Annotated in this window: 47 protein-coding genes, 4 tRNA genes, 1 rRNA gene and 4 pseudogenes (1 of these 56 only partly in view); 18 read left to right on the forward strand and 38 right to left on the reverse strand. The window is 62.7% G+C overall.

Annotation, left to right across the window (positions count from 1 at the left end; all coding sequences use genetic code 11):
* Window positions 1-2,169: the 3' portion of an ABC transporter permease gene (locus D906_RS22525; RefSeq protein WP_027615736.1), read on the forward strand. Its footprint begins 339 nt before the window's first position; 2,169 of the gene's 2,508 nt are visible here — the last part of the coding sequence; its start codon lies off the left edge, out of view; the stop codon is at window positions 2,167-2,169.
* A gap of 64 nt (window positions 2,170-2,233) precedes the next feature.
* Here the strand turns inward: D906_RS22525 and greB are convergent, their stop codons facing one another.
* From greB to D906_RS22545, 4 genes are all read right to left on the reverse strand, one after another.
* On the reverse strand, window positions 2,234-2,707 hold the full coding sequence (gene greB, locus D906_RS22530) for a transcription elongation factor GreB (RefSeq protein WP_019097174.1): 474 nt from the start codon (window positions 2,705-2,707) through the stop codon (window positions 2,234-2,236).
* Window positions 2,708-2,718: 11 nt separating this feature from the next.
* Entirely contained in the window at window positions 2,719-3,027 is a 309-nt protein-coding gene (locus D906_RS22535; protein ID WP_019097175.1) for a hypothetical protein, read from the reverse strand.
* Window positions 3,028-3,250: 223 nt separating this feature from the next.
* Window positions 3,251-3,688: a DoxX family protein gene (locus tag D906_RS22540; RefSeq protein ID WP_019097176.1), complete on the reverse strand. Its 438-nt coding sequence runs from the start codon at window positions 3,686-3,688 to the stop codon at window positions 3,251-3,253.
* A 113-nt stretch (window positions 3,689-3,801) separates the two neighbouring features.
* Window positions 3,802-5,220: a transglycosylase SLT domain-containing protein gene (locus tag D906_RS22545; protein ID WP_019097177.1), complete on the reverse strand. Its 1,419-nt coding sequence runs from the start codon at window positions 5,218-5,220 to the stop codon at window positions 3,802-3,804.
* Window positions 5,221-5,376: 156 nt separating this feature from the next.
* Between D906_RS22545 and D906_RS22550 the strand changes: the two genes are divergently transcribed.
* The 3 genes from D906_RS22550 (at window position 5,377) to D906_RS22560 (ending at window position 8,206) form a co-directional block, all read left to right on the forward strand.
* On the forward strand, window positions 5,377-6,174 hold the full coding sequence (locus D906_RS22550) for a TatD family hydrolase (RefSeq protein ID WP_019097178.1): 798 nt from the start codon (window positions 5,377-5,379) through the stop codon (window positions 6,172-6,174).
* Between the two features lie 109 nt (window positions 6,175-6,283).
* Window positions 6,284-7,762: a methyl-accepting chemotaxis protein gene (locus tag D906_RS22555; RefSeq protein ID WP_019097179.1), complete on the forward strand. Its 1,479-nt coding sequence runs from the start codon at window positions 6,284-6,286 to the stop codon at window positions 7,760-7,762.
* Between the two features lie 75 nt (window positions 7,763-7,837).
* Window positions 7,838-8,206, forward strand: coding sequence for an Mpo1-like protein (locus tag D906_RS22560; protein WP_016714764.1), 369 nt, complete (start codon window positions 7,838-7,840; stop codon window positions 8,204-8,206).
* Window positions 8,207-8,238: 32 nt separating this feature from the next.
* On the opposite strand, the gene D906_RS22565 is transcribed toward D906_RS22560, so the two are convergent.
* The 3 genes from D906_RS22565 to D906_RS22575 all read right to left on the reverse strand — a co-directional run bounded on the left by D906_RS22565 (window position 8,239) and on the right by D906_RS22575 (window position 10,183).
* Complete coding sequence (locus D906_RS22565; protein ID WP_025754400.1) at window positions 8,239-9,036, reverse strand: acyl-CoA thioesterase II; 798 nt, start codon at window positions 9,034-9,036, stop codon at window positions 8,239-8,241.
* Window positions 9,037-9,122: 86 nt separating this feature from the next.
* Window positions 9,123-9,890 (reverse strand): CHAD domain-containing protein, encoded by a 768-nt coding sequence (locus D906_RS22570; protein ID WP_025754401.1) that lies wholly within the window; start codon window positions 9,888-9,890, stop codon window positions 9,123-9,125.
* A gap of 14 nt (window positions 9,891-9,904) precedes the next feature.
* Window positions 9,905-10,183: a lipoprotein gene (locus D906_RS22575; RefSeq protein WP_003250254.1), complete on the reverse strand. Its 279-nt coding sequence runs from the start codon at window positions 10,181-10,183 to the stop codon at window positions 9,905-9,907.
* 180 nt (window positions 10,184-10,363) lie between these two features.
* Between D906_RS22575 and D906_RS22580 the strand changes: the two genes are divergently transcribed.
* Window positions 10,364-11,404 carry a patatin-like phospholipase family protein gene (locus D906_RS22580; RefSeq protein ID WP_026020349.1) on the forward strand — a complete coding sequence of 347 codons (1,041 nt, stop codon included), beginning with the start codon at window positions 10,364-10,366 and terminating at the stop codon, window positions 11,402-11,404.
* Window positions 11,405-11,459: 55 nt separating this feature from the next.
* Here D906_RS22580 and D906_RS22585 read toward each other — a convergent pair whose 3' ends face one another.
* From D906_RS22585 to D906_RS22635, 11 genes are all read right to left on the reverse strand, one after another.
* Window positions 11,460-13,331, reverse strand: a complete 1,872-nt coding sequence (locus tag D906_RS22585) for a SurA N-terminal domain-containing protein (protein ID WP_019097183.1) — start codon at window positions 13,329-13,331, stop codon at window positions 11,460-11,462.
* A 181-nt stretch (window positions 13,332-13,512) separates the two neighbouring features.
* Window positions 13,513-13,785, reverse strand: coding sequence for a nucleoid-associated protein HU-beta (gene hupB, locus D906_RS22590; protein ID WP_003250246.1), 273 nt, complete (start codon window positions 13,783-13,785; stop codon window positions 13,513-13,515).
* A gap of 152 nt (window positions 13,786-13,937) precedes the next feature.
* On the reverse strand, window positions 13,938-16,334 hold the full coding sequence (gene lon, locus D906_RS22595) for an endopeptidase La (RefSeq protein ID WP_025754403.1): 2,397 nt from the start codon (window positions 16,332-16,334) through the stop codon (window positions 13,938-13,940).
* A gap of 164 nt (window positions 16,335-16,498) precedes the next feature.
* Window positions 16,499-17,782 (reverse strand): ATP-dependent Clp protease ATP-binding subunit ClpX, encoded by a 1,284-nt coding sequence (clpX, locus tag D906_RS22600; protein WP_003250242.1) that lies wholly within the window; start codon window positions 17,780-17,782, stop codon window positions 16,499-16,501.
* A gap of 108 nt (window positions 17,783-17,890) precedes the next feature.
* Window positions 17,891-18,532 carry an ATP-dependent Clp endopeptidase proteolytic subunit ClpP gene (gene clpP / locus D906_RS22605; protein WP_003259400.1) on the reverse strand — a complete coding sequence of 214 codons (642 nt, stop codon included), beginning with the start codon at window positions 18,530-18,532 and terminating at the stop codon, window positions 17,891-17,893.
* A 91-nt stretch (window positions 18,533-18,623) separates the two neighbouring features.
* Window positions 18,624-19,937: a trigger factor gene (gene tig / locus D906_RS22610; protein WP_019097185.1), complete on the reverse strand. Its 1,314-nt coding sequence runs from the start codon at window positions 19,935-19,937 to the stop codon at window positions 18,624-18,626.
* Between the two features lie 247 nt (window positions 19,938-20,184).
* Window positions 20,185-20,484: a DUF6388 family protein gene (locus tag D906_RS22615; RefSeq protein WP_019097186.1), complete on the reverse strand. Its 300-nt coding sequence runs from the start codon at window positions 20,482-20,484 to the stop codon at window positions 20,185-20,187.
* Window positions 20,485-20,727: 243 nt separating this feature from the next.
* Window positions 20,728-20,803: transfer RNA gene (locus tag D906_RS22620), tRNA-His, on the reverse strand.
* Window positions 20,804-20,847: 44 nt separating this feature from the next.
* A tRNA-Leu gene (locus D906_RS22625) sits at window positions 20,848-20,932 on the reverse strand.
* Between the two features lie 52 nt (window positions 20,933-20,984).
* Window positions 20,985-21,060: transfer RNA gene (locus D906_RS22630), tRNA-His, on the reverse strand.
* 41 nt (window positions 21,061-21,101) lie between these two features.
* Window positions 21,102-21,178: transfer RNA gene (locus tag D906_RS22635), tRNA-Arg, on the reverse strand.
* 270 nt (window positions 21,179-21,448) lie between these two features.
* Between D906_RS22635 and folD the strand changes: the two genes are divergently transcribed.
* Window positions 21,449-22,303: a bifunctional methylenetetrahydrofolate dehydrogenase/methenyltetrahydrofolate cyclohydrolase FolD gene (gene folD, locus D906_RS22640; RefSeq protein ID WP_016714772.1), complete on the forward strand. Its 855-nt coding sequence runs from the start codon at window positions 21,449-21,451 to the stop codon at window positions 22,301-22,303.
* 76 nt (window positions 22,304-22,379) lie between these two features.
* Here the strand turns inward: folD and D906_RS22645 are convergent, their stop codons facing one another.
* Genes D906_RS22645 through D906_RS22670 form a run of 6 tightly spaced genes read right to left on the reverse strand, consistent with a single transcriptional unit; the run spans window position 22,380 to window position 28,299 of the window.
* Entirely contained in the window at window positions 22,380-24,119 is a 1,740-nt protein-coding gene (locus D906_RS22645; protein ID WP_019097187.1) for an ABC transporter substrate-binding protein, read from the reverse strand.
* Window positions 24,120-24,158: 39 nt separating this feature from the next.
* A complete protein-coding gene (locus D906_RS22650; RefSeq protein ID WP_013971877.1) occupies window positions 24,159-24,431 on the reverse strand; it encodes a DUF2160 domain-containing protein in 273 nt (90 codons plus the stop codon).
* 12 nt (window positions 24,432-24,443) lie between these two features.
* Window positions 24,444-25,244, reverse strand: coding sequence for a carbohydrate ABC transporter permease (locus D906_RS22655; RefSeq protein WP_016714775.1), 801 nt, complete (start codon window positions 25,242-25,244; stop codon window positions 24,444-24,446).
* Window positions 25,245-25,247: 3 nt separating this feature from the next.
* On the reverse strand, window positions 25,248-26,111 hold the full coding sequence (locus tag D906_RS22660; protein ID WP_016714776.1) for a carbohydrate ABC transporter permease: 864 nt from the start codon (window positions 26,109-26,111) through the stop codon (window positions 25,248-25,250).
* The gene (locus D906_RS22665) at window positions 26,108-27,205 is read right to left on the reverse strand and encodes an ABC transporter ATP-binding protein (protein WP_025754406.1); all 1,098 of its coding nucleotides are present in this window, start codon (window positions 27,203-27,205) and stop codon (window positions 26,108-26,110) included. The genes D906_RS22660 and D906_RS22665 overlap by 4 nt, the downstream gene beginning before the upstream one ends.
* A complete protein-coding gene (locus tag D906_RS22670) occupies window positions 27,205-28,299 on the reverse strand; it encodes an ABC transporter ATP-binding protein (protein ID WP_027615737.1) in 1,095 nt (364 codons plus the stop codon). Before D906_RS22670 ends, D906_RS22665 begins: the two co-directional genes overlap by 1 nt.
* A 223-nt stretch (window positions 28,300-28,522) precedes the next feature.
* Here D906_RS22670 and D906_RS22675 point away from each other — a divergent pair, with 223 nt between their 5' ends.
* On the forward strand, window positions 28,523-30,271 hold the full coding sequence (locus D906_RS22675; protein ID WP_025754407.1) for a sigma-54-dependent Fis family transcriptional regulator: 1,749 nt from the start codon (window positions 28,523-28,525) through the stop codon (window positions 30,269-30,271).
* A 22-nt stretch (window positions 30,272-30,293) separates the two neighbouring features.
* Here D906_RS22675 and D906_RS22680 read toward each other — a convergent pair whose 3' ends face one another.
* From D906_RS22680 to D906_RS27125, 3 genes and pseudogenes are all read right to left on the reverse strand, one after another.
* Complete coding sequence (locus tag D906_RS22680) at window positions 30,294-31,982, reverse strand: bifunctional diguanylate cyclase/phosphodiesterase (RefSeq protein ID WP_025754408.1); 1,689 nt, start codon at window positions 31,980-31,982, stop codon at window positions 30,294-30,296.
* Between the two features lie 13 nt (window positions 31,983-31,995).
* Window positions 31,996-32,490, reverse strand: a pseudogene (locus tag D906_RS27120) (methyl-accepting chemotaxis protein); the annotation flags it as partial.
* A gap of 741 nt (window positions 32,491-33,231) precedes the next feature.
* Window positions 33,232-33,561: pseudogene (locus D906_RS27125) on the reverse strand (PAS domain-containing protein); the annotation flags it as partial.
* Between the two features lie 265 nt (window positions 33,562-33,826).
* Here D906_RS27125 and D906_RS22690 point away from each other — a divergent pair.
* From D906_RS22690 to D906_RS22710, 5 genes are all read left to right on the forward strand, one after another.
* Complete coding sequence (locus D906_RS22690; RefSeq protein ID WP_025754409.1) at window positions 33,827-34,141, forward strand: helix-turn-helix domain-containing protein; 315 nt, start codon at window positions 33,827-33,829, stop codon at window positions 34,139-34,141.
* 228 nt (window positions 34,142-34,369) lie between these two features.
* A complete protein-coding gene (locus D906_RS22695; protein ID WP_019097194.1) occupies window positions 34,370-35,683 on the forward strand; it encodes a C4-dicarboxylate transporter DctA in 1,314 nt (437 codons plus the stop codon).
* Between the two features lie 44 nt (window positions 35,684-35,727).
* Complete coding sequence (locus tag D906_RS22700; protein WP_016714784.1) at window positions 35,728-36,432, forward strand: FadR/GntR family transcriptional regulator; 705 nt, start codon at window positions 35,728-35,730, stop codon at window positions 36,430-36,432.
* Between the two features lie 16 nt (window positions 36,433-36,448).
* The gene (locus D906_RS22705) at window positions 36,449-37,117 is read left to right on the forward strand and encodes a GntR family transcriptional regulator (protein WP_016714785.1); all 669 of its coding nucleotides are present in this window, start codon (window positions 36,449-36,451) and stop codon (window positions 37,115-37,117) included.
* Window positions 37,118-37,239: 122 nt separating this feature from the next.
* Window positions 37,240-38,301, forward strand: a complete 1,062-nt coding sequence (locus D906_RS22710) for a hypothetical protein (protein WP_027615738.1) — start codon at window positions 37,240-37,242, stop codon at window positions 38,299-38,301.
* A 41-nt stretch (window positions 38,302-38,342) separates the two neighbouring features.
* On the opposite strand, the gene D906_RS22715 is transcribed toward D906_RS22710, so the two are convergent.
* Window positions 38,343-38,771, reverse strand: coding sequence for a PACE efflux transporter (locus D906_RS22715; protein ID WP_016714787.1), 429 nt, complete (start codon window positions 38,769-38,771; stop codon window positions 38,343-38,345).
* 103 nt (window positions 38,772-38,874) lie between these two features.
* Here D906_RS22715 and D906_RS22720 point away from each other — a divergent pair, with 103 nt between their 5' ends.
* The 3 genes and pseudogenes from D906_RS22720 to mcpA (D906_RS27135) form a co-directional block, all read left to right on the forward strand.
* Window positions 38,875-39,753: a LysR family transcriptional regulator gene (locus D906_RS22720; protein WP_027615739.1), complete on the forward strand. Its 879-nt coding sequence runs from the start codon at window positions 38,875-38,877 to the stop codon at window positions 39,751-39,753.
* A 142-nt stretch (window positions 39,754-39,895) separates the two neighbouring features.
* A pseudogene (mcpA, locus tag D906_RS27130) lies at window positions 39,896-40,927 on the forward strand (methyl-accepting chemotaxis protein McpA); the annotation flags it as partial.
* Between the two features lie 258 nt (window positions 40,928-41,185).
* A pseudogene (mcpA, locus tag D906_RS27135) lies at window positions 41,186-41,782 on the forward strand (methyl-accepting chemotaxis protein McpA); the annotation flags it as partial.
* 34 nt (window positions 41,783-41,816) lie between these two features.
* Here mcpA (D906_RS27135) and D906_RS22730 read toward each other — a convergent pair.
* The 3 genes from D906_RS22730 to D906_RS22740 form a co-directional block, all read right to left on the reverse strand.
* Window positions 41,817-42,881 carry a membrane protein gene (locus D906_RS22730; protein ID WP_027615740.1) on the reverse strand — a complete coding sequence of 355 codons (1,065 nt, stop codon included), beginning with the start codon at window positions 42,879-42,881 and terminating at the stop codon, window positions 41,817-41,819.
* Between the two features lie 71 nt (window positions 42,882-42,952).
* Window positions 42,953-43,330, reverse strand: a complete 378-nt coding sequence (locus tag D906_RS22735) for a RidA family protein (RefSeq protein WP_012271538.1) — start codon at window positions 43,328-43,330, stop codon at window positions 42,953-42,955.
* A 12-nt stretch (window positions 43,331-43,342) separates the two neighbouring features.
* Window positions 43,343-44,479: an FAD-binding oxidoreductase gene (locus D906_RS22740; protein ID WP_016714791.1), complete on the reverse strand. Its 1,137-nt coding sequence runs from the start codon at window positions 44,477-44,479 to the stop codon at window positions 43,343-43,345.
* A 115-nt stretch (window positions 44,480-44,594) separates the two neighbouring features.
* Between D906_RS22740 and D906_RS22745 the strand changes: the two genes are divergently transcribed.
* Together D906_RS22745 and D906_RS22750 are read left to right on the forward strand one after the other, a co-directional pair.
* Window positions 44,595-45,188 carry a helix-turn-helix domain-containing protein gene (locus tag D906_RS22745; protein WP_016714792.1) on the forward strand — a complete coding sequence of 198 codons (594 nt, stop codon included), beginning with the start codon at window positions 44,595-44,597 and terminating at the stop codon, window positions 45,186-45,188.
* Between the two features lie 105 nt (window positions 45,189-45,293).
* The gene (locus D906_RS22750) at window positions 45,294-46,079 is read left to right on the forward strand and encodes a sulfite exporter TauE/SafE family protein (protein WP_012271535.1); all 786 of its coding nucleotides are present in this window, start codon (window positions 45,294-45,296) and stop codon (window positions 46,077-46,079) included.
* A gap of 3 nt (window positions 46,080-46,082) precedes the next feature.
* Here the strand turns inward: D906_RS22750 and D906_RS22755 are convergent, their stop codons facing one another.
* From D906_RS22755 to D906_RS22775, 5 genes are all read right to left on the reverse strand, one after another.
* Window positions 46,083-46,622, reverse strand: coding sequence for a histidine phosphatase family protein (locus D906_RS22755; RefSeq protein ID WP_019097197.1), 540 nt, complete (start codon window positions 46,620-46,622; stop codon window positions 46,083-46,085).
* Window positions 46,623-46,720: 98 nt separating this feature from the next.
* Window positions 46,721-47,053, reverse strand: coding sequence for a DUF3325 domain-containing protein (locus tag D906_RS22760; protein WP_016714794.1), 333 nt, complete (start codon window positions 47,051-47,053; stop codon window positions 46,721-46,723).
* Window positions 47,050-48,570 carry a PepSY domain-containing protein gene (locus D906_RS22765; RefSeq protein ID WP_025754412.1) on the reverse strand — a complete coding sequence of 507 codons (1,521 nt, stop codon included), beginning with the start codon at window positions 48,568-48,570 and terminating at the stop codon, window positions 47,050-47,052. The genes D906_RS22760 and D906_RS22765 overlap by 4 nt, the downstream gene beginning before the upstream one ends.
* Entirely contained in the window at window positions 48,567-48,854 is a 288-nt protein-coding gene (locus D906_RS22770) for a hypothetical protein (protein ID WP_019097199.1), read from the reverse strand. The genes D906_RS22765 and D906_RS22770 overlap by 4 nt, the downstream gene beginning before the upstream one ends.
* Before the next feature lie 156 nt (window positions 48,855-49,010).
* A complete protein-coding gene (locus D906_RS22775) occupies window positions 49,011-51,251 on the reverse strand; it encodes a TonB-dependent siderophore receptor (protein ID WP_027615741.1) in 2,241 nt (746 codons plus the stop codon).
* Window positions 51,252-51,522: 271 nt separating this feature from the next.
* Here D906_RS22775 and D906_RS22780 point away from each other — a divergent pair, with 271 nt between their 5' ends.
* On the forward strand, window positions 51,523-52,725 hold the full coding sequence (locus tag D906_RS22780; RefSeq protein ID WP_027615742.1) for an MFS transporter: 1,203 nt from the start codon (window positions 51,523-51,525) through the stop codon (window positions 52,723-52,725).
* A 57-nt stretch (window positions 52,726-52,782) separates the two neighbouring features.
* Here D906_RS22780 and D906_RS22785 read toward each other — a convergent pair whose 3' ends face one another.
* Window positions 52,783-54,591: an ABC transporter ATP-binding protein/permease gene (locus D906_RS22785; RefSeq protein WP_027615743.1), complete on the reverse strand. Its 1,809-nt coding sequence runs from the start codon at window positions 54,589-54,591 to the stop codon at window positions 52,783-52,785.
* A 260-nt stretch (window positions 54,592-54,851) separates the two neighbouring features.
* Window positions 54,852-54,967 (reverse strand): 5S ribosomal RNA (gene rrf / locus D906_RS22790).
* Window positions 54,968-55,147 lie beyond the last annotated feature (180 nt).

Genomic DNA, 55,147 nt, shown 5'->3' on the forward strand with positions numbered 1-55,147 from the left:
GACGGCGCTTATCCGTTGCGCGGGCAGGTACGCAGTGCGCCGGCCCCTTATGCCGAGGAGATGCCTGGCGGTGGCCCGGCACCGGGTGAAGCCTGGGTCGAACCCCGCCTGCTGGCGGCGCTGGGCCTGGCGATTGGCGACAGCATCGACGTGGGCATGAAAACCCTGCGCATGAGCCGCGTGCTGACCTACGAACCCGACCGCGCCAACAACTTCTACAGCCTTACCCCCCGGGTGATGATGAACCTGGCCGACCTCGAGGCCACTGGCGTCATTCAGCCGGGTAGCCGGGTTACCTACCGCGACCTGTGGCGTGGCGATACCGAGGTACTGGCCCAATACCGCCAGGCCGTGGAAAAAGACCTGGCCGCCAACCAGCGCCTGCGCGACACCCGCGATGGCAACCAGCAGATCGGCGGCGCCCTGGGCAAGGCCGAACGCTACCTGAACATGGCCAGCCTGGTGGCGGTGCTGCTGGCAGGCGTGGCCGTGGCCCTGTCGGCCAGCCGCTATGCCGCACGCCGCCTGGACGCCAGCGCCCTGCTGCGCTGCCTGGGCCTGTCGCGCCGCCAGGCACTGGGCCTGTATTGCCTGCAACTGGCCATGCTCGGCCTGGTCGCCGCCCTGGCCGGTGCCCTGCTCGGCTGGCTGGCCCAGCTGGGCCTGTTCCGCCTGCTGCAGGGGCTGTTGCCAAGCGTGGTGCCTGCCGGTGGCATCGTTCCGGCCCTGGCCGGCATCGGGACCGGGCTGGTGGCACTGGCCGGTTTCGCCCTGCCGCCGATCGCTGCACTGGGCCAGGTGCCCCCGCTGCGGGTGCTGCGCCGCGACCTGCTGCCGATACCGCCCAGCAGTTGGCTGGTGTATGGCGCCGCGCTGTTTGCCTTGGGCCTGATCATGTGGCGCCTGAGCCTTGACCTGCTGCTCACCTTCGCCTTGCTCGGTGGCGGCCTGGTCGCCGCATTGTTGCTCGGCGGCCTGCTGTTGCTCGGTTTGCGCAGCCTGCGCCAGTTGCTGGCCGGCGCACCGCTGACCTGGCGCCTGGGGTTGGGCCAGCTGCTACGCCACCCCACGGCCGCCGCCGGCCAGGCCCTGGCCTTCGGCCTGATCCTGCTGGCCATGGCCCTGGTCGCCCTGCTGCGCGCCGAACTGCTCGACACCTGGCAAGCCCAACTGCCCAAGGATGCACCCAACCATTTCGCCCTGAACATCCTGCCGGATGACCGCGAACCGTTCGCGCAACGCCTGCACCAGGTCAATGCAGCCTCGGCGCCGCTTTACCCGGTTACGCCCGGGCGCCTGGTGCAAATCAACGAGCAGCCGGTGCAGCAAGTTGTCAGCAAAGACTCGGCGGGTGAACGCGCCGTGCAGCGAGACCTTAGCCTGACCTGGGCCGCCGAACTGCCCGAAGGCAATCAACTCACTGCCGGCAGTTGGTGGCAAGCCTTGCCGGCCGACAGCGAAATACCCGGCGTTTCGGTGGAAGCGGAGCTGGCCACCAGCCTGAAACTGCACATGGGCGACCTGCTGACCTTCGACATCGGCGGCCAGCAGCGCCAGGCCAGGGTCAGCAGCCTGCGCAGCGTGCACTGGGACAGCTTCCAGCCAAACTTCTACATGATCTTCCAGCCCGGCACGCTGCAGGGGTTGCCGACCACTTACCTGACCAGTTTCTACCTGGCACCCGGCCACGACCTGGATGTGGTGGCGCTGTCGCGGGCATTTCCGGCGGTGACCATCCTGCAGGTGGACGCCTTGCTCGACCAGCTGCGCAGCATCCTCGCCCAGGTGACCCTGGCGGTGGAGTATGTGCTGTTGTTCGTGCTGGCGGCCGGGCTGGCGGTGCTGTTCGCCGGCTTGCAGGCAACGCTGGACGAACGCATTCGCCAAGGTGCCTTGCTACGTGCGCTAGGGGCGGCGCGGCCATTGCTGGTGAAGGCGCGGCGTATCGAGTTCGGTTTGCTGGGTGCGGCCAGTGGGCTGTTGGCGGCAGTGGGTTGTGAACTGATTACCCTGGTGCTGTATCGCTATGCCTTCGATTTGCAGTGGAGCCCACACCCGTGGCTGCTGGTGTTGCCACTGGCGGGGGCGCTGCTGGTGGGCGGTGCAGGTGTGCTAGGGACGCGGCGGGCGTTGAATGCCAGCCCTTTGGCGGTGTTGCGGGAAACTTGAGTGTTACATTTGCCGGCCTCTTCGCGGGCTCGCCCGCGAAGAGGCCGGCACAAACAACATCAATCTATTGCCCGTACGAGATGCTGTTCACATACCAGGTCGCTTCACCGGTAGGCGTATGCACCAACACCTCATCGCCCTCCTCCTTTTTGAGCAAGGCACGGGCCATGGGCGAATCGATCGAGATGTAGTCGTTACGCCCGTAGATTTCGTCATAACCGACAATGCGAAACTTCATGGTCTCGCCATCATCATTCTCGATCTCGACCCAGGCGCCGAAAAACACCTTGCCTTCCTGCTGCGGCGAATAAGCCACCACCTTCACATCTTCAAGACGCTTTCGCAGATAACGCACCCTGCGGTCGATTTCGCGCAGCAGCTTCTTGTTGTACTGGTAGTCGGCGTTTTCGCTGCGATCCCCCAGGGATGCCGCCCAGGCAACCTTCTGAGTGATCTCCGGGCGATACACCCGCCACAGGTGGTCCAGCTCTTTCTTCAGCGCGTCGTGGCCTTCCGTGGTAATGATGTTGGTGCTCAACAGCGCACTCCTTAGCGGCGGGTAATCAGGCCTTGGCGCGCGATACGGGTGAGGTGGCCAATAACGTCTGCGGCCTCATCCTGCGCCGGAGCCTGGATGACGGCCAGGTCAAAACGGTCATTGCCGTACTGCGCCAGGTGGCAGCCGGTATCGGCGAACTGAATCAGAAATGCGCGCGCCTGGCCCTTGCGTCGAGACAGGCCTTCGAGGTGACGCAAAAGGGTGGGCTGATGCTGGCCGCCGAGCAGAATGCGCGGTGTGCGGGACGCCTGGTTGGCAGGCAATGGGCTTAAACAGACACTGGTACGTGGGCAACTCATGGAGCTTCTCTCCGCCTCGCGAATCCCGCTGGGCAGCGGTGGGAGGCGTCACCGAACCAGCGCTTTAGCGGTATTTCGGATAACCCGGATGGGGGCTTTCCTGCGCCCCGCAAGTAGCTGTTTAAATCGGCGCAGGCGGTATGCTAGAGCTACAAGCGGCAAGATACAAGCCTCAAACCGAAAGTGATCGGCCTGAGGCTTGGATCTTGCCGCATGGGTGGTATCAGCGGGCGATCAGGCGGTCCAGCGAGAAGCGGCCAGCGCCTTCGATCATGACGGCGACAGTGCCCGCCAGCAGGGCCAGGGCGAACTCATAGCCGTTATTGGACATGAACAGGCCGTTGCCGATATGCACCGAGAAGATCGCCACCACCAGTGTCACGGTCAGCGCCAGCGCCGCCGGGCGGGCCAGCAGGCCGATCACCAGGGCCAGGCCGCCGAAGAATTCTGCGCTGCCGGACAGCAAGGCCATCAGGTAACCCGGCGCCAGGCCGATGCTTTCCATCCACTGGCCGGTACCTTCCAGGCCATAACCGCCAAACAGGCCGAAGAGTTTTTGCGCGCCATGCGCCATGAAGATGATGCCAACCAGGATGCGGATCACGCTGAGGCCAGCGCCGGCGCGGGTGGAGAACAGGGCGTTGAGGGTCGTGTTGTTCATGTCGAAGCGTCCTTGAAGCGGAGAAGTTGTGTTGGGTTGGGCGCCATCATAATCAATTCAATAGATATGAAAATGGCAAAAAATCCAACATAACAATCGATAAAATCGATTTTTCAACGCCTCGCTACGCGCTCCAGGACCGCACGCTCGCGGTTGAACGCCAGGAAGTACTTGTTGACGCTATTGACGAAGTTGACCGGCCCCATGCCCACCTGCTCCATGGCGATGCGCTCGGTCTGGAAGAACCACTGGTTGCCGTTGAGGCCGCGCCGCCGAGCCTCCGCACGCATGGCCTGGACCCGCTCGGGGCCGAGGTTGTAGGCCGCCAGTACAAAGGCCATGCGTTCACGCTCGTTGATCTTGGGGCTGGCAAAGAACTTGCGACGGATCAGCGCCAGGTAACGGGCACTGGCTTGTACATTGCCATCTACCGTGGCGGTGTTGCTCACCCCTACCCGCTGTGCCGCCGAAGGCGTTATCTGCATCAGGCCGTGGGCACCGCCAGTGCCACGCGCGGCCGGGTTGAGGGTGGACTCCTTGAAGGCCAGCGCGGCCAGGTTGAGCCAATCGATCTGCTGCGCCTGGCCATGCTTCTGCAGTACTGCACGCACCGAGGCCAGGCGCTGACGATCCTTGCCGGCCAACGGGTTGTGCACCCGGTACTGGCGGCGGTAGATGCGCTCGAAGGCGGCATCCTGGTTGTCCGGTGCACGGTAGCCCTGCAGGAAACGATCGACCGTGGCCAGCAATTGCGGTGCATCGCGCCCTACATACCAACGCATGGCCTGAGGAGCCCCCAGGTGCACCCGGGTGTCCAGGCGCAGGCGTGGCATCACCCGTGCCCAGCGCCGGGCAATGGGTTGCTCGACCACCGTCAGGTGATAGATGCCCGCCTGCACCATCTCCAGCACATCCTCTACCGCCAGCGTTGAGTCGACCCACTCCACCTTGATCGGGGGCCGTTTGCGCAACGCCAGTTGCTGGTTGACCTGCTGGATCAGCGGCCCGGCGGCACTGGCACTGGTCAAGGCCACGGTGCGCCCGGAAAGCTGTTCGACCTTGCTGAAGCTTCGCTCGCCTTTGCGCCCAACCAGCGTCAGCGGCACCTGGTCGAGAATCGGCGCACTGCTGCTGACACCGCGCACGGTGCCGGGGTCAAGCAGCTCGCCCGGCGCTGCCAGGTCACCCTCGCCGCGGGCCAGTGCGCCTAGCAGTTGTTCCTTGGCCCGTGGGATGAGCTTGAGTTGAATCTCCTGGCCATCGGCGGCACGAGCATTGAGGTAATGCTCCAGGGCGCGCAGGCGGTAGTATTCGATGCCGACCGGCTCACCCTTGACTTCGCCTGAGCTGTTACGGCTTTGATTGACCAGCACCCGCAACACCTGGCTGGAGCGAATCTGTTGCAGGTCGCGCACCTTGGCAGGTGGGATATTCTGCTGCGGCCCCGGCGCGCGCGCATGGGCGGCACCGGACAGGGTCAGCCCAATCGTCAGCCCGAGCGTGAACAGGAAGGTGAGCCAGCATCGCAGCATGCAAAACGTGTCCGTGGTCGGTGGGCGGCATCCATGGGTTGCACCGCCAAGTGAGAAATGACGGCAAAAGACCACGGCAACAGCATGAAGTTCTTGGTTTTTTCAGAAAAACGCGGTTTTTGCTATGCTGGCCGCCCCGCGGCACGAGATAGCACCATGCAACTGATCGATATCGGCGTCAACCTGACCAACAGCAGTTTCCACGACCAGCAGGCAGCCATTGTCGAGCGCGCACGTGAAGCCGGTGTAACGCAAATGGTGCTGACAGGCACCAGCCTGGCGGTCAGCGAGCAGGCACTGGAGCTGTGCCAGCAGCTGGATAACAGCGGCGCGCACCTGTTCGCCACGGCAGGCGTACACCCTCACGATGCCAAGGGCTGGGATGCCGGTAGCGAGCGCCGTTTGCGCCAACTGCTGAATGAGCCACGCGTGCGTGCAGTGGGCGAATGCGGTCTGGATTTCAACCGCGACTTCTCCCCTCGCCCGCTGCAGGAAAAAGCCCTGGAAGCCCAGCTGGCCCTGGCTGCGGAACTGCGCCTGCCGGTGTTCCTGCATGAGCGCGACGCCAGCGAGCGTTTGCTGGCGATCCTGAAGGATTACCGCGACCACCTGACCGGCGCGGTGGTGCACTGCTTTACCGGCGAACGCGAGGCACTGTTCGCTTACCTGGACATGGACCTGCACATCGGCATTACCGGCTGGATCTGCGACGAACGCCGTGGCACTCATCTGCACCCGCTGGTAGGCAACATTGCCGAAGGCCGGCTGATGCTGGAAAGCGACGCCCCCTACCTGCTGCCACGCAGCCTGCGTCCCAAGCCGAAGAACGGGCGCAACGAGCCGGCGTTTTTGCCAGAGGTGCTGCGTGAAGTCGCCTTGCACCGGGGCGAATCCGCCGAGCATACGGCTGCTCACACCACCGCAACGGCGCGGGCATTTTTCCAGCTTCCGTGAGCCCTGCGTGCGGGCTGTTGATATGTATCAACATCTTGCTGAGTAGATACAGGCACAATGATGGCACCTTGCCAATATTGTTTCCGCTCAACTCAGAGAAGACCTGCCCATGGGTGCCTGGCTTAGCAATGTTTCCCTGAAGTACAAATTCTGGGCCGTCAACGCGGTGGCCTTTGTCACGACCTTGCTGCTGGTGCTCTACGCCGTGCACCTGGAGCAACGCGCCCGCGCCGAGGCAGCGCAGGCCCAGGCGGCTGCACAAGCCCAGCTGATCGCCGCCTGGCCGGCTGGGCAAGCACTGCCCCGCCTTGCCAATGTCATCAGTTGGCCTGCGGGGCAAACGCCGACGTTCGCCGGTGAGGCGCTCGACCCCCTGCGCAACGCCCAAGGCTGGGTCGAACTGCCAGGCGCCTGGGTCCTCGGAGAAAACCCGCTGCGCGGCGCACAGGTGCTGCGCAACGGTGACCAGCAAGTGGCCGTGGTGGCACAGTCGCCAAGCCTGCGCCAGGTGTTCTTCGACCGCTTCAGTAACTACGCGGTGTGCGTGCTGATCCTGATGCTGGCCATGCTCGGCGCTTCGCAGTTGCTGATCCGCTTCCTGCTCAGCCAGCTCAACACCCTGAAAGACGTGATGCTGCATGTGGAGAAAACCGGTGACCTGGCCGCCCGCGTGCCGCTGGCCTGCGGTGACGAGGTCGGCCAGATGGCCGGGGCCTTCAATGCGATGCAGGCCACCTACCACCGGGTCGTCAGCACTGTTGCCCACACGGCGGCACAACTGGACTCGGGCGCCGCACGCCTGGCCGCCAGCATGAGCGACGTGCGCCACGGCATGCTCGGCCAGCAAAGCGAAACCGACCAGGCCGCCACCGCCATCAACGAAATGTCAGCGACGGTACACCACATCGCCGAGCATGCCGGTGCCACCCGCGACCTGTCGCAAACCGCCGACACGTTGGCCGGCAGTGGCAAAGAGGTGGTCAGCCGGGTACAGGACTCGATTTCCGGGCTTTCCAGCGGCGTGCAGCAAACTGCCGAAATGATTCGCCAACTGGCCGACGACAGCCAGAAGATCAACGGCGTGGTCAGCGTGATCCACAGCATCGCCGAGCAAACCAACCTGCTGGCGCTCAACGCTGCCATCGAAGCAGCCCGTGCTGGCGACCTGGGGCGTGGCTTTGCCGTGGTGGCCGATGAGGTGCGCAACCTGGCCAAGCGCGTGCAAACCTCTACCGACGAAATCACCACCATGGTCTCGGCCCTCCAATCGGGCACCCGCGATGCGGTGGAGTTCATGCAGGAAAGCTCTTACAAAGCCGACGACTGCGTGCGACAAGCCCAGGAGGCCGGCGAAGCGCTGGCCGAGATTACCGGCGCAGTGGCGCAGATGCGCGAAAGCAACACCCAGATCGCCGTGGCCGCCGAGCAACAAAGCCAGGTGGCCGAGGAAATGAACCGCGCCGTGGTGAGCATCCGCGATGTCACCGAGCAGACCGTGCAGCAGACGGTGGGCTCGGCCACCACCAGCAGCGAACTGGCGACCCTTGCCGGCGAACTCAGCAAGGCCATTGGCCAGCTCAAGCTATAGTCACCATAGCCAGCCTCGATTGGCCCCCGTCCGGAGGCCGCACTAAGCTTTGGGCATGACCGTGAGGAAATGCCCATGAGCAAGCGTCTGCCCAACCTGCCCGCCTGGCAGTGGCGTGGCTACCACCACAACCACCGCCACCCAACCAACCTCGTGCTGCACCTGATTGCCGTGCCGCTGTTCATTCTGGGTGCGCTATTGGTTCTGTCCGGCCTGTTCGCCCTGGATCTGGGGCAGATTGCTGTTGGCGTGATCGCCCTGATTGCGGGGCTTGGCTTGCAGCGCCAGGGGCACCGGCTGGAAGCCGAGCAGCCTGAGCCGTTCGCCAATCGTCAGGACGCCGTGCAGCGATTGCTGACCGAGCAGTTCATTACCTTTCCACGCTTTGTGCTGAGCGGGGCGTGGTGGAAGGCCTGGCGGGAGCGGCACAAGCACCGGCATTGATGCCAGGCGCTGTTTTGCGCTCTCAGGATTGATCAGGCAAATACGGTCACGGTCTGCCGGCTCAGGGCCAGCAACTCGCCCTCTGCCGTCCAAAGGGCGGCCGCAGCATGCCCATAGCCATCCCGCGCATGTTCGGTTTCCACGCAATAGCGGCACCAGTCCAAGGTCGACAATTTCGCAATAGGCTGGATGAACTCGATGGTCCAGGTCAGCGTACTGCCTGCAGCCGGTTGTTTGAGAAACGGCATCAGGCTCGGCGGCCAGGCATCGACCAGCGCCAGCAGGTGTGCTTCATTGACCTGTTCTTCTGCCACGTCCCGCAACCGCACCCAACCGCCCATCTTGCGCGACTGATTGCCACTGAACGGCAACCCGCCCACCGCCCAGCGCAATGCGACATGGCGCATGAACTCGGGTGTGACGCCTTTGATATAGGGCAGTTCAGGTGCGGCGTCTTCAAGCGCTTTCATTTCAATGGCCGGTAATGCCGGCACATCGACGACAGATGGCCGCCCCGCGCCGAAATTGCCTTGCACCAAGGTCACCACCTGGCCCTCCTGGACCGCGCGGCCCAGCAAGGTGCTGACAGCCTTGCCTTCGCGCAGCACCTCCACCTCGAAGCGAATGGGCACGTCCGCGGCCGCAGGCGCTACGAAGCTGATGGCCAGCGAGCGTACCGGGCGGCTGTCTGTGAGCTTGAGGTGCATGGCCTCATAGACCATGGCCGCCATCAGCCCGCCAAAGGCAGCGCGGCCTTGGGCCCAGCTGGGCGGGATGCTGACGGCTTCCGGGTTGGCTCGCACAGCGTCGAGCAGTTGATTGAAATTCATGGGCCGGCTCCTGCCTGCAGAAAGGGTCTGCCCATCCTAGCCAGCAAACCCTGGGCGATCAGCCCGCATATCGGTCATTGTTCGGGCTAACGCCGCGCCAGTGCCTGCAACAAGGCATCCAGCGTCACGTCCGACTGGCGCTCGGCTTCGTGTAACTCCTGCTCCCAGTCCGCTTGACAGGGGGCAAGGTCTGCATGGTCGCGCGCCTGCAGCAGCCACTGCAGCCGGTCATGCCAGCCCCCCAGGTCGCTCTGCGCCTTTTTCAGCAAGCGCTGCAGCTTTTTCCCGGCGTGGTCGAGCTGCGGGTAGGCTTCATCGCCATAGCGCGCACGCTTGATCAGCAAGCGCAGCCGGTGACGGTCGTGAGCCGGATCCCGCAAGGCTTTGTGCAATGTACGCCACTGCTTGACCAGGCGCTTGTCGATGCGCTTGCCCAGTGACTGGGTCAGCCCCTCACGGCCGGCTGCCCGCAAAAACAACGGAAACGCGTCGACAATCGCCAGCACACGCGCCAGCTGGGGGCTGGCAGCGACGCTGGCGAAGGTTCTGTCCCGCCCTTCCAGACGCCGCTGCCCGACCGCGACGTGGCCGCGCCCGATCAGTTCGGCGGCCAGCACCTCACGATCGCGCAGCGGCGTGGTCAGGGTACCCAAGGCCTTGGCGGCATCCTCCAGCTGTTCCACGCCTGGCAACCCGCGCAGGGGCCTGAGCAGGCTGCGCAGACGGCGCAAGGTGATACGCAGGTCATGCAGCGCCTCGCTGTCGGTATTGGCAGCCAGGCGCTCGCGGCACGCCAGCAGGCGTACCTGCACGGCCAGCATCTGGGCAACTACATGATCGAGCATGGCAGACATAAGACGCTCCTCGGTCAGCGCCCGGCGCGCGACTCACGAATGTAGAACCGCGCCTTCTCAGCCTTGCGGGTACAGCTTTCGTAGCCTTCGAACTGCTGCTGGGTCTTCGCGCCGGTCAGCAGCGACAAGGCTTTGGAGTAGCTCACGGCACCGGCAAAGCCTTCGGCCTTGGCCAGGTCCAGCTCCTTCCAGGCGGCATCCAGCTGGGTGGCGCAGCTGTCACGGTAGGCCGTCTTGCCCGCGCAGCCTGCCAAGGCCAGGGCAATCAGTGGAAGGCAGATCCAGGCTTTCATCGGTAAGACCTCAATGGTAAAAAAACGGTGGCTGTTCGACGCCCGGGCAACTGAAAAGTGCCCTGCCCAGCCAACTTTGCGTGGCCAGCATTATCACAGTAGCTCAGTGCGATCTACATTGAAGCACAGGCCGCCAAAGGTGCATTGTAGGACCATGGTTGCACGGCCCGAGGAATGTTCATGAGTAAACGCGTGGCACTGGTATTGGGATCGGGCGGCGCCCGGGGATATGCGCACATTGGCGTGATTGAGGAAATCGAGCGCCGGGGCTACGACATCGCCTGCATCGCCGGTTGTTCCATGGGGGCGGTGATTGGCGGCATCTACGCCGCCGGCAAGCTGGAAGACTACCGCAACTGGATCGAGAGCCTCGACTACCTGGATGTACTGCGCCTGGTGGACGTGAGCTTTCGCCTCGGCGCCATTCGTGGCGACAAGGTGTTCGGGCAGATCCGCAAGATCGTCGGCGAGATCAACATCGAACAACTGCGCATCCCCTACACGGCGGTTGCCGCCGACCTCACCAACCAGCAGGAAATCTGGTTTCAGGAGGGTTGCCTGCACCAGGCCATGCGCGCCTCGGCGGCCATCCCCAGCCTGTTCACGCCGGTGATGCAGGGCAATCGCATGCTGGTCGACGGCGGCATCCTCAACCCGCTGCCGATCGTGCCGGTGGTGTCCAGCCACTGCGACCTGATCATCGCGGTCAACCTCAACGCCACCAACCAGAAGCAGTATCAATTGCCGGTGATCGAGCGCCCGGCGGCGTTCAAGATGCGTTTTGACTCCCTGTTGAGCTCATTGGGCTCTCGTTTGCCGTTCCGGCGCAAGCCGGCGGAAGAGCTGATACGCATCGAACAGGAGATCGTTGCCGAAGGGCTGGCGCCGCCGAACCCGTGGCTGGCAGATGCCGCCAACCCGGAAGGCCAGCAACCGGCAGCGGCACCCGAGCACGAGGGGGCGCCCAAGTCCGCGACCGGCTCGTTCATCATTGACAACGTGGGGCCGGCTTCGCTGCTGGACTTGATCAACCAGAGCTTCGAAGTGATGCAGACCTCGCTGGCGCAGTACAAGATCGCCGGCTATCCACCGGATGTACTGATCAACGTGCCCAAGCGGGTGTGCCGGTTTTTCGAGTTTTACAAAGCGCCGGAGCTGATTGCCCTGGGGCGGGAGATTGCGCGGGATACGCTGGATAACTATGAGGGTGTAAAGCGCTAGCGCAGAAATGAAACAGGCCGCACGAGGCGGCCTGTTTCTTCATGCAGCGATCACCTTAGTAACGGGTGATGTCTGCATTGGCTTCCAGCTGTTTGCGGTAAGCCGCAAAGTCCTGCTGGCCAGCGCGCGACGCGAGGTAGCGGCGGATCTGCTGCTTCTCTTCGTCGGTGGCGGTGGCGCCTTCGTTAACACCCTTGAGCTGCAGCACCACCAGGCTACCGTCACGCAGCACTACGCTGCCGTAAACCGGCTTGTCCTTGGCCTGCGGCTTGCCGAGGCGGAACAGTGCCTGCAGTTCGGCCGGGTCAATACCGTCCTCGCCACGGGTAACAGCCTCATAGGCCTTCCAGCCCTGCCCTTCATGCACGCTGCCCGCTGCGATGGAGCCGTCACGCAGGCCGGCAATCAGCTTGTCTGCCTTGGCCTTGAGTTCGGCGGTCGCCTTGTCTTTGGCCAGCTGCTCGCTGATGTTCTTGGCCACGGCCTCCAGCGGCAGTTGCTCCGGCTTGCGGTGCTCCTTGACGCGCAGTACCACGGTGGTTTCCGGGTCGAGCTCGATGGCGGTGCTGTTAGCACCTTCGTCCAGCACTTCTTCGGAGAACGCAGCCTGTACCACGGAACGGTTGGCAGTGATGCCTTCGCCACCCTCGCGGCCGAAGGCTGCGGAGGTGTGCACCTTGAGGTTCAGGTCCTGGGCCGGCTGAGCCAGGTCGGAGGCCTCGTAGGCAGCATCCTGCAGCTGCTTGCTGGCGTCGACGTAACGCTGCTCGACCAACGGGATCTTCAGGTCGCGGGTCAGTTTGTCCTTCAGGCTGGCGAAGCTCGGCACTTCTGGCGCTTGCACGCCCAGCAGCTTGATCAGGTGGTAGCCGAACTCGGTGCGTACCGGGGTCGATACCTGGCCATCCTGCAGCTTGTACAGCGCGTCTTCAAAGGCCGGGTCGTACACGCCCGGGCCGGCGAAGCCGAGGTCACCACCGTTGTTGGCCGAGCCTGGGTCCTGAGAGAACTCCTTGGCCAATGCGGCAAAGTCTTCACCCTTGGCCAGACGCTGCTCAATCTCTTCAGCACGGGCCTTGGCCTGGGCGTCGGTGACTTTATCGTTGACCTCAATGAGGATGTGCGCGGCATGGCGCTGTTCCGCGAGGTTGGCGATTTCTTTCTCGTACTGGGCCTTGAGCTCTTCGTCGGTCACGTTGACCTGGTCGAAGAACGCCGACTTCTTCAGCTCGATGTAGTCGATCACCACCTGGTCAGGCGACATGAACTCCTTGGCGTGCTGGTCGTAGTGCGCCTTGACCTCTTCGTCGCTGACCTTGACCGAGGCCGGGTCGGCCTTGAAGGTCAGGGAAGCGAAGTCGCGGGTCTGCTTCTCCAGGCGGGCGAAAGCATCCACCTGCTGGTCGGTGACGAAGCTGCTGCCGGCCAGGCCGGTGCGCAGCTGGCCAATGAGCATTTCCTCGGCAAGCATGTCACGGAACTGCATGCGGCCGTAGCCCATCTGGCGGATGACCTGGTCGAAGCGGTCAGCACTGAACTTGCCGTCCACCTGGAATTCCGGCGTCTGCAGGATCACCTGATCCAGCGCGGCTTCGGAGAAGGCGAACTTGGCATCTTCGGCGCCTTGCAGCAGCAGCTTGCGGCTGATCAGGCCCTTGAGGGCCTCTTCACGCAACAATTTGTCATCCAGCAGCGCCGGGTCGAAATCCTTGCCCAACTGTTGCATCAGCTGACGGCGCTGCATGTCAGCGGCCTGGCTGAGCTCGTTCTGGCTGATGGTCTGGCCGTTCACCTTGGCGGCGTCCTGGCTATGGGTGGCGGCCTGGAAAATGGCTTCAAAGCCGGTCAACGCCATCAACACGACGATAAGGCCGATGATGGTCTTGGCAATCCAACCTTGTGAATTGTCCCTGATATTTTGCAGCATGCGTCCCCCAGAAACGGCTGTACCACTGCGTCGACAACCGCGGAGCGTGGGTAGAATCCTGATAAAAGAAAGGCGCATCCGAGGATGCGCCTTTGCTTAGCAAACGTGTCAGGCGGGAACGTTTGCGCCCCGCCATCACCGTGCTCGGACCAGGCCAGGCCGGGTCCGGCTGAAAGACGACTTAGTTGACGGCGTCTTTCAGGCCTTTGCCTGCCTTGAAACCTGGAACCTTGGCGGCTTCGATCTTGATCGCCTTGCCGGTTTGCGGGTTACGGCCAGTGCGCTCGGCGCGCTCCTTGACCGAGAAGGTACCGAAGCCAACCAGTACCACATCGTCACCTTGCTTCAGGGCGCCGGTGACGGATTCGATGACTGCGTCCAGCGCACGGCCGGCTACAGCTTTCGGGATGTCAGCAGATGCGGCGATAGCGTCAATCAGTTCCGACTTGTTCACTCTAAGTCCCCTTATTTCTCTATTGAGTTTGTTTCTAAGTATGTAATGAAAAGCTTATGAAACGTGCGCTGGGTGGCCTGATGACAATAGCGTGCCGCTTTATAGCAAGGCCCCGAAAAAACTGTCAAGGAAAGCCCCCCAGCCAAAAACTACTAATGCGTGCTGATTCGTTCCTTAGCATCGCCGTCGCGCTTTTCATCTTTGGCGACAATCTCCGGAGCCACATCTGGCAAGGGCTCCGGGGCGTATTGCAGCGCAATTTGCAGGACTTCGTCAATCCATTTGACCGGTTTGATCTGCAGATCCTGTTTGATATTTTCAGGAATCTCCTTCAAATCGCGAACATTCTCCTCGGGAATGATCACCGTCTTGATCCCGCCACGGTGTGCCGCCAGCAGTTTTTCCTTCAACCCGCCAATGGCCAGCACCTGGCCACGCAGGGTGATTTCGCCGGTCATGGCAACATCGGCGCGCACCGGAATCTGCGTCAGCGCCGACACCAGCGCGGTGCACATGCCGATACCGGCACTTGGGCCATCCTTCGGCGTAGCGCCTTCCGGCATGTGGATATGCACGTCATGCTTCTCGTGGAAGTCGGCGGCAATACCCAGGCTGCGGGCGCGGCTACGCACCACGGTCTGTGCGGCAGTGATCGACTCGACCATCACATCGCCCAACGAGCCGGTCTTGATCAGCTGGCCTTTGCCGGGGATGACCACGGCTTCGATGGTGAGCAGTTCGCCGCCCACCTGGGTCCATGCCAGGCCGGTGACCTGGCCGATCTGGTCCTGTTGCTCGGCCAGGCCGTAGCGGAACTTGCGCACGCCCAGCAGGTGTTCCAACTGCTCGCTGGCCACCTTGACCTTGACCTGCTTCTGTCCGGTATGTTCCTTGACCACCTTGCGGCATACCTTGGCAATTTGCCGCTCCAGGCCCCGCACACCGGCTTCGCGGGTGTAATAGCGGATGATGTCGCGGATCGCCGAAACGTCGACTTCCAGCTCTTCTTTCTTCAAGCCGTTGGCCTTGACCTGCTTGGGCACCAGGTACTTGACCGCGATGTTGATCTTCTCGTCCTCGGTGTAGCCCGGCAGGCGGATGACTTCCATGCGGTCGAGCAGCGCCGGCGGGATGTTCATCGAGTTCGAGGTGCACAGGAACATCACGTCCGAGAGGTCGTAATCAACCTCCAGGTAGTGGTCGTTGAAGTTGTGGTTCTGCTCCGGGTCGAGCACTTCCAGCAGCGCCGAGGCCGGGTCGCCACGCATGTCGCTGCCCATTTTGTCGATTTCGTCCAGCAGGAACAGCGGGTTGCGCACGCCCACCTTGGTCATCTTCTGGATGAGACGGCCTGGCATGGAGCCAATGTAAGTGCGGCGGTGACCACGAATTTCGGCTTCGTCACGCACGCCACCCAAGGCCATGCGCACGAACTTGCGGTTGGTAGCGGCCGCGATCGACTCGGCCAGCGAGGTCTTGCCGACACCGGGAGGGCCGACCAGGCACAGCACCGGGCCACGGATTTTCTTGACGCGCTTTTGCACGGCAAGGTATTCGAGGATGCGTTCCTTGACCTCTTCCAGGCCATAGTGGTCGGCATCGAGAATTTCCTCGGCCTTGGCCAGGTCCAGGCGCACTTTGCTCTGGGCCTTCCACGGTACCTGCACGAGCCAGTCGAGGTACGAGCGCACCACGGTGGCTTCGGCCGACATCGGCGACATCTGCTTGAGCTTGTTCAGCTCGGCCTGGGCCTTGGTGAGGGCATCCTTGGGCAGGCCAGCGGCTTCGATGCGCTTTTTCAGCTCTTCGACTTCGTTGTGGCCTTCATCGCCATCGCCGAGTTCTTTCTGAATGGCCTTCATCTGCTCATTCAGGTAGTACTCGCGCTGGCTGCGTTCCATCTGCTTCTTGACCCGGCCGCGAATGCGCTTTTCGACCTGCAGCAGGTCGATTTCGGCATCCAGCAGCGCCAGCACGTGCTCGACACGGGTTGGCAGGTCGACGATTTCGAGAATTTCCTGCTTCTGCTCGATCTTCAGGGCCATGTGGGCGGCCATGGTGTCGACCAGACGCCCTGGCTCTTCGATGCTGTTCAGCGAAGACAGCACTTCGGCAGGGACCTTCTTGCCCAGTTGTACGTATTGCTCGAACTGCGACAGCAACGTGCGCACGAACACTTCCGACTCGCGCTCGGCGGCGTCGGTTTCGTCGATCAGGGAGACTTCGGCACGGATGTGCCCTTCTACTTCGGTGAAACGCTCGACAGCGCCACGCTGCTCGCCTTCGACCAGCACCTTGACGGTGCCATCAGGCAGCTTCAGCAGTTGCAGCACGGTGGCAACGGTACCGACGCGGTACAGGGCGTCCTCGCCCGGGTCGTCGTCGGCCGGGTTCTTCTGGGCCAGCAGAAGGATCTGCTTTTCGCCCGTCATCGCGGCCTCGAGGGCCTCGATGGATTTTTCGCGCCCCACGAACAGCGGGATAACCATGTGCGGGTAAACAACGACATCGCGCAATGGCAAAAGAGGCAAGTCGAGGGTGGTCTTCATGATTTCGCCTCTACAGCGGCCTTATGGCCGGAAACCGGTGGAAATGATGCTTGGACCTAATGTGGGGGTACACTTGGGAAATTACAAGCGCTAGCGCAGGAAAAGCAGAAAGGGGCCCGTAGGCCCCCTCCTTGCTTGCAACCGTGAACCGGCCTTTGCCTGAATCAGGCGTCTGGCGCGGCCTTGGCTTGCGGCTCGCTGTTTTCGTAGATCATCAGCGGCTGCGAGGTACCCTCGATGACGCTCTCATCGATCACCACCTTGCTGACATCCTTCTTGGAAGGGATCTCGTACATGGTGTCGAGCAGCACGCCTTCGAGGATCGAACGCAGGCCACGGGCGCCAGTCTTGCGCTCCAGAGCCTTGCGGGCAACGGCCTTGAGTGCATCACTGCGGAACTCGAGGTCGACGCTTTCCATCTCGAACAGCTTGGCATACTGCTTGGTCAGGGCATTCTTCGGCTCGGTGAGAATCTGCATCAGCGCAGCCTCGTCCAGCTCGTCGAGGGTCGCCAGCACCGGCAGACGGCCAACGAATTCCGGAATCAGGCCAAACTTGACCAGATCGTCCGGCTCGACCTCACGCAGGGACTCACCAACCTTCTTGCCCTCTTCCTTGCTGCGCACTTCGGCGCCAAAACCGATACCACCTTTGGTGGAGCGGTTCTGGATAACCTTTTCCAGGCCCGAGAACGCACCACCACAGATGAACAGGATGTTGCGGGTATCAACCTGCAGGAATTCCTGTTGCGGGTGTTTACGGCCACCTTGCGGCGGAACCGAAGCCACGGTGCCTTCGATCAGTTTCAACAACGCCTGCTGCACGCCCTCGCCCGAAACGTCACGGGTGATGGACGGGTTGTCCGACTTGCGCGAGATCTTGTCGATCTCGTCGATGTAGACAATGCCCATCTGGGCCTTTTCCACGTCGTAGTCGCACTTCTGCAACAGCTTCTGGATGATGTTCTCGACGTCCTCACCCACATAACCGGCTTCGGTCAGGGTGGTGGCGTCGGCAATGGTGAACGGTACGTTCAACAGGCGTGCCAGGGTTTCGGCGAGCAGGGTCTTGCCCGAGCCGGTCGGCCCGATGAGCAGGATGTTGCTCTTGCCCAGTTCGACTTCGTCACCCTTCTTGTCACGCTGGTTCAGGCGCTTGTAGTGGTTGTACACCGCTACGGCCAGCACCTTCTTCGCGCGCTCCTGACCAATGACGTACTGGTCCAGGATGCCGCTGATTTCTTTCGGCGAAGGTAATTTGTGCGCGCTGCTCTCGGCCTGGGCTTCCTGCACCTCCTCACGGATGATGTCATTGCACAGGTCGACGCACTCGTCGCAGATAAATACCGAGGGCCCGGCAATCAGTTTGCGCACTTCGTGCTGGCTTTTGCCGCAGAAGGAGCAATAAAGCAATTTGCCGCTGTCCTCGCCGTTACGGGTGTCAGTCATTCGATCGATCCAATCCGGTAGGCTTGCAACACAAGATGAAGGCAATTGCGGGCTTTTTCAAGTCCGCAGGTAGGCGCTTTGCGCACCTACCTGCTCTGGCACCCCGGTTCAGGAGGCCAGTTGCCGCTTGTCGTAGACCGAGTCGATCAGGCCGTACTCGGCCGCGCGCGAGGCGCTCATGAAGTTGTCACGTTCGGTGTCGCGCTTGATGGTCTCGAGGTCCTGGCCGGTGTGGTAGGCCAGCAGCTCGTTCAGACGGGCCTTGATATTGAGAATTTCCTGGGCATGGATCTCGATATCGGTCGCCTGCCCCTGGAAGCCGCCCAACGGCTGGTGGATCATCACGCGCGAGTTCGGCAGGCAGTGACGCTTACCCTTGGCACCGGCAGCCAGCAGGAAGGCGCCCATGCTGCAGGCCTGGCCGATGCAGATGGTCGAAACGTCCGGCTTGATGAACTGCATGGTGTCGTAAATCGACATGCCGGCGGTGACGGAGCCACCCGGCGAGTTGATGTACAGATGGATATCCTTGTCCGGGTTTTCCGCTTCAAGGAACAGCAGTTGCGCAACGACGAGGTTGGCCATGTAGTCCTCTACCGGGCCGACCAGGAAAATTACACGCTCCTTCAACAGGCGCGAGTAGATGTCGTAAGCGCGTTCGCCACGGGCGGACTGCTCGATAACCATCGGGACCAGGCCGCCTGCGGCCTGGATGTCAGAGCTCTGCTGAATATAAGAATTGCGGGACATGTCCTGCGCTCACTCCCAAATAGTCATGGCTTGAATACGCACAAGCCAGCTCGAAGGCTGGCTTGTGGGGGTTTCCTACGAGAGAACCGTATTACTCAGCTTCGGCAGGAGCCTGTGCTGGTTTAACGGCATCTTCGTACGAGACCGACTTGTCGGTCACAGTCGCTTTCTGCAGAACAGTATCTACAACTTGTTCTTCCAGCACAACCGAACGCACTTCGTTCAGTTGCTGGTCGTTCTTGTAGTACCAGGCGATGACCTGCTCAGGCTCCTGGTAAGCCGAAGCCATTTCTTCGATCATTTCGCGAACCTTGGCGTCGTCCGGCTTCAGTTCGAACTGCTTGACCACTTCAGCAACGATCAGGCCCAGCACAACGCGGCGCTTGGCTTGCTCTTCGAACAGCTCGGCTGGCAGTTGCTCTGGCTTGATGTTGCCACCGAACTGCTGAACAGCCTGCACGCGCAGACGGTTGACTTCGTTTTCCAGCAGGGCTTTGGGCACTTCGATCGGGTTGGCGGCCAGCAGACCGTCCATGACCTGGTTCTTGACCTTGGTCTTGATCGCCTGACGCAGTTCACGCTCCATGTTCTTGCGAACTTCGGTGCGGAAGCCTTCCAGGGTCGATTCCTTGATGCCGAACTGGGCGAAGAATTCTTCGTTCAGCTCTGGCAGCACAGGGGCGGCAACGCTGTTGACGGTGATGGTGAACTCAGCGGCTTTGCCAGCCAGGTCCAGGTTCTGGTAGTCCTCTGGGAAGGTCACGTTGACAACGCGCTCTTCGCCAGCCTTGGCGCCAACCAGGCCGTCTTCGAAGCCTGGGATCATGCGGCCGGAGCCCAGTACCAGCTGGGTGCCCTTGGCCGAACCACCGGCGAACACTTCACCGTCGACCTTGCCGACGAAGTCGATGTTGACCTGGTCATCGTTCTGCGCGGCGCGCTCGACGGCTTCAAAGCGGGTGTTCTGCTTGCGCAGCACTTCCAGCATGTTGTCCAGGTCGGCGTCAGCCACTTCGGCGCTCAGGCGCTCGACGTTGATCGACTCCAGGCCGGCAACGGTGAACTCAGGGAACACTTCGAAGGTGGCGACGAATTCCAGGTCCTTGCCCTTTTCGAAGGACTTGGGCTCTACCGCCGGAGCGCCAGCCGGGTTCAGCTTCTGCTCGACGATGGCTTCGTAGAAGGAAGCCTGGACCAGGTCACCGAAAGCCTCTTGGCGGGCATCGGCCTCGAAGCGCTGACGGATCACGCTCATTGGCACCTTGCCTGGGCGGAAGCCGGCAACCTTGGCGCGCTTGGCAGTCTGTTGCAGACGCTTGTTGACTTCGTTCTCGACGCGCTCGGCCGGAACGGCGATGGTCATGCGGCGCTCGAGAGCGGAAGTGTTTTCAACAGAAACTTGCATGGATATTCCTCGTTGCACAGACGTTAGCCGGCGTTAGCCCGACTCCAGAATCAAGGGCAAGTATTCTAGTGAGTCGCGCAGCAGAAGTCACCCCACTCGGGACGACGGGAAACCACGCCGGTCGATTAACTTTCAAGGCCCGCACGGCGCACCGCCAGACCTGTTTCAATAAGGGCCGCACGACACCTGGGGCACCCTACAGCCGAAATACCTTGTCAAACAACTGCCAACAACGATTTCGCTTCCTTTATTCAGGGTCGATTTCGTTGAACTGGCAGTACTCTTCCCATTGCATCCCCAGCGCCTCGGCAACCTCGCGGTGCGTCTCCAGGCGCATGGCCTGCAGTTGCTCCGGGGTTTCGGCGATCAGTTGCAGGGCCAGCTCCCAAGGCTGGATACCCTGCTCCTCGGCCGCATCCTCGAATGCCCATTCGATCTGCTGGGCCTGCTCGCGCGGATCCAGCTCGCGGATCTCTTCGAGCAGCTGCGGACTGGCCTCGGCAAAGCGCTGTAGCGCCAGGGCCTGACGGGCTTCTTTTGCGATCATCGGGTTGTTCCTCTGCCGGCCAACTGGGCCGTTGTTTCAACCGGCTGAAATCTAACAGCTTTTATTGGGGTGTCACCAGAGGATTGCAAGGGGGAATTGCGTCGCGGTCGCTAGTTTCTGGCGTGAGGTTTGTGGCGCTCGATCTCACAGGCGCCAGAACACTCAAGACATGCACACCGCAGCCACACAACCCCAAAACAAAAAGGCGCCCGATCTCACGATCAAGGCGCCTTTTCAAGAATATGGGGTGGACGATGGGAATCGAACCCACGACAACTGGAATCACAATCCAGCGCTCTACCAACTGAGCTACGCCCACCATATTGCAGTCTTGCGATGTTGCGGTACTACCTTACAGAAGCATGGTGCGGACGAAGAGACTCGAACTCTTACAGCTTGCGCCGCTGGAACCTAAATCCAGTGTGTCTACCAATTTCACCACGTCCGCGTAACGCTTAAAACAAAGGCGCCAGATGCTATCGAGGCGCCCTTGAAAAATATGGGGTGGACGATGGGAATCGAACCCACGACAACTGGAATCACAATCCAGCGCTCTACCAACTGAGCTACGCCCACCATATTGCATTACCGCCTACTTGCGTGCCAAAGCTGCCTAATGGCGCACCCGGCAGGACTCGAACCTGCGACCATCCGCTTAGAAGGCGGATGCTCTATCCAGCTGAGCTACGGGCGCTTAAGCTTGAAGCCTAACCGAACGAGGCCTTAACAGATAACTGCTAAACCACTCATTCTGCCCGACTTAGCCAACCAGTGCTAGGCTGTGCCCGACAAGTGCGGCGAATCTTATAGTCGACCCTGTACCTCGTCAACACCTTTTTAAAAAAAATTTAAATTATTTAAGGGGTTAGGGGATTTGCCCGACCACCCGCCTTTGCCCGTGGGCCGTGTCGTGCGAGAATGCGCGCTCTTTATTGTTTCCTTCTCGATGGTTAATCACGCGTCTATGACTGCACACCTAATCGATGGCAAGGCGATCGCCGCCAACCTGCGCAAGCAGATCGCTCAACGTGTCGTGGAGCGTCGCCAGCAAGGCCTGCGTACGCCGGGCCTGGCAGTGATCCTGGTCGGCACCGACCCCGCCTCCCAAGTCTATGTCTCGCACAAGCGCAAGGACTGCGAAGAGGTCGGTTTCATTTCGCAGGCGTTCGACCTGCCCAGCGAGACCTCGCAGCAGGCCCTGACCGAGCTGATCGACCGCCTCAATGACGACCCGGCTGTCGACGGCATCCTGCTGCAGTTGCCGCTGCCGGCGCACCTGGACGCCTCGCTGCTGCTCGAGCGCATTCGCCCGGACAAGGATGTGGACGGTTTCCACCCGTATAACATCGGCCGCCTGGCCCAGCGCATCCCGCTGCTGCGCCCGTGCACGCCGAAAGGCATCATGGCCCTGCTGGAAAGCACAGGCCAGGACCTGTACGGCATGGATGCGGTGATCGTTGGTGCTTCCAACATCGTGGGTCGCCCGATGGCCATGGAACTGCTGCTGGCCGGCTGCACCGTCACCGTCTGCCACCGCTTCACCAAAGACCTGGCTGGCCATGTCGGGCGCGCCGACCTGGTGGTCGTGGCCGCCGGCAAGCCGGGCCTGGTCAAGGGTGAATGGGTCAAGGAAGGCGCTATTGTCATCGACGTGGGCATCAACCGCCAGGAAGACGGCAAGCTGGTCGGCGACGTGGTCTACGAGACCGCCCTGCCGCGCGCTGGCTGGATCACGCCGGTGCCGGGTGGCGTCGGGCCGATGACCCGTGCCTGCCTGCTGGAAAACACGCTGTATGCGGCAGAAGAGCTGCACAAGTAACACGGCGCAAAATGAAAACGGCACCTCTGGCAGGTGCCGTTTTTTTTGCCTGTGGTTAATCACTGAGCTTAGGCGATCACTTCCTGGCCGCTTCCCACGATTTAAGCAGCTCGTTGTAGCTGACCGTCTCGCCCTTGGGTTTTTCGTTGGCCAGCTTGGGTTTCGGAGCACCCGGCTGGTCGAACCAGTACTGGGCATCCTTCTCCGGGTTCAGCTTGGGCGCACAGGTGGCCTGGGCATTGGACCGTTGCAAGCGTTCCATCATGCGGTCCTGATCCCGCGCCAGGCCATCCAGCGCTTCCTGCGGGGTCTTCTCGCCGCTGGCCACCTCGGCGATATGGCTCCACCACAACTGCGCCAACCGTGGATAATCCGGTACGTTGGTACCGGTGGGTGTCCACTGCACCCGTGCCGGGCTGCGGTAGAACTCCACCAGCCCACCCAGCTTGGGTGCCAGGTCGGTCATGGCCTGGGAGTTGATGTCCGACTCGCGAATCGGCGTCAGGCCGACGATGGTCTTCTTCAGCGAGACGGTCTTGGAGGTGACGAACTGGGCATACAACCACGCTGCCAGGCGTTGCTTCTCGGGGGTGGACTTGAAGAACGTCCACGATCCCGTGTCCTGATAGCCCAGCTTCATTCCCTCCTCCCAATAAGGTCCCTTCGGCGAGGGCGCCATGCGCCACTTCGGCGTGCCATCGGCATTCACCACCGGCAATCCGGGCTTGGTCATGTCGGCGGTAAACGCGGTGTACCAGAAGATCTGCTGGGCGATGTTGCCCTGCGCCGGCACCGGCCCCGCCTCGGAGAAGGTCATGCCCTGCGCTTCCTTGGGCGCATAGGCACGCATCCAGTCCACGTACTTCTGGGTGGCATATACAGCGGCCGGGCCGTTGGTGTCGCCGCCACGGGTCACACTGGAGCCCACCGGGTGGCAGTCCTCCACGCGAATGCCCCATTCATCCACCGGCAGGCCGTTGGGCAGCCCTTTGTCGCCACCGCCGGCCATGGAGAACCAGGCATCCGTGAAGCGCCAGCCCAGCGACGGGTCTTTCTTGCCGTAATCCATATGGCCATAGACGCGCTTGCCGTCGATTTCCTTGACGTCTTCGGTAAAGAACTTGGCAATGTCTTCATAGGCCGACCAGTTCACCGGCACACCCAGCTCGTAGCCGTACTTTTCCTTGAACCTGGCCTTCAGGTCAGGGCGCTCGAACCAGTCGGCGCGGAACCAGTACAGGTTGGCGAACTGCTGGTCGGGCAGCTGGTAGACCTTGCCGTCTGGCGCAGTGGTGAAGGAAATGCCGATGAAGTCCTTGAGGTCCAGGGTCGGCGAGGTGTAGTCCTTGCCTTCGTTGGCCATCAGGTCGGTGATTGATTCCACCTTGCCGTAGCGAAAGTGCGTACCGATCAGGTCGGAGTCGTTGACCCAACCGTCGTAGATGTTCTTGTCCGACTGCATCTGTGTCTGCAGTTTCTCCACCACGTCGCCTTCCTGGAGCAGGTCGTGGGTCAGCTGGATGCCGGTGATTTCGCTGAAGGCCTTGGCCAGCACCTTGGATTCGTATTCATGGGTGGTGATGGTTTCCGACACCACGTTGATCTTCATGCCACGGAACGGCTCGGCGGCCTTGATGAACCACTTCATCTCGGCCATCTGCTGTTCCGGGGTTAGCGTCGATGGCTTGAACTCGCTGCCAAGCCATTTCTTCGCTGCGTCCTCGTATTGGTCGGCCCAGGCTGTGCCATGCACGCTGGCCAGCACCAGCAACGCGGCCAGGGTCAAATGTCGCGTTTTATGCTTGTTATCGAACATTGTGATCTCCCGTTTCTGTTAATCCACAGGGCCGCTCGCTCAGCCCCAGCGCAGCACCACCACCAGCCACGCCAGCGACAGCAGCGAGGCCACCCACAACGGCCACTCGCTGACGCCGACCACCAGCAAATGCAGGTAGGCGCTGGCCAGCAGGCCGATGAACAAGCGGTCACCCCGGCTGGTGACCAACGGCAAGAAGCCGCGCCGCTCCACGCAAGGGCGGCGCAGCTCAAGCAGTGTCATGCCCAGCAGCAGCACACCAACGGCAGCAAAGAACAGCGCCGTCGGCAAGGTCCAGGCCATCCACTCCATGCGTTGCCCTCCTCACACCCGGCCCAGGGCAAAGCCCTTGGCCACATGGTTGCGCACGAACCAGATCACCAGCATGCCCGGCAAAATGGTCAGTACCCCCGCCGCCGCCAGCACCCCCCAGTCGATACCCGAGGCCGACACGGTGCGGGTCATCACGGCCGCAATCGGCTTGGCATTCACCGAGGTCAGGGTGCGCGCCAGCAGCAGCTCGACCCAGGAAAACATGAAGCAGAAAAACGCCGTCACGCCGATACCAGAGCCAATCAGCGGAATGAAGATCTTCATGAAGAAGCGCGGGAAGCTGTAGCCGTCGATGTAGGCCGTTTCGTCGATTTCCTTTGGCACACCCGACATGAAGCCCTCCAGGATCCACACCGCCAGCGGCACGTTGAACAGGCAATGGGCCAGGGCCACGGCTATATGGGTGTCGAACAGGCCGATCGACGAGTACAGCTGGAAGAACGGGAGCAGGAACACCGCCGGGGGCGCCATGCGGTTGGTCAGCAGCCAGAAGAACAGGTGCCGGTCGCCGAGGAAGCGGTAGCGCGAGAAGGCATAGGCCGCCGGCAGCGCCACCAGCAACGAAATCAGCGTGTTCAGGCACACGTAGTACAGCGAGTTGATGTAACCGCTGTACCAGCTGGCATCGGTGAAGATCACCCGGTAGTTGTCGAGGGTGAATGCCTGCGGCCACAGGGTCAGGCCGCCAAGGATCTCGGTGTTGCTCTTGAACGACATGTTCAGCAACCAGTAGATCGGCACCAGCAGGAAGAAGAAATACAGCAGCAGGGCCAGCGTTTTGCGCGTGCTCATGGGCTAGTCCTTGTCGGCATGGGTCATGGCTGTGTAGAACAGCCACGACACCAGCAGGATGATCAGGAAGTACACCAGCGAGAACGCCGCCGCCGGGCCCAGGTCGAACTGCCCCACGGCCATGCGCGTGAGGGTCTGGCTGAGGAAAGTGGTGGCGTTACCCGGCCCGCCACCGGTCAGCACGAACGGCTCGGTGTAGATCATGAAGCTGTCCATGAAGCGCAGCATCACCGCGATGAGTAGCACATTCTTCAGCTTGGGCAGCTGGATGTGGCGGAACACCGCCCAGCCCGAAGCACGGTCGATGCGCGCGGCCTGGTAGTACACGTCGGGGATGGCGCGCAGGCCCGAATAGCACAGCAGTGCCACCAGTGACGTCCAGTGCCATACGTCCATCACCAGCACCGTAAGCCAGGCGTCGAACGGGTCGCCGGCGTAGTTGTAGCTGACCCCGAGCTTGGCCAGGGTAGCGCCAAGCAGGCCGATGTCGGCACGGCCGAAGATCTGCCAGATGGTGCCCACCACGTTCCACGGGATCAGCAGCGGGATGGCCATGACGATCAGGCACACCGACGCCATGCGCCCCTTGGTCGGCATGGTCAGGGCAATGCCGATGCCCAGCGGGATCTCGATCAGCAGTACGCAGGCGGAATAGATGAACTGGCGCAGTAGCGCATCATGCAACGCCGGGTCGCGCAGCACCTGGCGGTACCAGTCGGCACCGACGAAGTAGCGGTTGGACTGGTCGAAAATATCCTGCACCGAGTAGTTGACCACGGTCATCATCGGTACCACCGCGCTGAACGCCACCAGCAGGAACACCGGCAGCACCAGCCACCAGGCTTTGTTGTTCGGCACTTTGTTCATGGCCCGGCCTCCAGCAGCACATCGTCGACGTACAGCATCAACCACTGCGCCGGCAAGCTGACCCAGGCCTGATCCACAGGCAACGGGCGGTCCTCGCCCAGGCGCGCCTTCAGCGCGACACCGCCTACTTCGACGGTGACGATGCGGTAGGTGCCCAGGTCTTCGATATCCAGCACGCGTGCGGGGATGGCGCCATCGAACGGGCTGTCCCACAGCTGCACGAATTCTGGTCGGATGCCCACTTGCAAGCGCCCGCCTGCCGTTGCCGCCAGCCGTTCGCGCAGGCCATCGGGCAGCGCCAGGTGGACATCACCAAACGCCACCCCGTCGGCTTCGGCACGCACCTCGATCAGGTTCATGCCCGGGCTGCCGATGAAGTAGCCGACAAAGGTATGCCGGGGCCGCTCGAACAGCTCACGCGGGGTGCCGAACTGAACGATGCGGCCACCGTGCATCACTGCGATCTTGTCAGCGAAGGTCGATGCCTCCAGCTGGTCATGGGTGACGTAGATCATGGTGATGTTGAACTGCTCGTGAATCTGCTTCAGCTTGCGCCGCAGCTTCCACTTCAGGTGCGGGTCGATCACCGTCAGCGGCTCGTCGAACAGGATCGCCGACACGTCATCGCGCACCAGGCCGCGGCCCATGGAGACTTTCTGCTTTTCGTCGGCGCTGAGGTTGCGCGCCTTCTTGCGCAACACGGCAGACAGGTCGAGCACCTCGGCAATTTCTTCCACCCGGGCACGCACCCGGGCTTCATCCAGCCCTTGGTTGCGCAAGGGGAAGGCCAGGTTGTCGAACACCGTCATGGTGTCGTACACCACCGGGAACTGAAACACCTGGGCAATGTTGCGCGCTTGCGGCGACAGCTGGTTGACCGGTTTGCCGTCGAACAGCACCTCGCCATGGGACGGCGTCAGCAGCCCGGAAATGATATTGAGCAGGGTCGACTTGCCGCAGCCCGACGGCCCAAGCAACGCGTAGGCGCCGCCCTGCTCCCATACATGCTCTAGCGCGTGCAGGGCATAGTCCGCCTCGCTGGCGGGCTGGCGACTGTAACTGTGCGCCAGTTGGCGCAGGCGGATTTCGGCCATCACCCTCTCCTTGCCTGGCGCAACCCCGGGGCCTGCACCAACGCCCCGGCGCTGTCGAAGACGAACAGCTTGTGGGTGGGGATGAACACGCGGATCGGCGTGTCCACCTGGTATTCGTGAACCCCGGGCAGGTGCAGGATCATGCGCCAATGCTCGTTGCGCACATGCAGGAAGGTTTCGGAACCGCTGATCTCCGCCAGCTCCACCAGCACCGCCAGTTCCAGGTCATCATCGTGGGCCGGCACCAGGGTGATATGGCTGGGGCGCACGCCAAAGCGGTAGTCGCCTTCGGCAAGCGCCTGCAAGTCGGCATTGCGGGCAAAATGCACGGCCTGGGCCAGGCTCACCTCGTTGCCACTGATACGGCCAGGCACCAGGTTGATCGGCGGCTCGGAGAACAGCTCGGCCGCCAGCACACTGCCCGGGCGCTGATACACCTCGGCGGTGGGGCCGCTTTGCACGATGCGGCCCTCATGCACAAGGGTGGTGGTGCCGCCCAGCGCCAGCGCCTCGTTGGGCTCGGTGGTGGCGTATACCGCAATGCAGTGGCGCGCCGCGAACAGCGCGCGAAGCTCCTGGCGCAGGCCTTCGCGCAACTTGTAGTCGAGGTTGACCAACGGCTCGTCAAAAAGGATCAACGAGGCATCCTTGACCAGCGCCCGGGCCATCGCCGTGCGTTGCTGCTGGCCGCCGGACAGCTCCAGCGGCAGGCGCTGCAGGTAGGTTTCGATGCGCAACATCTCGGCAGTTTCCTGCACACGCCTGCGGATGTCCGCCTCGGTCATACGCGCCTGGCGCAGCGGCGAGGCGATGTTTTCGTACACGCTCAGGGTCGGGTAATTGATGAACTGCTGGTACACCATCGACACGTTGCGCTGGCGCACCGGCACACCCGTCACGTCCTGGCCATCCATCAGCACCCGGCCCCGGTCCGGGCGATCGAGCCCGGCCATCAGGCGCATCAGGCTGGTCTTGCCGGCCAGGGTGCGACCCAGCAGCACGTTGAACGAACCAGGCTCGAAACGCAGCGAGGCATCGACGATCCACGGCTGGTTGTCGACGCTGCGGCTGACCTGCTCCAGCACCAGGGACATGGCATGGCCTTCTTGTCGTTGTTGTCTGCCGGGAACAGCCAGTTCCGTGCCAGTTGCTCCCCGATGCTCTGGCTTGGGGCCTCGGCCGCAGACCATGCAAACCGGGGGTTCACAAATGAACACATTCACTGAACAACTGAACACCTGCCGGTTTGACAATGAACACCCGTGAACAACACTGAACAGCGGTCCGCCCATAACAACAACCACATAGGACAGGCCCATGGCCGCATCCGCTTCGACCCATGCCCAACTCATCCAGGCATCCTGGGCCCGCTGCCGCGATCACGGTTTGCAACCGCAGCACGCACCGGACTTCGACTGCCTGACCCGCGCCGAACTCAGCGAATTGCTGGAGAAACGCCAGGCCCTGCTGCGCCTGACCCGCGAGGAAGTGCTGCCGCAATATGCACACCTGCTGGGCAACGCCAGCTACCTGGTGATGCTGGCCGATGCCAGCGGCTGCCTGCTCGACAGCTGGGGTTCGCGGCGCTTCATCGAACCGCGCCAACAGCATGGTTTCAGCGCCGGCGCCCACTGGCACGAGCGCGGAGTTGGCACCAATGCCTTGGGCACCGCGCTGATTTGTGCCCAGGCCATTCACGTCGGCCAGGACGAGCACTTCCTGCGCCAGAACCGCTACATGTCCAGCGCCGCCGCCCCCCTGTTCGACGCTGCGCGGCAACTGGTCGGGGTGTTCGACGTGGCCAGCGACGGCTATCTGCCGCCCAGCCAGACACTGGGCCTGGTGCGCATGATGGGCCAGAGCCTGGAAAACCGCCTGATCTTCGCCGCGCATGCCGACCAGCATGCACAACTGATCTTCAACAGCGCCTCCGACAACCTCGACAGCCCCTGGGCCGGCCTGCTGGTGTTCGATGAGCATGGGCAGGTGCTGGCCGCCAACCACCGGGCCGACAGCCTGCTCGGTGGTAACCCGTTGCAGCAGAACATCGAGCAGCTGTTCCAGTTGCCCCTGCAGCAGTTGCTCAGCCATCCCCGGCAACAGCCCTTCGCCCTCCAGGCCACCGGGCGCAACCGCTTTCATTGTCAGTGGCAACCGCCACGCGAAACGCCCCGCCGCCCTGAGCCTGGCAACGGCGAGCCGCGCCTGGAAAAAGCGCGAGTACAGGCCGGCCTGCTGCTGGAAAAGGACATTCCAGTGTTGGTGCAGGGTGAAACCGGTGTGGGCAAGGAAGTGTTCGTGGAAACCCTGCACCGTGCCAGCAGCCGCGCCGACAAGCCCCTGGTCGCCGTCAACTGCGCGGCGATCCCGGCCGAACTGGTGGAGTCGGAGCTGTTCGGCTACGACAAAGGCGCGTTCACCGGCGCCCACCACAAAGGCAACCCGGGGCTGATCCGCAAGGCCGACCACGGCATCCTGTTTCTCGATGAGATCGGCGACATGCCGCTGCCTACCCAGGCCCGCCTGCTGCGCGTGTTGCAATCGCGCAGCATCCAGCCGCTGGGCAGCGGTGAACCGGTAGCGGTGGATATCCGCGTGGTGTCGGCGAGCAACCGCGACCTGGCCGAAGAGGTGCGTGCCGGGCGCTTTCGTCAGGATTTGTACTACCGCATTGCCGGGCTGACGGTGGTGCTGCCGCCGCTGCGCGAGCGTGCGGACCGGCGGCAGTTGATCGACCAGGTGCATGCCCGCTACCGCGAGCCTGGGCAACCGGCGCGGCTGCCCCCGGCCATTATGGAGTTGCTCGATCAGCACCCCTGGCCTGGCAATGTGCGCGAACTGGTCAGTGTGCTGCAGGTGGCACTGGCCTTGGCGGGCAGCGGGCCCGTCGGCGTCGAGCACCTGCCTGCAGGGTTTCTGGCCGAGTTGCAGGTGCCTGTGCTGGTGGCGACCGAAGCGGTAGACCTGCAGACGCTGGTTGAACAAGCCAATGGCAACCTGTCAGCAGTGGCGCGCGGCCTGGGGATCAGCCGGACCACCCTCTACAAGCGGCTGCGTGAGCGATGAATCTATTGACCTGCACGGCCGCTCAAGGATTACGCCACTGGACCGGTTGCCGGTAAGCCTGTGCCCAGGCTTGCACTTCACTGGCCGGCATAGGCCGGGCAATGCAGTACCCCTGCGCCAGCTCGCAGCCCAGCCCCATCAGCACCCGGCCGTGCTCGACGCTCTCCAGCCCCTCGGCGATCACCTCCCGGCCAAAGGCCCGGGCCAGGCCAATCACCGCTGCTGTGAGCGCCAGGTCGTCCTGATCATGGAGGATGTCACGCACGAACGACTGATCGATCTTGATCGTCTGGGTCGGCAAGCGTTTCAGGTAACTCAACGACGAATAGCCGGTGCCGAAATCGTCCAGCGAGAAGCGCACGCCCAGTGCGCGGCAGGCGTCCAGGCAACGGCTGACGTGCTGCAGGTTGTCGATGGCAACGGATTCGACGATTTCCAGGTCCAGCCTGGCCGGGTCCACCGCCGGGTACGCTGCCAGCAGCTGCTGCAGGCGCTCGGCAAAGTCACTGCGCTGTAAATGCCGCGCGGCGATGTTCACACTCAGCGACCAAGGCTGCCCTTGCTGCTGCCAGGCCTGCAACTGGATCAAGGCCTGGTCGAGCACCCACTCGCCGATTTCAACGATCAGGTCGGTCTGCTCTACCCACGGCAGGAAATCGCCGGGCGGCACCACGCCACGGCCTGGCCGCTGCCAGCGCAGCAAGCCCTCGAAGCCCAGCACCTGGCCGCTGCGCAGGTTGACCTTGGGCTGGTAGTAAAGGCAAAGCTCTCGGTTGTTAAGGGCCCGTCGCACCCGCGCCACTGTCTGGTGAGTGGCCTTGAGCTCCTGCTCCTGCGACACGTCGAACACGTGATACCGGTTGCGCCCGCGCTGCTTGGCCACATACATGGCCTGGTCGGCATGGCGCACCAGGGTATCGGCATCTTCATCATCCTGCGGGTACAGGGTCACGCCGATACTGGCGCTGAGCGAAAGCGTGTGCCCCCGAACCACACAGGGGGCCGCCAATGCCCGCAATACCCGCCGCAGGGCTGCATGCAGCTTTCGCTCATCATCGAAGTCGCGCAGGATCAGCACGAACTCGTCGCCCGACAACCGGGCCACCGCATCCCCCCCGCGCAGGATGCGCTTAAGGCGCTGCGCCACTTCCACCAGCAGCAGGTCGCCCACCGCGTGCCCGTAACCGTCGTTGACCGCCTTGAAGCCATCCAGGTCGAGCATGCACACCGCCAGCGGGATGTCTTCACGCCGCGAGTAGGCCAGGGCCTGGTTCAACAGGTCGGACAGGTAGGCACGATTGGGCAGGCCAGTGAGCACATCGTGCCCCACCCGCCATTGCAAGGTGTGCAGCAGTTGGCGCTTCTCGGTGACGTCAAAGCGGATCGACACGTACTTGCGCACCAGGCCGGTCAGCGGGTCGACCAAGGGCACCATGGTGCTGTCGACCCAGTACAGCGAACCGTCCTTGGACCGGTTGCAGATCTCGCCCTTCCACACCCGCCCGGCGGCCAGGGCCCGCCACATGCCGACGAAGAACGCCGGCTCGTGCAGGCCGGAGTTGAGGATACGGTGGTTGGCTCCCAGCAGTTCCTCGCGGCTGTAGCCCGAGATGCTGCAGAACTGCTGGTTGACGTAGGTGATGTTCCCACGCAGGTCGGTTTCCGAAAAGATCGCGGCCGCGTCCACGGCCGCGCGATAGATATCATCCATAAAGCATCCTGCCTTAGCGGTTGAAGCGCTCCACCAGGGCGCGCAATCCGGCGCACACCTGTTCCAGTTCGGCGCCGCGCGAGGCAGCGGCGTTGGCGCTGTGGGCGCTGTGCTGGGCAATACCGGCTACGCCGTTGATCTGCCGCGAAACATCTTCGGCCACTGCCGACTGCTGCTGCGAAGCGGTCGCCATCTGCTGGCTCATGTCGCTGATGCGCTGCACCGCATCGCGAATGCCATGCAGCGCCTGTCGCGCTTCCTGCACCTGGGCAACGCCCAGTTCGGCACCTTCGATGCCCTGGCTAGCGATCACCACGGCTTCTTCGGCGCCACTGCGCAGCGCATCGATGATGGCCTGGATGTGCAGGGTCGACTGGCGGGTCTTGTCGGCCAGCGCCCGCACCTCATCGGCGACCACGGCAAAGCCGCGCCCTTGCTCGCCCGCACGCGCTGCCTCGATGGCAGCGTTGAGGGCCAGCAGGTTGGTTTGCTCGGCAATGCCGCGGATCATCCCGGCAGCCTCCGCGATGGCACCGGTCTGACCGGCCAGCTGGCTGACCGCCTGGTTGATCTGCGTCACGGTGCTGGCCAAGGTACGAATGGCTGCACCGCTGGCATCTGCCACTTGGCTACCCTGCTCGGCCAGCAGGTGCGCGGTGTGTGCCTCGGCGGCGGTCAACTGGACATGGTTGGCCACTTCACCGATGGAGGCAGCCATCTGGTTCATTGCGGTGGCGCTCAGGTCGGTTTCGGCACGTTGCTCCAGCAGCGCGGCCTCGGTGCCGCGCGACAGCTGCCCGGCATCGTGGGCGGCCACGGCCATTTGCCCGGCCAGGTCGCTTAACCGCGTCAATGCGGTTTTCAGGCGTGCCTCTTCGCTGATCAGCATCAGTTGCAGTTGTCCCGCGGCACCCGGCAAGTCGCTGTAGGTCAAGGCTGCAACCGGGTCGGCGAAGGCACCGTCGGCGCCTTGCACAACCCGCTGCAACTGCCGGCCAATGGCATCGCTTGCCCACAGGCCGTAGGCCAGGAACAGCCCCAGGGTCAGCCCCTGCCCCACCAGGCCAGGCCATAGCTGGTTGGCGCCCAGTGCCAGCAGCCCGCCCGCCAGTGGCAAGGCCAGCGCCTGCGCCAGCACGTTCAGCCGACGCGGCACCGACACTGCCGCCTGGCCGTTGCGCAGCCGCGCATACAGGGCTTCGGCACGGGCCACCTGCTCACGCGTGGGGCACACCCGCACCGACTCGTAGCCGACCACACGCCCGCCTTCGAGGATAGGCGTGACGTAAGCGTTGACCCAGTAGTAGTCGCCGTTACGGCAGCGGTTCTTGACGATGCCCATCCAGCTCTTGCCAGCTTTCAGGTAGCGCCACATCAACGCGTACACCGCCGGCGGCATGTCCGGGTGGCGCACCAGGTTGTGCGGGCTGCCGATCAGTTCGGCCTCGCTGTAGCCGCTGATAGCGGCGAATTCGGGGTTGCAGTAGGTGATCAGGCTGGCGGTATCGGTAGCAGAAATCAGCCGCTGATCAGGGGGAAAACGTTGCTCGACCGGGGTAACCGGCAAGTTGAGGCGCACGATGAGACTCCATTCACTGACGTACCGGTACTCAGCTCATCGACAACCATCGGAACCGATCCGTAGCGATCCGCTCCAAATGGCACATGCGCTTCCCGCCGTTGGGCACGAGGCCGAACCACGCAGGGATGTTGACGATGACTGACCGGTCAAGCCGTGAATTCTACGAAATTCATCACATAAATAAAACAAAGGTGATCAATCATGGCGTTGCGCCATATTGATAGATATCGTTAAGTTCTTGATTCTAAATGGGAATTAAGTGATGACGAGATCAGCTTTGGGTACCGCCCTGCGCCGCTACCGCAAGCTGGCGGGCCTGACCCAGGCACAACTGGCCGAACGGACCGGCTTCGATCCCAAGACCATCAGCCGCTTCGAAACCAGCACCTATACACCCAGCATCGATGCACTCATGGAGTTTGCTCAGGTGCTGGGCGTCAAACCCAAGGACTTCTTCGCCGAGCCGGACGACGAAGAGGAGCAGCGCGCCTACCTGTTCGGCGTCATCCACAACGCACCGCCCAAGGATCTTGGCAAGCTGATTGCAGCAGTGGAGCAGGCACTGGCCAAGCCCTGAACTGATTCGCGCATACCCACTTCACGGCATGCACCGAAGTAGAGCCTGGCAGGCCAGATTGCCCCATAACTGGTCAGACCGGTAAGGCCGAAAACCCTTGCAAAGTCGGATTTTTCGCGCTTTTATGGCCCCGCGCTGAACAAACCGGTAAGACCACAATAATTAAGTCCTGCGCTCTTTCGCCCCGTGCGGCTACCGAAGCAAGGACACCGATCAGAGATCAATCCCATGCTTAAATGGTGCTCGCGTTCGATCTTCCTGCAAGTCGTGCTCGGCCTTGCCCTCGGCATCGCCTGCGGTCTCAGCTTTCCCGACCTTTCCCTGCAACTCAAGCCCCTTGGCGACGGTTTCATCAAGCTGATCAAGATGCTCATCGGCCTGATCGTATTCTGCGTGGTGGTCAGCGGTATCTCGGGCGCGGGCGACCTGAAAAAGGTCGGGCGCATCGGCCTGAAGTCAGTGATCTACTTCGAAGTGCTGACCACCCTGGCGCTGGTGATCGGCCTGGTGTTCGCCTTCAGCAGTGGCATTGGTAGCGGTGCCAACATTCACCTGGACCAGTTGTCCACCGCCGATGCCAACGGCCTGGCCGAGCGCGGCCAGCACATTCACGGCGCCACGGCGTTCTTCATGGACCTGATCCCCACCTCGGTGATCGGTGCCTTCGCCGACAACAACATTCTTCAGGTGCTGTTGTTCTCGGTACTGTTCGGCAGTGCGCTGAACCTGGTGGGTGACTCGGCCGCCGGCATTTCGCGGCTGATCAACGAACTGAGCCATGTGATCTTCCGCATCATGGGCATGATCGTACGTCTGGCGCCTATCGGCGTATTCGGCGCGATCGCCTTCACCACCAGCAAATACGGCCTGGAATCGCTGCAGCACCTGGGCGGGCTGGTCGCACTGTTCTACCTGACCTGTGCCGGCTTCGTGCTGATCGTGCTGGGGACGGTCATGCGCCTGTCGGGCCTGAAGCTGTTGCCGCTCCTCAAGTACCTGCGTGAAGAGCTGACCATCGTGCTGGGCACCGCCTCTTCCGACGCCGTGCTGCCGCAGATCATGCGCAAGCTGGAGCACCTGGGCATTGGCAGCTCCACCGTCGGCCTGGTGATCCCGACGGGGTACTCGTTCAACCTCGACGGCTTCTCCATCTACCTGACCCTGGCCATCGTGTTCATCGCCAACGCCACCGGCACGCCGCTGGAAATGACCGACCTGCTGACCATCCTGCTGGTGTCGCTGGTGACGTCCAAGGGCGCTCACGGCATCCCAGGCTCGGCACTGGTCATCCTGGCCGCCACCTTGACCGCCGTACCCGCGATTCCGGTGGTTGGCCTGGTGCTGGTGCTGGCAGTGGACTGGTTCATGGGCATCGGCCGGGCATTGACCAACCTGATTGGCAACTGCGTGGCCACCGTGGCCATCGCCCGCTGGGAAAAGGACATTGACCTGGAGCGCGCGCAGAACGTGCTCGACGGCAAGCCCGGCTTTGCCCCCACGCCGCGCAAACAGCCCAACACGCACCATCAACAGGAATTCTGAACCAGAGCGGCCGGCGATCACGCCGGCCCTTGCAGGAGCGAACCGTGATCAGCTCATCAACCGTCGTCAACTCAGTGGTGGAAAAACTGCGCCAGGCCTTGGCCCGGGGCCAATGGCGCACCGGCGACATGCTGCCGGGCCAGCGCGAGCTGGCCGAACAACTGGGCATCAGCCGCCCTAGCCTGCGCGAAGCGGTGACCGTGCTGGAGACCCTGGGCCTGGTCCGCTCGTTGCCAGGCAAGGGCGTACTGGTTCTGGACGCCGATGCCACCCTCCAGGAACCCGGCATCGACACCAGCGCTGCGGCCAGCCTGGCCGACGTACTGGAACTGCGCTACACCCTTGAGCCCTTCATCGTTGGCCTGGTGGCGCAATCGGCCAACAGCCAGGACATCGGCCAGTTACGCCTGACCCTGATGGACATGCGCGAAGCGCTGGAGGCCGATGACAGCGAAGCCGGCGTGAAGGCCTACATCGCCTTCCATGAAGCGCTGTTCGCGCTCACCACCAACCCGATCTTCCAGAGCGTGGTGCAGCAGACCGGCAATGCCCTGAAACAGAGCGCCGACATGCTGCGCAACTCGCCCGAGCACCTGGCGGCGCGGCTGAAGGAGAACGAAGCAGTGGTACGTGCCATACGTGAACGCAACAGCGCCCAGGCCAGTGCCCAGATGCGCCAGCACATCCTCGCCGAAGGCCAGCGCATGGGCATTTCGCTGAACATCCCGGACGAACACCCGCATCCATGACCCCAGGAGAGCGACCATGAACGCCGCCCCTCACCTGCCCGCCCTGCTTGCGGCCGGCGAAACCCGCCTGTCGGCCGAGCAGATCTACCCCCGGCTGTTCGACGCCATTCTCGAACAGCGCCTGCCCCCGGGCGCGCTGCTGCCCGAGCAGGCGTTGGGGCATGCCTTTGGTGTCAGTCGCACCGTGATTCGTCGTGTGCTTGGGCGCCTGTCCGACCAGCAGGTGGTGGTGCAGCGCCCCAGCCACACCGCGCACCTGGCCGCGCCCGACCCGGATCAGGCACGTCAGGTGCTCAGCGCCCGGCGCCTGGCCGAAACCACGCTGATTACCCTGGCCACCCAGCGCGCACGGCCGGCGCAGGTGCGCCAGCTGCGGCAACTGGTAGAGCGCGAGCGCCAGCACCACGAAAGCGGTGAGCGCTGCGCGGCGATCCGCCTGGGCGGTGAGTTTCACCTGAAACTGGCGCAGGTGGCGGCCAATGCGCCGCTGGCACGGTTCCTCAATGGGCTGGTGCCGATGACCTCACTGATCATCGCCCGTTACGAATCACCGTGTTGCGACCACTGTGCATGGGAAGAACACGCGGCCATCATCGATGCCGTGGAGCAAGGCGATGCCGAGGCGGCGTTGGGTTTGATGCACAAGCACCTGGACCGCCTGGAAGCAAAACTCGACCTGAATTGATCGTTCATGCTGACGCGGTCCTACAGGGATTGCGTCGCCTAAGCGATAAGGTGCACGGCAGTACTCCGCACGCCACCCTATACTGCAAAAACCACCCCAGCCTCTATCAGGGAGGCGGTTGCGTGAGTGCTCGAATCCTTCTGTTGCTGTGCCTGCTGTTGGCCCTGGCCGGCTGCGCGGGCAAGCGCCCACCTGCCCCGCCTACGCCTGCGGTGCTCACGCCCGCCGCCTGGCAACGCATCGACCAGGAGCTGATCGACGCTTCGGTCGGCGCAGCCGGCTCGGCCAACGACTATGCCCGGCGCTCCATGCGGGTATGGAAAGAACAGGTACAACAGCGCACCGAAAGCGACTTCATCCCTTGGTTCACCGGTTACTGGACCCAGCAGTGGCTCACCCTCAAAGTGGCCTGGTACAAGCTCGACAGCGGCGAAGGCCGTGAACCTGCGGAAAAGCGCCTGGCCCTGTACCTGCAGGAGCAATACCACGAGCGGGTGATCGAGCCGGTGGCCGAGCAGATCAATCCCGAGGGCATTCGCGACCGCGCCTGCGAGCTGTACCTGCAGCTGCTCGGCCAGCAGCTACCCACCATCATCAGCCGCTACAACGCGCCGCCCGAGCAGGTCAGCCAGCGCCTCAACCGCATCCCCGCCATCCACCTGGGGCCGCCGGATGCGCGTAATGCCAGCCTGTACCAGTTGCTTCGGGCCAAGTCGCTGGACCAGCAACCGGCCTGGCAAGCCATGCGCCAGCACTTGCATGAGCAGGCCAGCAAAGGCCCCGGGCGAACCGATGTCGGGTTGAACTCGGTGGCCACCCAGGCCAGCGAAAAGCTCGGCGCTACCCTGGCGCCGCGCGGCATCGCCAGTGCCGTAGCGTCGGCGGTGGGCAAGGTGGCGGGGGCGATGATTTCGATTGCCGCGGCCGGCTACGGCATGATGACCCATGACCGCGAACACCCGCAGATGGTCGAACAGTTGCGGGTGATCCTCAACGTCGCGCTGAACCAGGAATGGCAAGAGTTGATGGAAAACCGCCAGAGCGGGGCCATGGCGGGAGTGTATTACTTGTCGGGGCAGGTTGAGGACAGTTTGCTGGCCAGTGTGCCGCGACCGGTTGAACAACCTGCGGAGCAGCAGGTAAAGCAGCAGCAAGAGCCTTTGATCATTCGCCTGCCGCCTTAGGGGTTGCCTGTACCTGCGCAGAGGCCGGTACAGGAAACCTGTCAGGCAGCGGCCATCGCGGAACTTGGCAGCCCGAACACCCGATCAAACGCCCAGTTGTAGGCAAAGGTGTAGCAAGGGACCAGCACGATGAACGCCATGTCCACCAGCAACGCCTCCACCAGTGTCATGTCGAGCCACCAGGCTATCAGCGGAATCAGGTAAACCACCAGCGTCAGCTGAAAGCCGATGGCATGCGCCACCCGCCGCGCCACGCTGCGCCCACGCTTGGCCTGGCGGCTCTCCCACCCTTCGAACAAGGTGTTGTAAACCAGGTTCCAGAGCATGGCGATGGTGGTGATCATCACCGCCAGCGGCCCGGTATGCGACGCCTGGGTGTCCGACAGGTAAGCCAGCCCGAGGGTCGACATGCACAACCCGATCAGCTCATAAAAAGTCACGTAGACCAGTTTGCGTTTCAATCCCTGCACTCGGGGTTACCTCCAATGACAAAAAGCGATGGGGCGCGATCATGCTTCACCATGCTTGACAGCAAAAGTCAGCAGCTGTCAGATCAACTGACAGGAGGCTGCCATGAACTTTTCCAGCGACAACATCCAGCTTTTTCTAGCCGTGCTCGACTGCGGTTCGTTTTCTGCCGCCGCGCGCGCCCTCAGGCGCGTGCCTTCAGCCGTGAGCATGGCTATCGGCAACCTTGAAGCGGAACTGGGCTACAGCTTGTTCGAACGGGGTTCGCGTGAGGTTCGCCCAACTGCCCAAGCCCTGGCCCTGGAACCACACGCCAGACTGATTGGCGAACAATTGGGATTGCTGCAGGTACACGCACTGGAGCTGTCCCAAGGGCTGGAAAGCAGCCTGACCCTGGGCGTGGTACCAGACATCGACCACCGGCCACTGTTGGCGGCTATCGCACACCTTGGCGAACGCCACCCGCTGCTGGATATCGCCCTGCTCAGCGCCCCGCAGGAAGAAGCCCTGCACCTGCTGGACAGTGGCCGCGCCGACCTCTGCGTGGCCTTTGCAGGCCTGCAGGTAGACGCCCGCCGAGGCTTCCAGCACATCGGCATGGAGTCGCTGGTGGCCACTCTGTCGCCGGCCCACCCAGCCTTGCGCGAGGGGCGCATCCATTACCTCGAAGACCTGACCCAGGTGCGTCAGATTCTGGTGCGCAGCCGCGACCTGCCAATGGCCGACCCGCGCCCGCTGATCGGTGCAGCGCACTGGTCAACCGACAGCTTCGACCTGGCGTTGCAAATGGTGGAAGCAGGCCTGGGCTGGGGCGACCTGCCGTTGTCGCGGGTTGCGCCGCTGCTCGCCAGCGGACGCCTGGTGCGCCTGGGTTTTCGCAATACACGCAACGAGTTGCAGTTGCCGGTACACATCTTGTGGCGCAAGCAACAACCGCTGCAGCAAGCCGCACGGCTGTTGATCCAGCAGTTGAGTAACCGTTGATTACCGTCTGTCGAAACGGCCGTAAGAATTTTCTGTAAGTACTTCAATCTTTTACCCCTTTAGCCGATATCCCGGTCGACAGGCCCCGCAGTGCGTCATGAGCGCGCTGCGCCCTCCCTTCATTGGCTCAAGGTCTCGAAACATGAACCTGAAATTTCGCCACAAGATCCTGCTCAGCGCCTGCGGCGTCGTGGTCCTGGCATTTGCCCTGTTCACGCTCTACAACGACTACCTGCAACGCAACACCATCCGCCAGAACATCGAAGCGTCGGTGCAGCAATCCGGTGCACTGACCGCCAGCAGCGTGCAGAACTGGATGAGCGGGCGCATCCTGGTGCTGGAAAACCTGGCCCAGGACATCGGCCAGCAAGGTGCCGGCGAGACCCTGGCCGGGCTGATCGAGCAGCCGTCCTACACGCGTAATTTCCTGTTCACGTACCTGGGCCAGGCCAACGGTGCGTTCACCCAGCGCCCGGACGCCCAGATGCCTGCCGGTTACGACCCGCGCCAGCGCCCTTGGTATGGCGCCGCCGCCAGCGCCGGGCAGACCGTGCTGACCGCCCCCTACCAAGGCGCGGTCGGCGGCCTGATGGTCACCATCGCCACCCCGGTGAAGAGCAAAAGCAACGGCGAGCTGATCGGTGTGGTCGGCGGTGACGTGACCCTCGACACCTTGGTCGAGATCATCAACTCGGTCGACTTCGGCGGCATCGGCCACGCCTTCCTGGCAGACGCCAATGGCCAGGTGATTGTCAGCCCCGACAAAGACCAGGTGATGAAGAACCTCAAGGACATCTACCCCGGCAGCAACCTGCGGATTGCCGCCGGCATGCAGGATGTCACCCTCAACGGCCAGGACCGCATCATTTCCTTCGCCCCGGTAGCCGGCCTGCCGTCGGCGCAGTGGTACATCGGCCTGTCGATTGACAAGGACAAGGCTTACGCTGCACTCAGCCAGTTCCGCACCTCGGCGATCATCGCCATGCTGATTGCCGTGGCCGCCATCGCCGGCCTGCTTGGCCTGCTGATCCCGGTGCTGATGAGCCCGCTGACCACCATGGGCCGCGCCATGCGCGACATCGCCGAGGGTGAAGGCGACCTTACCCGCCGCCTGACCGTGCAGAACAAGGACGAGTTCGGCGAACTGGCCACCTCGTTCAACCGCTTCGTCGAGCGCATCCATGCCTCGATCAGCGAAGTGTCCTCAGCCACCCGCCTGGTGCACGACCTGTCGGAAAAAGTGGTCAGCGCTTCCAACGCGTCGATCACCGGCTCGGAAGAACAGAGCATGCGCACCAACAGCGTGGCGGCGGCCATCAACGAACTGGGCGCCGCCACCCAGGAAATCGCCCGCAACGCCGCCGATGCTTCGCAGCATGCCAGCGGCGCCAGCGAGCAGGCACACGGCGGACGTGAAGTGGTAGAAGAGGCGATCAGTGCCATGACCGCCTTGTCGCAGCGCATCAGCGAGTCGTGCGCGCAGATCGAAACACTCAACGCCAGCACCGACGAAATCGGCAAGATTCTCGACGTGATCAAGGGTATTTCGCAGCAGACCAACCTGCTGGCACTGAACGCCGCGATCGAGGCGGCCCGTGCCGGTGAAGCCGGCCGTGGCTTTGCCGTAGTGGCCGACGAAGTGCGCAACCTGGCACACCGTACCCAGGAGTCGGCGGAAGAGATCCACCGCATGATCACCAGCCTGCAGGTAGGCTCGCGCGAAGCGGTGCACACCATGAACACCAGCCAGGTGTCCAGCGAGCAGACCGTGCAGGTAGCCAACCAGGCCGGTGAACGCCTGGCCAGCGTGACCCAGCGCATTGGCGAAATCGATGGCATGAACCAGTCCGTGGCGACCGCGACCGAAGAGCAGACCGCCGTGGTCGAGAGCCTCAACCTGGACATCACCCAGATCAACGCCCTGAACCAGCAGGGCGTGGAAAACCTGAACGAAACCCTGCGTCATTGCGACCAGCTGGCCCAGCAGGCCGGGCGCTTGAAGCAGCTGGTGGGCAGCTTCAGAATCTGATGGACCCGAAGAGGGGCGCTGTGCGCCCCTTTTTTTATGCCACAGCCGCTTTCGTGGCCCTGTCCCGCCGCACCCAGGCCAGCAACACCGCCGCCATCAGCACGAAACCCAGGTAGCCAAACAACGGGTACACCTCCCCCACCAGGCTGATGAACCCCACCAGGCTGCAGCCAAAAGCCACCACCCCGGTTATCACCGAACCCCAGCGGAACGTTGCGGTGCCCGCCGGCAGCAGCCGCGAAAGAAACGAAAACAACGTACCCACTGCCGTGTTGACGATCATGCCGAAGATGATCAGGCACATCACCACCCCCAGCAGCGGTGACACTTCGTTGGCAATCGACAGCATCGGCATGGGCAAGTCGGCCACGCTGTCCAGGCGCGACAACAGCCCGGCACTCATCACCAGCATCAGGCCGCCCAACGCCGCCCCCCCCAGCAGGCCACCCCACACTGCAGTTTTCTCGCCCTTGGCCGAGCCCCCCAGAATGGCCAGAATCGGCGCACCGGCAACGATGTTGTACGACACATACAGAAACGCGCCCAACAGCCAGTGCCGGGTACCGGCCTGCTGCTGGCTGGCCAGCTGGTCGAGCGCGGCGAAGCTCTGTTCACGGGTAAACACGGCGTACAGTGCAATCGCCGAAGCCACCAGGATCAACAGCGGTGTGATAGCACCGATGGCCAGGATCACCTTGCGCACGTCCAGGCACACAATCGCCACCACCACCAACGTCACCAACACGCTGCCGGTCAGTGCCGGAATGCCGAACTGTTGCTCCAGCAACGCGCCCCCACCGGCCAGCATGACCACCGTGACGGCAAACATGAAAAAGGTGATCAGCCAGTCGACAAACAGGCCCGGGTAGCGACCGCAGATGGCCTGTATCACGTCCTTGTGCGAGGTGGCCTGCTGGCGGTTGCCCAACCCGGCCAGGGCCATGCCAAGGAAGGTAAACAGGGCTGCACTGACCAGTGCCCCCACCAACCCCCACACACCGAAATCGACAAAGAACAACAACAGTTCCCGCCCCGAAGCGAAGCCCGCCCCCACGATCACGCCGACAAATGCGCCGGCAATCTTCAGCTGCTCTTGCATGTGAACCTCTGGATTTATTGTTGTTGTTTTGCTGCCACCGCATCGCTTTTGCGGGAGCGGCCTCTGCTCAGTTACAGATCGCCGACAAACGCCTGCACTTCAATCTCCACGTCCACTCCCAGCGCCAACGCCGAGGCCACTGTCGAGCGCACCGGCAACGCGGCACCGAAGAACTCCTTGTACACCTCGTTGAAACCGGCGAAGTGGCTCATGTCCGACAGCCATACCGTGGCCTTTACCACCTGGTCGAAACGTGCGCCGCAAGCCGCCAGGCTTTCGGCAATGCGCTCGCAGGCGGCGCGGGTCTGGGCCTGGATGTCACCACGCACCACTTCACCGCTGGCGCTCATCGGCACCTGGCCAGAGAGAAACAGAAAACCCCCGGCCTTCACTGCACGGGAAAACGGGAACGGCAGGCTGCTGGGAAAACGCTGGATGTCATTGCTCATGGGATGCTCCTTTCAAGGTTGCTGGAAACGGGCCGGGGACAGACGCTCGGGCGCCACACCCTGACTGACAAGGCTAGAGCACAGGGGTTGGCCAAGCAGCAGGTCGGCGGCCAGGCGCGAAGCCCCCGCTGCCGACTGGATGCCATAGCCACCTTGCGCCGCCAGCCAGAAGAACGCAGGGGCGTATGCATCGAAACCCACCACCAGGTCGCCGTCTGCAACGAACGAACGCAGCCCGGCCCAGGTGTGACTGGGGCGGCGGATCTTCAAGGTGGTCATGCTTTCGATGTTGTAAATGCCCAACGCCACATCGAGCTCTTCCGGCGCAGCATCTTGCGGCTCGACCGGGTCGGCGTTGGCAGGCGAACCGAGCAATTGCCCGGCGTCGGGTTTGAAGTAGAAGCTTTCGTCGACACCAATTACCGCTGGCCAACGGGCGAAGTCCTGGTCGGCAGGGCCCGGAAAGGTGAATGCACTGCGCCGGCACGGTTGCAGGCCGATGCGCCCCACACCGCATTGCTCGGCCACACAGTCCGCCCAGGCACCCGCGGCATTGACCAGCTGACGTGCCTGCAGACGGCTGCCACCAGCCAATTCCACCTGCCACAGGTTGTCCAGGTACACGGCCTGGATCAGCTCGGCGTTGCAGCGCAGTTCACCCCCGGCAGCGCGATAACCGCGCAGGAAGCCTTGGTGCAAGGCATGCACATCAAGGTCCATCGCGCCCGGCTCCAGCACTGCGCCAGCCAGGGTTTCGCCGCGCAGACTGGGTACCAGTGCCAGCGCGGCATCACGGTCAAGCAGGCTGACCTCGGTGCCATTGGCCAGGTTCTGCGCGTGGGTCTGCTCAAGCAGCTCGCGCTGTTCCACGCTGGCCACATACAGGCAGCCGCGCGGCTCCAGCAGCGGGTGCTCGCAGAAGCCTTCCGGCGGGGCTTCATAAAAGGCCCGGCTGGCGCGGGTCAGCGCCTGGATCTGCGCAGTGCCGTAGGCCTCCATGAACATGGCCGCCGAACGCCCGGTGGAATGGTAGCCAGGCTGTGCTTCGCGCTCGATCAGCAGCACCCGCTGCTGGCCAGCCAGGCGATAGCCCAGCGAGGCACCGGCAATGCCGGCGCCGATGATCAGGGTGTCGTAGATCGGGGTCATGCACGCTCCTGACAAGCAAATTATCATTTATGAGAATTCTAATATATGAGAATTTAGAAATGCGCAAGTGTCCAAGGTAAGATGCCCGACCACCGCCGTATGCCGAGAACGCTGAATGCCCGCTGCCCTACCCCTGCTTGACCGCGCCGTAGTCGGCCAGCGCCTGCGCCAGGTGCGCAAGGCGCGCCAGATGACCCTCAAGCAATTGTCCGAAGCCAGTGGCGTACCGCTGTCCACCTTGTCGAAGATGGAGCTGGCACAGGTGTCGGTCAGTTATGAAAAGCTCGCCGCCGCTGCGCGGGCGCTGAATGTCGATATTGCCCAGTTGTTCCGCTCCGGTGCCACGGTCAATGCCCCGGTGCCCGTGACCGTGGTGGTCGATTCATTGCCGGCGGCAGCGGGCTACTCGACCGGCACCTATGACTACCACCCGATCGCCGGCGACTTCCCCGAGCGGCGCATGACGCCGGCTTATGCCCGCATCATCGCCCGTGAACGCGGCCAGTTCGACGACTTTATCCGCCACCCCGGGCAAGAGTTCGCCCTGGTGCTGAGCGGGCGGGTGCGCATCGAGTTCGAAACCGGCGAAGCGGTGAGCATCGGGCCACAGGAAACGGCGTACTTCGACAGCCAGGTGGGGCATATCTACCTGTCCGAAAGCGAGGACGGCGGCGATGCGCATGTGATGGTGGTGATGACGGATCGTTAATCCGCGTCGGTTATAACCTAATAACGAACAAGTCTATTTGGCTATAAAAAAATCTATATGCTGGCTGCATCCGATAACGGGCAAAGTTGGGCAGTCGAGTAGCGTATGGATGTAGGTTCTTTTGGTTTCACCATTGCTGGCCTGGTCGTGGGTTTCATCGTCGGCATGACCGGCGTCGGTGGCGGCTCGCTGATGACCCCGATCCTGTTGTGGTTTGGCATCAACCCGGCTACGGCCGTCGGTACCGACCTGCTCTATGCGGCCATCACCAAGGCCAGTGGCGTCTGGGTGCATGCGCGCCAGAAGAACATCGACTGGAAAATCACCGGCCTGCTCAGCCTGGGCAGCGTGCCCGCCGCTGCGCTGACCCTGTGGTTCCTCAGCACCCTGCACACCGACACCTCGGCGCTCAATGCCATTATCAAGCAAGGCCTGGCGGTGGTGCTGATCCTGACCGCGCTGGCCATCCTGTTCAAATCGCGCCTGCAGGCCTTTGCCAGCCGTCATGCCGGTGACCACTACCACCTCAGCGATCGCAGCCTGAACATCCTCACCGTACTCACCGGCGTTGTGCTGGGAGTAATGGTCACACTCACCTCCATCGGTGCTGGCGCCCTGGGCACCGTGGCGTTGTTCCTCCTGTACCCGTTCCTGGTCACCCGCCGCCTGGTCGGTACCGAAATCGCCCACGCCGTACCCCTTACCCTGGTAGCAGGCCTGGGCCACGCGGGCATGGGCAACATGGACTGGTCGCTGCTGGGCTACCTGCTGCTGGGCTCGCTGCCAGGCATCTACCTGGGCAGCCACCTCACCGGGCGCATCTCCGACCGGGTGCTGCGCCCGTGCCTGGCGGCGATGCTGCTGCTGATCGGCTACAAGCTGGCGTTCTGAGCCTCATTCCAGGCGCAGTCGCCACTGCCCGGTAAAGCTCAGATCCAAGCGCGACAGGGGGAGCACGTCGATACGCTGGCTGGCCTTCATCGGGCAACCCAACACCTGAACCAACACAGCGCGCATGACCATGGGGTGGGTCACCGCCAGCCAATCGCCCGGGCTGTCGAAGGCTGCCAGCCAGGCGGCCAGGCGCTGGCACAGGGCGGCGAACGACTCCCCCCCGTGCGGCGCACTGGCCGGGTCCTGTAACCATTGCGCCAAAGCCTCAGGCTGCTCAGCCTGCAATTGCTTCAACGCCAGCCCCTGCCAGTGACCCAGGTCGCAATCGGCCAAGCCCGGTTCGACCTGCACCTGCCCCGACAACCACGTAGCGGTCTCGCAGGCTCGCCGTTCTGGCGCAGCCAGCAGCTGCATGCCGGGCAGCATGGCGTCGGGTTGTTGCGTTAACGGCAAGATGCCGTCATCTGTTCGGTGCAGACGCCCGGCCTTCTGGGCCGGGGTCAGGGCATGGCAGATCAGGGTCAGGCGGACGGCTTTCACCGGGGCTCTCTCGCAGCAGGCTGGGCCCATGGTTTAACACGCTGCGAAGCTTTTGGCTGCAACTATGTCGTAGCAGCCTTTACCGCGATCAGGCCCGGTCAAGCTATCAGCGAAACCAGCCCCCACACCGGCACCGCGGCCACCAACCCCATCGCCATCCGCGGCCAGTACGGCAGCAGCATCACCAGCAGCAACCCCGCCAGCGACAGCACGCCGAACCAGGCCACCGGCCCCATGGCCCAACCCCAGGCCTGGGCGCACAGCACCAGGCTAGCCAGCAACGCCAACCAACCGGCGCTGCGCAGGCCGATACGCAATACGCGTGGGCACGCCCGATTCCACACCTGCTTGTAATGCCGCTCCAGCCCTTGGCACAGCCCAAGCATGCCGGCGTAGGCGAACAACACGCCACCTATGATCCACATCATCATGCCTTGACCTCCTGTTGCCGACCTACCCTGGTCTTCCGTTGCGCTGGCTGTGCTTGCCACACCCGCCAGGCCACCAGACCAAGCAACACCCCCAGCACCAGCGCACAGCCCGCTACGCCGAGGCGCATCGTGTCTTCGAGGCCGCCAAATGCACCCAGACCGATGCACAGCAATGCCGCCAGCAGCAGTTGTTCGACCCAGGCGCGCCGCGCCGGCCTGACGCCGGCATGCAACAGCGCCAGCAGCCATACACCGAAGAACGCGCGTACTTCCCAGCTTTCCCGCTGCATCAAATCCACCGGTAGCAAACGGCTGGCCCACAGTAGCCCGACGCATGCCAGCAGCAGACCGCTGATAAAGCCCACGTTGCACACTTCGGCCAGCCGGTACCAACGCCGTGCCGATGTTTCGGCGGTGGCGCTGGCGTATTTACGCCCACGCTTCACGCAGAACAGCACCAGGCCGCTGGCGATCATCAGGCAACTGATCAATCCGCACATGAAGTACAGCCAGCGCATCGGGTAGCCGCCGAACTGGGCGAAGTGCAGGCCGACCATGACCCGTTGGGTCAGCGGCGCCGCACGCCATTCAGGCACGTCGCTGAGTAACGCCCCGCTGACGCCGTCGAAAACCATGGCCTGCCCCTTGGCGAGGGCGATGCGGTTGCCCAGTTCGGGGCGGATTTCGATACGCGCCGCTGCAGTGTTGGGGTTACGAATGTTCAAGCCGCCAATAGGCCCCAGCCGCGCCTCGGCCTGGGCCAGCAACGGCGCCACGTCGACCAGGGTGGCCGGCTGCCTGGCCAGGCCACGGGGCTGCTCCAGGCGGGCATTACCCTGTGCCTGGAAGTAGGCGCGGGTGTCACCGGCGAAAAGTGCATCCACCCCGGCAGGGATATAAATGAGCATGAAGATCACCAGGCCGGTATAGGTGATCATCAGGTGGAACGGCAGCAACAGCACCGCGCTGGCGTTGTGAAAATCCAGCCACGAGCGCTGGCCCTTGTTCGGCCGGAAGGTGAAGAACTCCTTGAAGATTTTCTTGTGGATGACAATGCCGGTCACCAATGCGGCCAGCATCACCAGTGCCAGCGCGCCGACCACGAAGATGCCCCAGTTGCGCGGCAGGTCGAGGGTGAAGTGGAAGCGGAAGAAAAAGTTGCCGCCGACGCTGTCACGCACCTCGATGGCTTCGCCGGTGCGCGGGTCGAGCTGTACGCCGCCGCCGTGGCGCCGCTCACCGGTGGACACGCGCAGGCCTGGCGAGCGCTCGCTCGGTAAGCTGATGCCCCAGTTGCCGGCCTTCGGCTCATGGGCCTGCAGGTAGGCGATGGCACGCTGGGCGGCGGCGGCCTCGGACACCTGCGTGGCCGGGATTTCCGGCTGCATCCAGTGGTTGAGCTCCTTGTCGAACACGGCCAGCGTGCCGGTAACGAAGATGGCGAACAGCAGCCAACCGAAGATCAAGCCGGCCCAGGTGTGCAGCCAGGCCATCGACTGGGTGAAGGTGTTTTTCATGCCAGGCGCTCCAGTATCTGTGGCCAGAAACCGACCAGGGCCAGGGGCACGGCCAGTGCCAGCGGCGCCCAGGCGCGCAAGGCATCACGGCTGGCGAAGGCCCAGAGGATGGTGGCGGTGTAGAAAATGAACGCGGGCAGGGTCGCGACGATGATCGCGTCGGTGGCAGGCAGCGGCAGGATGCGGGCCAGGCAGGCAGTGGCGGCATAGCTCAGGGCGTAGCCGCCGAGCAGTGCGGCACTGGTGCGGGAGATAATCTGTAGCCAGGCAGGGGCTTTGATCATCGGAAGGCTCCTTGAGTCCAGTGATGAGGCCAGGGCTGCTGCGCAGCCCAATCGCCGGCAAGCCAGCTCCCAAAGGGACTGCACAGGGCTCGTTGACTGTGCAGTCCCCGTGGGAGCTGGCTTGCCGGCGATTGGGCCGCACAGCGGCCCCGTGGATCAGAAGTTGATATTCAGCGCAGCAAACACCGCCCTGCCCGGCTGGTTATAGGTGTTGGCCCCCGAGCTGCTGGCGTTGCCGCCCCGCAGGATCTGCTTGTCGAACACGTTGTTCACGCCTACCCGCACGTCGTAGTTGGCGTTGAACTTGTACCCGGCACTCACGTCCACCAGGCCATACGCCTCGACGTCCTGCTGCGCGGTCTTGTCGTACTCTTGCTGGGTGCGGTAGTTGTAGGTCGGTGACTTCTGCTTGCCAAAGTAGGTACCCGCTACCTGGAACGACAGCTGCTCGGTGGCGCGCCAGTCGAGGGTGGTGTTGACGGTGTATTCCGGGATCACCGACAGTGGCTCGCCGGTTTCGCGGTTGTCGTTGTCGAGCATCCAGGTCAGGTTGGTGTTCCAGTCCAGGGTCGGTGTCAATTCGATGAAGAAGTTGCCTTCGATACCTTCCACCCGCGCTTCGCCCGCGTTCTCCCACTGGGTCACGCGGCGACCGCTGTTAATGGCGTAGAGCACATCGGTCCCGCCGATGATCTTGTTCTTGTAGTCGTTGCGGAAGTAGGTCGCGCTGGTACGCCAGGTACCACGGTCGTACAGCAGCCCGATTTCCTTGTTGACGCTGATCTCTGGCTTGAGGTCGGCATTACCTTGCAGGTAGCAGCCGCCGGAGTTGGTCTGCTGCACACTGCAGCCCTGGCCACGGCTGTAGAGCAGGTAATTGGGGTTGGACTGGTACAGGTTCGGTACCTTGTAGGCACGCGCAATGCCACCCTTGACCGACAGTGCCTCGGTCAGTTTGTGCGACAGGTTCAGGCTTGGGCTGAAGTTGTCGCCAAACATCTCGTGATGGTCAAAGCGCAGGCCGGGCGTCACGGTCGTATCACCCAGGACGATATTGTCCTCGACGAACAACGCATAGCTTCTGGCCGTCATCTTCGTATCGCTGCGATCGAAGCCGCTGATCGCATCACTGCCCGAACCGCTGGGATCGAAGCTTTGCGGGCGGAACGAGCCCTGGTCGTTGAGCGACTCGTACAAGTACTCACCGCCCAAGGTCAGCACATGTTCAGTGCTGCCCATGGCGAACGGCAGGTTGACCTCACTGCTCAAGCGGGTGTTGCGCAGCCGCGACATCGCCGCGCCACTGTCGTTGATCGCCCCTTCCGGGCCACCGGCCAGGCCCTCGTTGAGGCGCCAGTTACGCACGTACTCGTACGCCAGGGTGGTCTTGCTGGTGCCCCAGGTAAAGTCGCCCAAGTGGGTCAGGTCGTACGTGCTGCGCTGCATGATGTTGGTTTCGTGGCCATACAGGCTGGAAATCAACGCGACATCGCTGCCGCCGTTGCTGTTCATGGTGTCGCCCGCGTAGATGTTGCCCTGACGGCTGTAGCCTGCGCTGGCTTCAAGGCGGTGCTCGTCGTTGAGCTTCCAGCTCAGCAAGCCATTGATGTCTTTGTTACGCACACCTTCGCGTCCGGCAACCAATGCGCTGTTGGCGTGGCTGGCGTTGATGTCGAAGTCGTCGGCGTCGGTCTTGGCCAAGCCGCCATACAGGCGGAACCCGAGGTTGTCGGTAAGGCCGCCGCCCAGGTTGAAGTTGGCGCGGCGGCTGGCGCCTTCGGTGCTGTCTTCTGGCAGTTGTGTATACAGGCTGACACTGCCCTTGAGTTCGTCGGTAGGGCGCTTGGTGATGATGTTGACCACCCCGCCCATGGCGCCGGAACCGTAGCGTGCGGCAGCCGGGCCGCGCAGGATCTCGATGCGCTCGACCGCTTCGGCCGGCACCCAGTTGGTTTCACCTCGGGTATCGCGGTCGCCGTTCCAGCCATAACGGACGGCGTTGCGTGCGCTGGACGGTTTGCCGTCGATGAGGATCAAGGTGTTCTCCGGGCCCATACCGCGCAGATCGATCTGGCGGTTGTTGCCCCGCGCGCCGCTGGCGCTGTTGCCGGTCAGGTTGACGCCGGGCTCGCGGCGGATGATATCGGACAGGTCATTGGTCGGCGGGTGGCGCTTGATGTCTTCGGCAGTGATGATCGACGAGCCCAAGGCCTGGCGTGCCTCGCGCTCGGCGGTGATCAGGGTGTCCTGGATCACCAGCACGTTGTCGGCGACCGACACTTCCTGCACCTCACCCGCACGCTGCTCCTCGGCTTCAGCCGCAGTGGCCATCATGGCCGGCGACGCCAGCGCGACGAACGCCAGGGCCAGGCTATTGGGTGAAGTTCTGCACTGCATGGGTACATCTCCTGCGATTCATGAGCGAAAAGGCACATCCCTGTCGGAAACCGGGGGCCCTTGCCCACCGGCCCCACAAACACAGTTTGGTGGCCAACAGGGGAGGTAAATATAAAGAGATGCAAATGCGAGTACATCTTATTTACGAAGTTTACATGTTTGTAACGGAACTTTGCTGAAACCCGGGATTGAGCAGTTAACCACCCATCGATTTGCATCCTGCACGGAGGCTCCTACAGTTTCGAACGTAGCAACTCTGTCGGGAGCCCAGATGCGCAGCAATGAAGACAGCCGCTCTGCACACACCACCAGAAGTCTGCCGAAGATCCCTCGCAGCGTCTGGGCGCTGGGCTTCGTGTCGATGTTCATGGATATCTCCTCGGAGATGATCCATGCGCTGCTGCCGCTGTACATGGTTACCGTGCTCGGCACGTCGGTAGTCGCGGTGGGCGTTATCGAAGGCATTGCCGAAGCGACCGCATCGATCACCAAGGTGTTTTCCGGCGCCCTCAGCGACCGGCTGGGCAAGCGCAAGCTGCTGACGGTGCTCGGTTATGGCCTGGCTGCGCTGACCAAGCCGGTGTTCCCCATTGCCTCCGGGCTGGAGTGGCTGACCGCAGCACGTTTCGTGGACCGGGTCGGTAAAGGCATTCGCGGGGCGCCGCGCGATGCGCTGGTGGCCGATGTCACCCCCGCCGAGCTGCGGGGCGCGGCGTTCGGCCTGCGCCAGGCGCTCGATACCGTGGGCGCCTTCCTCGGGCCGTTGTTGGCAATCGTGCTGATGTGGCTGACCGCGAGCCAGTTTCAAGCCGTGTTCTGGGTAGCGGTGATCCCGGCATTTGTAGCGGTATACATTCTCATCGCCTTCGTTCGCGAACCTGAAACGCGGCCTGCCTCACGGCCGGTACGCACACCGTTGGCGCTGCACGAGATGGTGCACCTCGGGTCGGCGTATTGGCGACTGATCGGCCTGGCAACGTTATTTACCCTCGCCCGCTTCAGCGAAGCGTTCCTGCTGCTGCGTGCCCAGGACATGGGCCTGGCACCGCTGTGGGCGCCGGCGGTGCTGGTCTTGATGGCGCTGGCCTACTCACTGTCGGCCTACCCTGCCGGGGTGTTGTCGGACCGGGTGGGGCGCCGAGGCGTGCTGATGGCCGGGTTGGGTTTGCTGATCGCTGCCGACCTGCTGCTGGCCCTGCTACCGGGCTGGGGCGGGCTGGCCCTGGGGGTTGCGGCCTGGGGCCTGCACCTGGGCTTCAGCCAAGGTGTCTTCGCGGCCATGATCGCCGACAGTGCCCCGGCCAACCTGCGTGGTACCGCCTTCGGCCTGTTCAACCTGCTGACCGGCGTGGCACTGCTGGCCGCCAGCGTGGTAGCCGGGTTGCTATGGGATGGTGCAGGATTTCAGGCAACCTTTCTGGTCGGCGCGGGGTTCGCTGGCGCCACCCTGGCGGGGTTGACACTGCTGCGCTGAGCCTGGGAGGAGCCCGGCTGATCGCCATGCTGACGGTGATCAGCACCCGGACGCAAACTAGGCCAGCGCAGCCTCCTGCTCCAACAATGACCAACCGCCATGCCCATCCACTTCCAGCCGATGGGTATGGAACGCTGCCAGCGTGCTGCGGTGGCCGACACTGACCAGCAGTGCCCCCGGCATTTCCGAGCGCAACAACGCATACAAGGCATGTTCGAGGCCCTCATCCATCGCCGAGGTGGACTCGTCAAGGAACACCACCTGCGGCCGGTTGAACAGTACCCGGGCGAATGCCAGACGCTGCTGCTCACCCACCGAAAGAATGTGTGACCAGTCGCAACTGACGTCCAGGCGCTCGGCCAGGTGAGCCAGGTTGACCTGGCGCAACGCCTGCTGCATCCGCACCTCATCCTCTGGCTTGCTGGCTGCCGGGTAGGCAATGACAGTACGCAAGTCACCCAGAGGCAGGTACGGGCGCTGCGACAGGAACAGTGCCTGATGGCCCATTGGCCGCCTGACCTCACCTTCGGCATACGGCCAAAGGCCCGCCAGGGCGCGCAGCAGCGTGGTTTTACCACTGCCCGATGGCCCTTTGATCAAGAGCGCCTGACCCGCGTGCAGGCTCAGGTCCAGGTCGGCAATAAGGGCGTGCCCGTCCGGACGCAGCACCTGCAGGCGGGTGATCTGCAGCGCATGCGCCTGGTCTTCGGTCAGGACGCGTGGCATTGCGCTCGCCTGCTCATTGGCATCGAGAAACCCGGTCAGACGGTCGAGGGTCGCCCGGTACTGGGCAAACGCATCATACGACTCACGGAAGAACGATAACGAATCCTGCACTTGGCCAAATGCCTGGGACGTTTGCATGACGTCGCCCAGCTTGATCGCGCCGCTGAAGAAACGCGGTGCCTGCAGAATGAACGGGAACACCACGGCAACCTGGCTGACGCCCAGGTTGAAACCACTGAACTTGAGGTTTCGGTACACCAAAGCCCAGGCATTCACGATCAAGGCTGCAAAGCGGCCTAGCAAAGTGCCCCGCTCGACCTGTGCACCTTGGTAGAAGGCGATGTTCTCGGCATTTTCACGCAAGCGCATCAGCGCATAGCGGAAGTTCGCAGTGAGTTTTTCGTTGAGGAAATTCAGGCGGATCAATGGGCGGCCAAGGCGGAAGGCGACCCAAGTGGCGATGATGACATACAGGTACACGGCAAACACCATCGCCCGGGGGATCTCCACCCCGGCCACCGTCAGCGGTGCCGACAGCCCCCAGAGAATGCCGGTAAATGCCACCAGCGAAACCAGCGCACTGACCGCGCCCAACGCCAGGCTTACCGAGCTGGTGACGAAAGCGTTGATATCCAGTTCGATACGCTGATCGGGGTTGTCCACTGGCTCGGCGAGGAACTGGCCGCGGTAGTAGGCATCGCCTTTCATCCAGTCGTGGGTCAGACGCTCGGTGAGCCAGACCCGCCAATGAATGCTGAATGCCTGGGTTACATAGAACGTGAACAGCGAGCGCAACACATGAATGGTAGCCAGTACGGCAAAGACGCCAAGCAAGTACCAGAACGCGGTTTGATCAAGCCCCTGCAAAGCGCTGTAGAAGCCGTTGTACCAGAACGAGAACAGCACGTTCAGCCGTACAGAGAACAGTGTCAACACCAGCAGCAACGCAAACACCAACAGCGGCCGCCAACTGCGCCTGAAACTGAAATAGGGCCCGGCAAGCTGCCAGAACTGACTGCCCCAGCGCGTGCAGCGCACGGCCAGTGTGGCGGCTGCGGCGAAGCAGACTAGGGTGATGAACGAGGCGATTGCCAGCCAGCTCAGGCTCTCTTGCAAAGCCTGGTGCCAGTTCATTTCCATGGTGGGTATCCGTGCTGAGTATTTCCGCGAGCGTAACATTGCTCCGCGATTCGTCAGGCATAGATGACGCACATTTCATGATTGCTTTGGTTGTTTGAAGCAAGCGACGTGGTGGATGGCACCGGCTCCGCCAGTGTTCGCGGCTAAAGCCGCTCCTACAGGGATCTGGGTAAAGCCGAGACTTGCGTGGGCTTGGCTTTTTCAGGCCACAAAGACAAAACCCCTACCTGCATGCGCAGATAGGGGTTTTGCGAAATGAATCTTGACGATGACCTACTCTCACATGGGGAAACCCCACACTACCATCGGCGATGCATCGTTTCACTACTGAGTTCGGGATGGGATCAGGTGGTTCCAATGCTCTATGGTCGTCAAGAAATTCTGTTGCCAGAATGTCCGTGAACACTCGTGGCCAATTCGGATATGCGATATTTGTGATGTTGCGAACTTTCGGGTCTTTCGTCTTCACCACCACAATTTGGCTTACGCGCAAATTGCTTGGGTGTTATATGGTCAAGCCTCACGGGCAATTAGTATTGGTTAGCTCAACGCCTCA

It is taken from the genome of Pseudomonas sp. LAIL14HWK12:I1, from assembly GCF_003202095.1.
GTDB classification, from domain to species: Bacteria; Pseudomonadota; Gammaproteobacteria; order Pseudomonadales; family Pseudomonadaceae; genus Aquipseudomonas; species Aquipseudomonas monteilii.

Excerpts from the sequence above, each read along its gene's own strand:
- D906_RS22675 (WP_025754407.1), top strand. The coding sequence starts at position 28,523 with ATGGCCGCATCCGCTTCGACCCATGCCCAACTCATCCAGGCATCCTGG.
- D906_RS22705 (WP_016714785.1), top strand. The coding sequence starts at position 36,449 with ATGAACGCCGCCCCTCACCTGCCCGCCCTGCTTGCGGCCGGCGAAACC.
- D906_RS22760 (WP_016714794.1), bottom strand. The coding sequence starts at position 47,053 with ATGATGATGTGGATCATAGGTGGCGTGTTGTTCGCCTACGCCGGCATG.
- D906_RS22745 (WP_016714792.1), top strand. The coding sequence starts at position 44,595 with ATGCCCGCTGCCCTACCCCTGCTTGACCGCGCCGTAGTCGGCCAGCGC.
- D906_RS22780 (WP_027615742.1), top strand. The coding sequence starts at position 51,523 with ATGCGCAGCAATGAAGACAGCCGCTCTGCACACACCACCAGAAGTCTG.
- D906_RS22735 (WP_012271538.1), bottom strand. The coding sequence starts at position 43,330 with ATGAGCAATGACATCCAGCGTTTTCCCAGCAGCCTGCCGTTCCCGTTT.
- clpX (WP_003250242.1), bottom strand. The coding sequence starts at position 17,782 with ATGACTGACACCCGTAACGGCGAGGACAGCGGCAAATTGCTTTATTGC.
- D906_RS22615 (WP_019097186.1), bottom strand. The coding sequence starts at position 20,484 with ATGATCGCAAAAGAAGCCCGTCAGGCCCTGGCGCTACAGCGCTTTGCC.
- D906_RS22680 (WP_025754408.1), bottom strand. The coding sequence starts at position 31,982 with ATGGATGATATCTATCGCGCGGCCGTGGACGCGGCCGCGATCTTTTCG.
- D906_RS22750 (WP_012271535.1), top strand. The coding sequence starts at position 45,294 with ATGGATGTAGGTTCTTTTGGTTTCACCATTGCTGGCCTGGTCGTGGGT.
- D906_RS22655 (WP_016714775.1), bottom strand. The coding sequence starts at position 25,244 with ATGAGCACGCGCAAAACGCTGGCCCTGCTGCTGTATTTCTTCTTCCTG.
- D906_RS22565 (WP_025754400.1), bottom strand. The coding sequence starts at position 9,036 with ATGAATTTCAATCAACTGCTCGACGCTGTGCGAGCCAACCCGGAAGCC.
- D906_RS22580 (WP_026020349.1), top strand. The coding sequence starts at position 10,364 with ATGAGTAAACGCGTGGCACTGGTATTGGGATCGGGCGGCGCCCGGGGA.
- D906_RS22665 (WP_025754406.1), bottom strand. The coding sequence starts at position 27,205 with ATGGCCGAAATCCGCCTGCGCCAACTGGCGCACAGTTACAGTCGCCAG.
- D906_RS22535 (WP_019097175.1), bottom strand. The coding sequence starts at position 3,027 with ATGAGTTGCCCACGTACCAGTGTCTGTTTAAGCCCATTGCCTGCCAAC.
- D906_RS22550 (WP_019097178.1), top strand. The coding sequence starts at position 5,377 with ATGCAACTGATCGATATCGGCGTCAACCTGACCAACAGCAGTTTCCAC.
- D906_RS22585 (WP_019097183.1), bottom strand. The coding sequence starts at position 13,331 with ATGCTGCAAAATATCAGGGACAATTCACAAGGTTGGATTGCCAAGACC.
- clpP (WP_003259400.1), bottom strand. The coding sequence starts at position 18,532 with ATGTCCCGCAATTCTTATATTCAGCAGAGCTCTGACATCCAGGCCGCA.
- tig (WP_019097185.1), bottom strand. The coding sequence starts at position 19,937 with ATGCAAGTTTCTGTTGAAAACACTTCCGCTCTCGAGCGCCGCATGACC.
- D906_RS22730 (WP_027615740.1), bottom strand. The coding sequence starts at position 42,881 with ATGCAAGAGCAGCTGAAGATTGCCGGCGCATTTGTCGGCGTGATCGTG.
- lon (WP_025754403.1), bottom strand. The coding sequence starts at position 16,334 with ATGAAGACCACCCTCGACTTGCCTCTTTTGCCATTGCGCGATGTCGTT.
- D906_RS22575 (WP_003250254.1), bottom strand. The coding sequence starts at position 10,183 with ATGAAAGCCTGGATCTGCCTTCCACTGATTGCCCTGGCCTTGGCAGGC.
- D906_RS22560 (WP_016714764.1), top strand. The coding sequence starts at position 7,838 with ATGAGCAAGCGTCTGCCCAACCTGCCCGCCTGGCAGTGGCGTGGCTAC.
- D906_RS22690 (WP_025754409.1), top strand. The coding sequence starts at position 33,827 with ATGACGAGATCAGCTTTGGGTACCGCCCTGCGCCGCTACCGCAAGCTG.
- D906_RS22670 (WP_027615737.1), bottom strand. The coding sequence starts at position 28,299 with ATGTCCCTGGTGCTGGAGCAGGTCAGCCGCAGCGTCGACAACCAGCCG.
- D906_RS22765 (WP_025754412.1), bottom strand. The coding sequence starts at position 48,570 with ATGAAAAACACCTTCACCCAGTCGATGGCCTGGCTGCACACCTGGGCC.
- D906_RS22785 (WP_027615743.1), bottom strand. The coding sequence starts at position 54,591 with ATGGAAATGAACTGGCACCAGGCTTTGCAAGAGAGCCTGAGCTGGCTG.
- D906_RS22695 (WP_019097194.1), top strand. The coding sequence starts at position 34,370 with ATGCTTAAATGGTGCTCGCGTTCGATCTTCCTGCAAGTCGTGCTCGGC.
- D906_RS22540 (WP_019097176.1), bottom strand. The coding sequence starts at position 3,688 with ATGAACAACACGACCCTCAACGCCCTGTTCTCCACCCGCGCCGGCGCT.
- D906_RS22645 (WP_019097187.1), bottom strand. The coding sequence starts at position 24,119 with ATGTTCGATAACAAGCATAAAACGCGACATTTGACCCTGGCCGCGTTG.
- D906_RS22720 (WP_027615739.1), top strand. The coding sequence starts at position 38,875 with ATGAACTTTTCCAGCGACAACATCCAGCTTTTTCTAGCCGTGCTCGAC.
- D906_RS22555 (WP_019097179.1), top strand. The coding sequence starts at position 6,284 with ATGGGTGCCTGGCTTAGCAATGTTTCCCTGAAGTACAAATTCTGGGCC.
- D906_RS22775 (WP_027615741.1), bottom strand. The coding sequence starts at position 51,251 with ATGCAGTGCAGAACTTCACCCAATAGCCTGGCCCTGGCGTTCGTCGCG.
- D906_RS22770 (WP_019097199.1), bottom strand. The coding sequence starts at position 48,854 with ATGATCAAAGCCCCTGCCTGGCTACAGATTATCTCCCGCACCAGTGCC.
- D906_RS22740 (WP_016714791.1), bottom strand. The coding sequence starts at position 44,479 with ATGACCCCGATCTACGACACCCTGATCATCGGCGCCGGCATTGCCGGT.
- D906_RS22545 (WP_019097177.1), bottom strand. The coding sequence starts at position 5,220 with ATGCTGCGATGCTGGCTCACCTTCCTGTTCACGCTCGGGCTGACGATT.
- folD (WP_016714772.1), top strand. The coding sequence starts at position 21,449 with ATGACTGCACACCTAATCGATGGCAAGGCGATCGCCGCCAACCTGCGC.
- D906_RS22660 (WP_016714776.1), bottom strand. The coding sequence starts at position 26,111 with ATGAACAAAGTGCCGAACAACAAAGCCTGGTGGCTGGTGCTGCCGGTG.
- D906_RS22650 (WP_013971877.1), bottom strand. The coding sequence starts at position 24,431 with ATGGAGTGGATGGCCTGGACCTTGCCGACGGCGCTGTTCTTTGCTGCC.
- D906_RS22570 (WP_025754401.1), bottom strand. The coding sequence starts at position 9,890 with ATGTCTGCCATGCTCGATCATGTAGTTGCCCAGATGCTGGCCGTGCAG.